The sequence below is a fragment of the Cellulosimicrobium sp. SJTW-1 genome (genome assembly GCF_047716875.1).
Lineage (GTDB): Bacteria > Actinomycetota > Actinomycetes > Actinomycetales > Cellulomonadaceae > Cellulosimicrobium > Cellulosimicrobium funkei.
Genome location: NZ_CP136680.1, coordinates 2,291,710 through 2,347,241, shown reverse-complemented (window position 1 = coordinate 2,347,241; position 55,532 = coordinate 2,291,710). Strand labels below are relative to the sequence as shown.

55 protein-coding genes and 1 tRNA gene (2 of these 56 only partly in view) are annotated in these 55,532 nt (G+C 75.7%); 24 read left to right on the top strand and 32 right to left on the bottom strand.

All coding sequences use genetic code 11. The features are described 5' to 3' along the window. The 4 genes from RSE42_RS10720 to RSE42_RS10705 all read left to right on the top strand — a co-directional run. Positions 1-842, top strand: the 3' portion of a protein-coding gene (locus tag RSE42_RS10720; RefSeq protein WP_415298885.1) for an aldehyde dehydrogenase family protein. Its footprint begins 598 nt before the window's first position; only the last 842 of its 1,440 coding nucleotides appear in the window; its start codon lies beyond the left edge, outside the window; its stop codon occupies positions 840-842. Further along, positions 839-1,636 (top strand): MBL fold metallo-hydrolase, encoded by a 798-nt coding sequence (locus tag RSE42_RS10715; RefSeq protein WP_034654591.1) that lies wholly within the window; start codon positions 839-841, stop codon positions 1,634-1,636. The genes RSE42_RS10720 and RSE42_RS10715 overlap by 4 nt, the downstream gene beginning before the upstream one ends. A gap of 314 nt (positions 1,637-1,950) precedes the next feature. Then, a complete protein-coding gene (locus RSE42_RS10710) occupies positions 1,951-3,504 on the top strand; it encodes a PQQ-dependent sugar dehydrogenase (protein WP_415296146.1) in 1,554 nt (517 codons plus the stop codon). Further along, the gene (locus RSE42_RS10705) at positions 3,390-5,735 is read left to right on the top strand and encodes a TIM barrel protein (protein WP_415298883.1); all 2,346 of its coding nucleotides are present in this window, start codon (positions 3,390-3,392) and stop codon (positions 5,733-5,735) included. Before RSE42_RS10710 ends, RSE42_RS10705 begins: the two co-directional genes overlap by 115 nt. Before the next feature lie 147 nt (positions 5,736-5,882). On the opposite strand, the gene RSE42_RS10700 is transcribed toward RSE42_RS10705, so the two are convergent. Genes RSE42_RS10700 through RSE42_RS10690 form a run of 3 tightly spaced genes read right to left on the bottom strand, consistent with a single transcriptional unit; the run spans position 5,883 to position 7,910 of the window. Next, the gene (locus RSE42_RS10700; RefSeq protein ID WP_086150568.1) at positions 5,883-6,506 is read right to left on the bottom strand and encodes a DUF3618 domain-containing protein; all 624 of its coding nucleotides are present in this window, start codon (positions 6,504-6,506) and stop codon (positions 5,883-5,885) included. Then, positions 6,503-7,009: a phage holin family protein gene (locus RSE42_RS10695; RefSeq protein WP_415296144.1), complete on the bottom strand. Its 507-nt coding sequence runs from the start codon at positions 7,007-7,009 to the stop codon at positions 6,503-6,505. Before RSE42_RS10695 ends, RSE42_RS10700 begins: the two co-directional genes overlap by 4 nt. Next, positions 6,993-7,910: a hypothetical protein gene (locus RSE42_RS10690; RefSeq protein WP_415296143.1), complete on the bottom strand. Its 918-nt coding sequence runs from the start codon at positions 7,908-7,910 to the stop codon at positions 6,993-6,995. Before RSE42_RS10690 ends, RSE42_RS10695 begins: the two co-directional genes overlap by 17 nt. Positions 7,911-8,181: 271 nt before the next feature. Here RSE42_RS10690 and RSE42_RS10685 point away from each other — a divergent pair, with 271 nt between their 5' ends. From RSE42_RS10685 to RSE42_RS10670, 4 genes are all read left to right on the top strand, one after another. Next, positions 8,182-8,439, top strand: a complete 258-nt coding sequence (locus tag RSE42_RS10685; RefSeq protein ID WP_034654615.1) for a hypothetical protein — start codon at positions 8,182-8,184, stop codon at positions 8,437-8,439. Positions 8,440-8,555: 116 nt separating this feature from the next. Then, positions 8,556-9,758 carry an iron-containing redox enzyme family protein gene (locus RSE42_RS10680; protein WP_415296141.1) on the top strand — a complete coding sequence of 401 codons (1,203 nt, stop codon included), beginning with the start codon at positions 8,556-8,558 and terminating at the stop codon, positions 9,756-9,758. Beyond that, on the top strand, positions 9,751-10,755 hold the full coding sequence (locus tag RSE42_RS10675; RefSeq protein WP_137280604.1) for a glycosyltransferase: 1,005 nt from the start codon (positions 9,751-9,753) through the stop codon (positions 10,753-10,755). The genes RSE42_RS10680 and RSE42_RS10675 overlap by 8 nt, the downstream gene beginning before the upstream one ends. After that, positions 10,752-11,045: a CDGSH iron-sulfur domain-containing protein gene (locus tag RSE42_RS10670; protein WP_051028329.1), complete on the top strand. Its 294-nt coding sequence runs from the start codon at positions 10,752-10,754 to the stop codon at positions 11,043-11,045. The genes RSE42_RS10675 and RSE42_RS10670 overlap by 4 nt, the downstream gene beginning before the upstream one ends. Here the strand turns inward: RSE42_RS10670 and RSE42_RS10665 are convergent. After that, positions 10,979-11,821 carry an SDR family NAD(P)-dependent oxidoreductase gene (locus RSE42_RS10665; RefSeq protein ID WP_415296139.1) on the bottom strand — a complete coding sequence of 281 codons (843 nt, stop codon included), beginning with the start codon at positions 11,819-11,821 and terminating at the stop codon, positions 10,979-10,981. The genes RSE42_RS10670 and RSE42_RS10665 overlap by 67 nt on opposite strands. Beyond that, entirely contained in the window at positions 11,818-12,417 is a 600-nt protein-coding gene (locus RSE42_RS10660) for a DUF2231 domain-containing protein (protein WP_415296137.1), read from the bottom strand. The genes RSE42_RS10665 and RSE42_RS10660 overlap by 4 nt, the downstream gene beginning before the upstream one ends. Positions 12,418-12,801: 384 nt before the next feature. Here RSE42_RS10660 and RSE42_RS10655 point away from each other — a divergent pair, with 384 nt between their 5' ends. From RSE42_RS10655 to RSE42_RS10645, 3 genes are all read left to right on the top strand, one after another. Beyond that, positions 12,802-13,683: a manganese catalase family protein gene (locus RSE42_RS10655; protein WP_076405000.1), complete on the top strand. Its 882-nt coding sequence runs from the start codon at positions 12,802-12,804 to the stop codon at positions 13,681-13,683. 72 nt (positions 13,684-13,755) lie between these two features. Beyond that, positions 13,756-14,172 (top strand): DUF4383 domain-containing protein, encoded by a 417-nt coding sequence (locus RSE42_RS10650; RefSeq protein ID WP_044144521.1) that lies wholly within the window; start codon positions 13,756-13,758, stop codon positions 14,170-14,172. Then, positions 14,169-15,524, top strand: coding sequence for a cytochrome P450 (locus RSE42_RS10645; RefSeq protein ID WP_415296135.1), 1,356 nt, complete (start codon positions 14,169-14,171; stop codon positions 15,522-15,524). The genes RSE42_RS10650 and RSE42_RS10645 overlap by 4 nt, the downstream gene beginning before the upstream one ends. A gap of 62 nt (positions 15,525-15,586) precedes the next feature. On the opposite strand, the gene RSE42_RS10640 is transcribed toward RSE42_RS10645, so the two are convergent. Beyond that, complete coding sequence (locus tag RSE42_RS10640) at positions 15,587-15,766, bottom strand: hypothetical protein (RefSeq protein WP_021482207.1); 180 nt, start codon at positions 15,764-15,766, stop codon at positions 15,587-15,589. A gap of 223 nt (positions 15,767-15,989) precedes the next feature. Here RSE42_RS10640 and RSE42_RS10635 point away from each other — a divergent pair, with 223 nt between their 5' ends. Next, positions 15,990-16,424: a DUF6098 family protein gene (locus RSE42_RS10635; protein ID WP_085387835.1), complete on the top strand. Its 435-nt coding sequence runs from the start codon at positions 15,990-15,992 to the stop codon at positions 16,422-16,424. A gap of 12 nt (positions 16,425-16,436) precedes the next feature. Here RSE42_RS10635 and RSE42_RS10630 read toward each other — a convergent pair whose 3' ends face one another. Both RSE42_RS10630 and RSE42_RS10625 read right to left on the bottom strand, forming a co-directional pair. Further along, positions 16,437-17,237, bottom strand: a complete 801-nt coding sequence (locus RSE42_RS10630) for a cytochrome c oxidase assembly protein (protein WP_415296132.1) — start codon at positions 17,235-17,237, stop codon at positions 16,437-16,439. Next, positions 17,237-17,719, bottom strand: coding sequence for a DUF2243 domain-containing protein (locus RSE42_RS10625; protein ID WP_085387837.1), 483 nt, complete (start codon positions 17,717-17,719; stop codon positions 17,237-17,239). Before RSE42_RS10625 ends, RSE42_RS10630 begins: the two co-directional genes overlap by 1 nt. Positions 17,720-18,492: 773 nt before the next feature. On the opposite strand from RSE42_RS10625, the gene RSE42_RS10620 reads away from it, so the two are divergent. Beyond that, a complete protein-coding gene (locus RSE42_RS10620; RefSeq protein WP_043659384.1) occupies positions 18,493-18,930 on the top strand; it encodes an SRPBCC family protein in 438 nt (145 codons plus the stop codon). A gap of 31 nt (positions 18,931-18,961) precedes the next feature. Here RSE42_RS10620 and RSE42_RS10615 read toward each other — a convergent pair whose 3' ends face one another. The 5 genes from RSE42_RS10615 to RSE42_RS10595 form a co-directional block, all read right to left on the bottom strand. Continuing rightward, entirely contained in the window at positions 18,962-20,560 is a 1,599-nt protein-coding gene (locus tag RSE42_RS10615) for a phytoene desaturase family protein (protein ID WP_043659381.1), read from the bottom strand. Continuing rightward, positions 20,551-21,744, bottom strand: coding sequence for a zinc-dependent alcohol dehydrogenase (locus RSE42_RS10610; RefSeq protein ID WP_043659378.1), 1,194 nt, complete (start codon positions 21,742-21,744; stop codon positions 20,551-20,553). Before RSE42_RS10610 ends, RSE42_RS10615 begins: the two co-directional genes overlap by 10 nt. Before the next feature lie 72 nt (positions 21,745-21,816). Further along, positions 21,817-22,776 (bottom strand): carbohydrate ABC transporter permease, encoded by a 960-nt coding sequence (locus RSE42_RS10605; protein ID WP_085387839.1) that lies wholly within the window; start codon positions 22,774-22,776, stop codon positions 21,817-21,819. Further along, entirely contained in the window at positions 22,773-23,765 is a 993-nt protein-coding gene (locus RSE42_RS10600; protein WP_232322557.1) for a carbohydrate ABC transporter permease, read from the bottom strand. The genes RSE42_RS10605 and RSE42_RS10600 overlap by 4 nt, the downstream gene beginning before the upstream one ends. 1 nt (position 23,766) lies before the next feature. Then, entirely contained in the window at positions 23,767-25,155 is a 1,389-nt protein-coding gene (locus tag RSE42_RS10595) for an extracellular solute-binding protein (RefSeq protein ID WP_034653245.1), read from the bottom strand. Between the two features lie 212 nt (positions 25,156-25,367). Here RSE42_RS10595 and RSE42_RS10590 point away from each other — a divergent pair, with 212 nt between their 5' ends. Continuing rightward, positions 25,368-26,504: an FUSC family protein gene (locus RSE42_RS10590; RefSeq protein WP_415296128.1), complete on the top strand. Its 1,137-nt coding sequence runs from the start codon at positions 25,368-25,370 to the stop codon at positions 26,502-26,504. An 81-nt stretch (positions 26,505-26,585) separates the two neighbouring features. Here RSE42_RS10590 and RSE42_RS10585 read toward each other — a convergent pair whose 3' ends face one another. From RSE42_RS10585 to RSE42_RS10550, 8 genes are all read right to left on the bottom strand, one after another. Further along, positions 26,586-27,449 carry a DUF1684 domain-containing protein gene (locus RSE42_RS10585; protein ID WP_021480896.1) on the bottom strand — a complete coding sequence of 288 codons (864 nt, stop codon included), beginning with the start codon at positions 27,447-27,449 and terminating at the stop codon, positions 26,586-26,588. 80 nt (positions 27,450-27,529) lie between these two features. Next, on the bottom strand, positions 27,530-28,846 hold the full coding sequence (locus tag RSE42_RS10580) for an acyl-CoA thioesterase/BAAT N-terminal domain-containing protein (protein ID WP_415296126.1): 1,317 nt from the start codon (positions 28,844-28,846) through the stop codon (positions 27,530-27,532). Then, entirely contained in the window at positions 28,843-29,799 is a 957-nt protein-coding gene (locus RSE42_RS10575) for an Ldh family oxidoreductase (protein WP_171467961.1), read from the bottom strand. Before RSE42_RS10575 ends, RSE42_RS10580 begins: the two co-directional genes overlap by 4 nt. 77 nt (positions 29,800-29,876) lie before the next feature. Then, positions 29,877-30,536: a GntR family transcriptional regulator gene (locus RSE42_RS10570; protein WP_021483335.1), complete on the bottom strand. Its 660-nt coding sequence runs from the start codon at positions 30,534-30,536 to the stop codon at positions 29,877-29,879. A 55-nt stretch (positions 30,537-30,591) separates the two neighbouring features. Continuing rightward, positions 30,592-31,488 carry an ABC transporter permease gene (locus RSE42_RS10565; RefSeq protein WP_081600323.1) on the bottom strand — a complete coding sequence of 299 codons (897 nt, stop codon included), beginning with the start codon at positions 31,486-31,488 and terminating at the stop codon, positions 30,592-30,594. Next, positions 31,485-32,303, bottom strand: a complete 819-nt coding sequence (locus RSE42_RS10560) for an ABC transporter ATP-binding protein (RefSeq protein WP_051028594.1) — start codon at positions 32,301-32,303, stop codon at positions 31,485-31,487. The genes RSE42_RS10565 and RSE42_RS10560 overlap by 4 nt, the downstream gene beginning before the upstream one ends. After that, the gene (locus RSE42_RS10555) at positions 32,300-33,337 is read right to left on the bottom strand and encodes an ABC transporter substrate-binding protein (protein WP_354050311.1); all 1,038 of its coding nucleotides are present in this window, start codon (positions 33,335-33,337) and stop codon (positions 32,300-32,302) included. The genes RSE42_RS10560 and RSE42_RS10555 overlap by 4 nt, the downstream gene beginning before the upstream one ends. A 183-nt stretch (positions 33,338-33,520) precedes the next feature. Further along, positions 33,521-34,105 (bottom strand): SHOCT domain-containing protein, encoded by a 585-nt coding sequence (locus tag RSE42_RS10550; RefSeq protein ID WP_415296123.1) that lies wholly within the window; start codon positions 34,103-34,105, stop codon positions 33,521-33,523. 189 nt (positions 34,106-34,294) lie between these two features. On the opposite strand from RSE42_RS10550, the gene RSE42_RS10545 reads away from it, so the two are divergent. The 3 genes from RSE42_RS10545 (at position 34,295) to RSE42_RS10535 (ending at position 38,835) form a co-directional block, all read left to right on the top strand. Continuing rightward, a complete protein-coding gene (locus RSE42_RS10545) occupies positions 34,295-34,678 on the top strand; it encodes an SHOCT domain-containing protein (protein WP_074806851.1) in 384 nt (127 codons plus the stop codon). A gap of 9 nt (positions 34,679-34,687) precedes the next feature. Then, positions 34,688-36,088: a hypothetical protein gene (locus RSE42_RS10540; RefSeq protein WP_415296120.1), complete on the top strand. Its 1,401-nt coding sequence runs from the start codon at positions 34,688-34,690 to the stop codon at positions 36,086-36,088. 65 nt (positions 36,089-36,153) lie between these two features. Continuing rightward, positions 36,154-38,835: a LuxR C-terminal-related transcriptional regulator gene (locus RSE42_RS10535; protein ID WP_415296119.1), complete on the top strand. Its 2,682-nt coding sequence runs from the start codon at positions 36,154-36,156 to the stop codon at positions 38,833-38,835. Positions 38,836-38,857: 22 nt separating this feature from the next. On the opposite strand, the gene RSE42_RS10530 is transcribed toward RSE42_RS10535, so the two are convergent. From RSE42_RS10530 to RSE42_RS10495, 8 genes are all read right to left on the bottom strand, one after another. Next, entirely contained in the window at positions 38,858-41,569 is a 2,712-nt protein-coding gene (locus RSE42_RS10530) for a cation-translocating P-type ATPase (protein WP_415296117.1), read from the bottom strand. Positions 41,570-41,716: 147 nt separating this feature from the next. Next, positions 41,717-42,391, bottom strand: coding sequence for a response regulator transcription factor (locus RSE42_RS10525; RefSeq protein ID WP_061267712.1), 675 nt, complete (start codon positions 42,389-42,391; stop codon positions 41,717-41,719). Next, on the bottom strand, positions 42,388-43,848 hold the full coding sequence (locus RSE42_RS10520) for a sensor histidine kinase (protein WP_415296115.1): 1,461 nt from the start codon (positions 43,846-43,848) through the stop codon (positions 42,388-42,390). Before RSE42_RS10520 ends, RSE42_RS10525 begins: the two co-directional genes overlap by 4 nt. Positions 43,849-43,882: 34 nt before the next feature. Then, positions 43,883-44,656 carry a hypothetical protein gene (locus tag RSE42_RS10515; protein WP_415296113.1) on the bottom strand — a complete coding sequence of 258 codons (774 nt, stop codon included), beginning with the start codon at positions 44,654-44,656 and terminating at the stop codon, positions 43,883-43,885. 70 nt (positions 44,657-44,726) lie between these two features. Then, positions 44,727-45,617, bottom strand: coding sequence for an ABC transporter permease subunit (locus RSE42_RS10510; protein WP_171467954.1), 891 nt, complete (start codon positions 45,615-45,617; stop codon positions 44,727-44,729). Further along, positions 45,614-46,372 carry an ABC transporter ATP-binding protein gene (locus tag RSE42_RS10505; RefSeq protein WP_415296111.1) on the bottom strand — a complete coding sequence of 253 codons (759 nt, stop codon included), beginning with the start codon at positions 46,370-46,372 and terminating at the stop codon, positions 45,614-45,616. Before RSE42_RS10505 ends, RSE42_RS10510 begins: the two co-directional genes overlap by 4 nt. Before the next feature lie 330 nt (positions 46,373-46,702). Next, on the bottom strand, positions 46,703-46,969 hold the full coding sequence (locus RSE42_RS10500; RefSeq protein ID WP_415296109.1) for a hypothetical protein: 267 nt from the start codon (positions 46,967-46,969) through the stop codon (positions 46,703-46,705). Between the two features lie 367 nt (positions 46,970-47,336). After that, positions 47,337-48,014, bottom strand: coding sequence for a FadR/GntR family transcriptional regulator (locus RSE42_RS10495; RefSeq protein WP_157446626.1), 678 nt, complete (start codon positions 48,012-48,014; stop codon positions 47,337-47,339). A gap of 75 nt (positions 48,015-48,089) precedes the next feature. On the opposite strand from RSE42_RS10495, the gene RSE42_RS10490 reads away from it, so the two are divergent. The 5 genes from RSE42_RS10490 (at position 48,090) to RSE42_RS10470 (ending at position 51,710) form a co-directional block, all read left to right on the top strand. Continuing rightward, positions 48,090-49,355 carry a CynX/NimT family MFS transporter gene (locus RSE42_RS10490; RefSeq protein ID WP_415296107.1) on the top strand — a complete coding sequence of 422 codons (1,266 nt, stop codon included), beginning with the start codon at positions 48,090-48,092 and terminating at the stop codon, positions 49,353-49,355. A 70-nt stretch (positions 49,356-49,425) separates the two neighbouring features. Next, positions 49,426-50,115 carry a YoaK family protein gene (locus tag RSE42_RS10485; RefSeq protein WP_415296105.1) on the top strand — a complete coding sequence of 230 codons (690 nt, stop codon included), beginning with the start codon at positions 49,426-49,428 and terminating at the stop codon, positions 50,113-50,115. Between the two features lie 101 nt (positions 50,116-50,216). Then, positions 50,217-50,810, top strand: a complete 594-nt coding sequence (locus RSE42_RS10480) for an SDR family NAD(P)-dependent oxidoreductase (RefSeq protein ID WP_415296103.1) — start codon at positions 50,217-50,219, stop codon at positions 50,808-50,810. A gap of 134 nt (positions 50,811-50,944) precedes the next feature. Next, positions 50,945-51,070 (top strand): SDR family oxidoreductase, encoded by a 126-nt coding sequence (locus RSE42_RS10475; protein ID WP_415296101.1) that lies wholly within the window; start codon positions 50,945-50,947, stop codon positions 51,068-51,070. Between the two features lie 148 nt (positions 51,071-51,218). Further along, positions 51,219-51,710, top strand: coding sequence for a hypothetical protein (locus RSE42_RS10470; RefSeq protein ID WP_415296099.1), 492 nt, complete (start codon positions 51,219-51,221; stop codon positions 51,708-51,710). A gap of 87 nt (positions 51,711-51,797) precedes the next feature. Here RSE42_RS10470 and RSE42_RS10465 read toward each other — a convergent pair. Beyond that, a tRNA-Leu gene (locus RSE42_RS10465) sits at positions 51,798-51,885 on the bottom strand. 217 nt (positions 51,886-52,102) lie between these two features. Here RSE42_RS10465 and RSE42_RS10460 point away from each other — a divergent pair. Continuing rightward, the gene (locus tag RSE42_RS10460; RefSeq protein WP_415296098.1) at positions 52,103-53,395 is read left to right on the top strand and encodes an AI-2E family transporter; all 1,293 of its coding nucleotides are present in this window, start codon (positions 52,103-52,105) and stop codon (positions 53,393-53,395) included. A gap of 37 nt (positions 53,396-53,432) precedes the next feature. On the opposite strand, the gene RSE42_RS10455 is transcribed toward RSE42_RS10460, so the two are convergent. Together RSE42_RS10455 and RSE42_RS10450 are read right to left on the bottom strand one after the other, a co-directional pair. After that, positions 53,433-53,735: a DUF1905 domain-containing protein gene (locus RSE42_RS10455; protein WP_076404766.1), complete on the bottom strand. Its 303-nt coding sequence runs from the start codon at positions 53,733-53,735 to the stop codon at positions 53,433-53,435. Between the two features lie 68 nt (positions 53,736-53,803). Beyond that, entirely contained in the window at positions 53,804-55,219 is a 1,416-nt protein-coding gene (locus RSE42_RS10450) for an APC family permease (RefSeq protein ID WP_415296096.1), read from the bottom strand. A gap of 108 nt (positions 55,220-55,327) precedes the next feature. Here RSE42_RS10450 and ald point away from each other — a divergent pair, with 108 nt between their 5' ends. Then, positions 55,328-55,532 carry the start of an alanine dehydrogenase gene (ald, locus tag RSE42_RS10445; protein ID WP_415296095.1) on the top strand. It continues 911 nt past the right edge of the window, so the window shows 205 of its 1,116 coding nt (coding positions 1-205); its start codon is at positions 55,328-55,330; its stop codon lies off the right edge, out of view.

Here is a 55,532-nt window from a genome sequence, read left to right as displayed (position 1 = left end):
TGCGCGTCGTCAGCGGCGACGGCGGGACGGGCGCGGCCGTCGTCGCGCACGACGACGTCGCCCTGGTCGCGCACGTCGGCTCCACGGCCGCGGGCCGGCGCATCGCCGCCGCCGCCGGCGCGCGCGGGGCGAAGGTGCTGCTCGAGAACGGCGGCAAGGACCCGCTCGTCGTGGACGCGGGCGTCGACCCGGTGCTCGCCGCGCAGCAGATCGCGACCGGCGCGTTCACCAACGGCGGCCAGCTGTGCACCGCCGTCGAGCGGGCGTACGTGGTCGAGGAGGTCGCGGACGCGGTCGTCGCCGAGCTCGCGCGTCTCGCGGACGCGGTCGTGGTGGGCGACCCGGCCGACGACGCGACGACCATGGGACCGCTCGTCGACGACGCGCAGCTCGCCGTCGTCGAGGAGCACGTGCAGGGGGCGCTCGCGGCGGGGGCCGAGGTCGTGACCGGCGGCCGGCGGCTCGACCGGGCCGGGTCGTACTACGCGCCCACCGTGCTCGACCGGTGCCCGGACGACGTGGACCTGCTCACGACCGAGACGTTCGGCCCCGTGGCGCCGGTCGTGCGCGTCGCCGACTTCGACGAGGGCCTGCGCCGCGCGTCCGCGTCGGCGTACGGGCTGGCGGCGACCGTGCTCACGCCGTCGCTCGCGCACGCGCTGCGCGCGGCGGACGTGCTCGACGTCGGCACGGTCAAGGTGAACGCCGTGTTCGGGGGCGCGCCGGGCGGGTCCGCCGACCCGCGGCGCGGCAGCGGCGGCGGGGCCGGGTACGGGCCGGACCTGCTCGACGAGATGACCGTGCGCAAGGCCGTCCACCTCGAAGCGCTGGGGGAGCCGTGAGCCGCCGCGCGAGCGCGACGCTCACGTTCGGCGGGACGGCGACGGCGCTCCTGCGGTTCGGGCGCTTCACCGTGCTCACCGACCCGAACTTCCTGCACCGCGGCCAGTGGGCCTACCTCGGCAAGGGTCTCGCGTCGCGGCGCCGCACCCAGCCCGCGCTCGGGCCGACGGGCCTCCCGCCGCTCGACGCGATCGTGCTGTCCCACCTGCACGGGGACCACTTCGACCGGGTCGCGCGGCGCGGCCTGACGCGACAGGTGCCGCTCCTCACCACGCCGTCCGCGGCGCGGCGTCTGGCGCGGTACCACTTCGCGACGGTCGGCATGCCGACCGGCACGATCGAGACGTTCCGCTCGGGCAAGGAGACGCTCGACGTGGAGTCGGTCCCGGCGATCCACGCGCGCGGCGTCATGCGCTCGCTGCTGCCGGAGGTCATGGGCACCGTCTACACGCACCGCGTGGACGGCGACCGCCAGACCCAGGTCTACGTCACGGGCGACACGCTCACGGGCGACCACGTGGACGTCGTCGCGGACGCGTTCCCGCACCTGGACTCGGTGGTCGCGCACCTGGGCGGGACGCGCATCCTCGGCCGGACCGTGACCATGGACGACGTGCAGGGAGCGGACCTCGTGCGGCGCGTCGGCGTGCCGCTCGTCGTCCCGATCCACCACGACGACTACGGCGTGTTCCGCAGCCCGCTGCGCGACTTCCTCGCGCGGTCGCCGGAGCTGCCCGGGGTCGAGATCCGGCCCGTGGCGCGGGGCGCGACGGTCGACCTCCGGGTCGACTGACGGGCGGATGCCCACCGCGGGGGGCCGCCCGGCGACCCACCACGAACAGCGACCTTGTGGTCGGTTTTCGTGAGGGGTCCGGCCCAACTTTTCGTCTCAATATTTCAACTTCTGACTTGGCATCAGCGAAAGTCGCGCTTAGGGTCGAACGCAGCGCGGGGCCAGGACGGCGCCGCGCAGGCCCCGGTCCCCGGGGCCGTCCACCCATCCGGGTCGACCGATCAGCGGCGATCGTCGAGCAGCGGCACCGAGCACAGGTGCCGCGCTGCTGGTCGGGGACCACGGGCTCCTCGATCCACGTCAAGGAGGACGTTGTGCACAGACCATCCACGAGCCGACGCAGGCTCGCCCGAGGTGCCGCGGCGGCGCTGTCCGCCGCGTTGCTCGTCCCGCTCGCGATGAGCGGGGCGAGCGCGCACCCCGGCCACGGCGGAGACGAGAGCGAGACCGCCGCCGAGGCCGCGCAGGACGACGCGGCACTCGACTGGAACAACTACGAGAAGGTTCTGCTGAGCAAGGACACCGGTGAGCCGATCGACCTCGCCGTGCTGCCCGACTCGCGGGTCCTGCACACCGCGCGCGACGGCGTCGTCCGTCTCACCGACACCGCGACCGGGCGGACGACGCAGATCGCGAAGCTCGACGTCTACGCCAACTCCGAGGACGGGCTGCAGGGCATCTCCCTGGACCCGGACTTCGAGGAGAACGGGTTCGTCTACCTCGTGTACGCGCCCCGCGTCATGGAGGGCACCTCGCCCACCGGGGTCGAGTACCCCGAGACGACGCCGCAGGGCAGCGCTCCGAACTCGCTCCCCGCGGGCGAGGACGAGAGCTACTGGGACCGGTGGCTGGGCTACAACCAGCTCTCGCGGTTCACGTGGGACGCGGAGAGCAGCACGCTCGACCTGGACAGCGAGCGCGCGATCCTCAAGGTCGACGCGCAGCGCGGCCAGTGCTGCCACGTCGGCGCCGACATGGCGTGGGACGCGGAGGGCAACCTCTTCCTGTCCACGGGTGACAACACCCCGGCCGGTGCCCCCGGCGCCGACGGGTACGCCCCGAACAACAACGCGCCCGGCATGAACCCCGGGTTCGACGACCGCCGCAGCGCGGGCAACACGAACGACCTGCGCGGCGCGATCCTGCGGATCAACCCGATCGAGGACATCGCCCCCGGCACCGAGGTCGGGCCCGGCACCACGTACACGATCCCCGAGGGCAACCTCTTCGACGACCCGCAGTACGAGGGCTCCGAGGACCTGGTGCGCGAGGAGATCTACGTGATGGGGGTGCGCAACCCCTTCCGGATCGACTACGACCTCGAGTCCGGCGCGCTCGTCTGGGGCGACTACGGCCCCGACGCGGCGAACGCCAACCCCGACCGCGGCCCCATGGGCTACGTCGAGTGGCAGCTCACGACCGAGCCGATGAACGGCGGCTGGCCCTACTGCCACGGACCCAGCGCGAACTACAACGAGTGGGACTTCGCGACGGGCACGCCCGGCGAGTGGTTCGACTGCGAGGCCGGCGCGAAGAACAACTCCACGTGGAACACCGGTCTGGACGTCGTCCCGCCGGCCACGGCGCCGCAGGTCTACTACGGCGACCGCCCCGCGACCAGCCGGAGCTGCTCGACCCGCTGGTCGAGCTGGGCGGCGGCGGCCAGGCGCCCATGGGCGGCCCGATCTTCCGCTCCGCCGACTACCCCGACGCGCCGGGCAAGTTCCCCGCGTACTGGGACGGCAAGCCGTTCATGGCGGAGTTCTCCCAGGACTACGTCGTCGCGTTCACGCTCGACGAGCTCTCGTCGGCCGGTGAGGTCACCGCGGTCGAGGACTTCCTGCCCAACGCGCACCTGGAGACGGTGAACCAGCCGATCTGGGACAACGTCATGGACATGGAGTTCGGTCCGGACGGGTCCATGTACGTCCTGGAGTACGGTGACGGCTTCTTCCGCCAGAACCCGGACGCCGGGCTGTACCGCATCACCTACGGGTCGGAGAACAAGACCCCGCGCGCGGCGATCTCCGCCACCCCGGTGTCGGGCAGCGACGCGCCGCTCGAGGTGACGTTCGACGCCTCGGCGACCACGGACGCGGAGACCCCGAACGAGGGCCTGACCTTCGACTGGGACTTCGACGCCGACGGCGAGTACGACGCCCAGGGCGAGACGGTGACGCACACGTTCACCGAGCGCGGCCGGTTCGCCGTGCAGCTGCGCGTCACGGACCCGGAGGGCAACTTCGGCCTCGCGATCCAGCAGGTCACCGTCGGCAACACCGCCCCGGAGATCACGCTGAGCCAGCCGGACGGCGCGGTCTTCGACTGGGGCGACGCCGTCCCGTACACCGTCGCGGTGCACGACGCCGAGGACGGCGACGAGCCGGTGTGCACCAACATCCAGTACACGTTCGGCCTCGGCCACAACGAGCACGCCCACCCCGAGGTGAGCGGGCGCGCCGCGGTCACCGAGGACGGCTGCGGCTTCACGATCCAGACGAGCCCCGACGCCGTCGAGCACGGCGAGGGCGAGAAGATCTTCGGCACGCTCGTCGTGACCTACACGGACAAGGCCCAGGGTGACGTCCCCGCCATCACCGGCGAGGCCACGCACATCCTCAAGCCGCAGGCGCAGCAGGCCGAGTGGTACGACGCGGCCGAGGGCGTCGAGGTCGTCGAGGACCCGGCGGCGAACGCCGGCCGCTACGTCACCTCGTTCGACGAGGGCGACTCGTTCATCTACCGGCCGCTCGCGCTCGTCCACGCCCCGACGGGCGAGGCCGTCGACGAGGTCACCGTCCGCGGCAGCGGCGAGGGCACCGTCACGCTGAGCTGGCAGGGTGCGGGGGCCGAGTCCTCCGAGCCGCTGGCCGACTTCGCCTTCACGGGCGAGGGCTGGCAGGACGTCACGCAGACGCTGAGCAGCGTGCCCGAGGGCACCGGCTCGGTCGTCGTGACGACCACCGGCGGCGTGGACGTCGACGCGGTGACGTTCGCCGTGGGCGAGGGCAGCACCGAGCCGGTCGTCGTGCCGGCCGAGCAGGTGTCCATCCAGATGTTCTCGCTCATCCCGTGGGTCAACGAGGCGGGCCTCCCAGCCGTCCTCGAGCGCCTGTCGGAGATCGGCTTCAAGAACATCGAGCCCTTCGGCGGCAACTTCTCCGGCTACACCGCCGAGGAGTTCCGTGCGCTGGCCGACTCCTACGGTCTGAGCGTGAAGTCGTCGCACTACAACGTCGACGAGGCCACGTTCGACGCGACCCTGGACTACGTGGGGACGCTCGGCCAGGAGTACGTCGGCTCGGGCGGCTGGCCCGCACCGGGGATCGGCACCTACGAGAACACGCTCGCGACGGCCGAGGCCATGAACCGGCTCGGGGAGCGGGCGGTCGACGCCGGCTTCACGAAGTTCTTCGGCCACAACCACGACGGCGAGTTCCGCACGACGTACGAGCACGAGGGGGAGACGCTCTCGGCCTGGGAGATCCTGGTCCGCGAGACGAACCCCGAGTACGTGACGTTCCAGCTCGACGTCGCGTGGGCCGCCCACGCGGGCGTCGACGTCCCGGCGCTCATCGAGCAGTACGGCGACCGGATCGAGCTGCTCCACGTCAAGGACGCCACGGGTCTGAACGCGGGCGGCCGCCCGTCGTTCACCAACCTGGGCGAGGGCGAGGTGCCGCTCCAGGAGATCCTCACGGCGGCGCAGGAGGCCGGCGTCGCGTACTACGTCCTCGAGTGGGACCAGGCGCCCGACGGCGAGGACTTCGCGGCCCACGGCTTCGAGTACCTCACCGGCGTCCCCGCGGGCGAGGCCGGGCCCGACGTCACGGCGACGGCGCAGGCGCGCTGCCTCGCGGGCAAGACCTACGTCGCGGTCCGTGCCCTCAACGAGGACGACGTGCCGCTCACGGTGACGCTCGAGACGCCGTACGGCACGAAGACGGTCGAGAACGTCGCCCCGGGCGCGAACGCCTACCAGTCGTTCGCGGTCCGCTCCGGCGAGGTCGAGGCCGGCTCCGCCACGGTCACCGCCACCGACGCCGAGGGGAGGACGGCCACGGTCACGGCCGAGCACGACGCGCTGTCGTGCGGCTGACACCGGCCTGACGCGCAGGAGCGCCGGGTGAGGCGGACGTCCGACGCCGCCTCACCCGGCGCTCGCGCGTCCGGGCACCGACCCGCTCCGGACGCACGGCGGCCCGGGTGACGCACGCGTCACCCGGGCCGCCGTCGTGCGGGCCTGTCAGCCCTCCTTCACCTGGTCGCGGACGTCCGCCGCGGCCTCCTTGCCGTGCTGCCCCACGGACTGCGCGGCGTCCTTCGCGGCGTCGCGGACGGCCTCGGCGCCCTCCTTCGCGGGCTCCTTGAGGTCCTGCACGACCTCCTGCGCCGTGGACTTCACGTCCTCGACGAGCGGGGCCGCCTTCTCCTTGACCCCGACGGCGGCGCGCTGCTCGGCGCGGCTCGACGGGAGGAGGGAGGCGACGACGAGGCCCACGCCGAAGGCCACGAGGCCGACGGCGAGCGGGTTGCCCTGCGTCTGCTCGCGCACCGCCCGCGGGGCGGAGCCCACGGTGTCGGCGACCGAGGACGCCGTGCTGCGCGCCGAGTCGGCGACCGAGGAGGCCGCCTCGCGCCCGCGCTCGGCGACGCCGTGCGACGTGTCCCGGGCCGAGTCGACCGTGTCGTGCGCGCTGCCCATGACACGGTCCTTGACGCTCGTCACGCCCGACCGCACGCGGTCCACCTGGCGGCGCGCCACGTTGCCGGGCTTGACCTTCTCCCCGAGGGCGTCGACGTCGCGGCTCAGCTCGGTCCGCGTGCGCTCGATGTCCGCCCGGATCTCCTCCGGATCGCTGGTGCTCATGAGTTCTTCTCCTCGTGTCCTCGGACGGCGTTCGGGATCTTCTTGAGGGTGTCCGTGGTCTCGGGCATGCCCTCGACCGTGCGCAGCTCCTTGCGTCCGCGCGCCGCGAGCACCGCGGCGACGATCGCCCAGAGCACCGCGACGACGACGGCCGACCAGCCCCGGCCCATGACGGCGCCGAGCGCCCACCACAGCGCCACGGAGAGGAACAGCAGGACCATGTGGCCCGCCACCCCGGCGCCGGCGAGCATCCCGGCGCCCTTCCCGGCGCGCTGCGCGGACTGCTTGGCCTCCGCCTTGGCGAGCTCGACCTCCTGACGCATGAGGGTCGACAGGTCGCGGCTCACCTCGGCGACGAGCTCGCCGAGGCTCTGCTGCTCGGCCTGCTGGTCCGCCGACGTCCGCACGGGCTGCGGCGTGGCCGCGAGGCCCGGGTCGGGGCCGCTGCCCGTCGTGTGCCGACCGGTGCCCGCCGCGGCGAACGGGTCAGGGGTGTACGACATCGGGGCCACCTCCCGGCCGGGCGCCCGAGCCGGGCGTCGTGGGCGGGTACGACGGCGCCGGGGGAGCGCCCTCGGCCGACGTCGCGACGTCGGGGTCGTGCGCCAGGCGGTCGTTCGCGAGGCCCGGGTACGCGCCCGCCGTGCCGATGTCCGGCGCGCCCGTCGTGCCCGTGCCGCCGGTCGTGCCCGGCACGCCGGTGGTCCCGGTCGTGCCGGTCCCGCCGACGGTCCCGGTGGTCCCGGTCGTCGCGCCGGTGGTCGTGCCCGTACCCGTGGTCGTGCCGAGCGGTGCGGCGTGCGCGCCGCGCGTCGCGGACGGCGTCGACCCGGTGCCGCCGCTCTGCTCGCGGTCGGAGCCGGTGTCCGGTGCGTCCTTCATCCCGCGCACGAGGCGCCCGACCAGCAGGCCGGCCCCGGCGGCGAGGAGGAGGAACGTCCCCGGGCGGCGCCGCGCGAAGTCCTCGACCTCGTGCAGCACCGACGCGGGCTCGCGGTCCTCGAACCACTGCGCCACCTGCCCGGTGGCGTCCCCGGCGCGCCGCACGAGGTCGGTCGCGTAGCCCGGGTCCTCGGTGCCGTCCGCCATCTGGCGGAGCTCGTCACCGAGGGACCGCAGCCCGCTCGCGAGGCGCTCCTGCTGCGTGCGCGCCTGGTCGCTGAGCTCCGTCCTCGTCTGGTCGACCAGGCCGCGGGCGCGGTCCGTGGCCTCGTGCGCGACGTCGCGCGCCTTCTCCTTCGCGTCCTGCGCGACCTCGCGTCCGGCGTCGCCCGCGTGGGACGCGTCCTCGCTCGCGCGCTGCTTCACCCCGGACGCGGCGCCGCCGCCGTCCCCGGTGCCCTGCGCCGTCCCGACACCCGGCGAACCGGGCCCCGAGCCGTACGGCACGTTCGTCTCGCTCATGGTCGGACTCCCGTCGTCGTCGCCGCTCGTGCGGCGTGACTGATGACGGAGCGGTAGCCGTGCCGGGCTCTCGCTCCGCCGGTACGGCCACCTCCTGGACCACCTCCCACGCTAGGCGCGGGCCGCGCGCACACAACTGGAACGGGGGTCGCCCCGCGGGTTGCGAGCGGACGGGGCCTTGCGACCGTGGGAGGAGGTCCAGCAGCCGGCCGCCCCCGCCGGGCCCGGCCCGGCAGCACGACCGCGCCCCCGGGCGCAGGAGGTTTCGACCATGGCCACAGGAGAGACCGGGTTCGACGACGTCACGTTCGACCTCATCTCGGTGCAGTACCACTCGCTCAAGGCCGGGCACGACTACGGCCAGTACGTGCGCGACGCCCGGAACGCGGGCAAGGAGGAGATCGCCGCGTTCTTCGAGAAGGTGATGGCGGAGGACTCCGAGCGGGCCCAGCAGTGCCACCGCTTCCTCGCCGACCTGACCCAGGACGGCACGTCCGCGACGTCCCCGCAGGGCTCCCAGCAGGGCTGATGCACCGTCGGCCGCCCGCTCGGGAGCCGGTTCGGCTCGCGAGTCGGGCGGTCCGTGGGGAGCATGGCGGTGGCGTCGAGCAGGGGCGCCGTCCGCGCGAGCGTCAGGAACCCGTGATGACCTCCACCGCCCTCCCCGCCCACGTCCCCACCGCCGGGTCGGCGACCACGACCGGTCCGGCGGACGAGCCCGCGCCCGGAGCCTCGCCGGCACCGGGGTCGGGCCGCCTGCCGCGGCCCCGTCCGCGGGGCCCGCTGAGCGCCGCGCTCCTCGCCGCGCTCGTCGAGCCCCCCGGTGCGGCCGACCGCCTGCGCCCGGTCGAGGACGCCGTCGGGCCGGCGCTCGACGCGGCCGCCGGGACGATCCTGCGCGACGAGGACGTCCAGCTCACGCTCACCCTCCTCTACGAGCTCCACTACCGCGGGGTCGAGGGCGTCGACGACGACTGGGAGTGGGACCCGGCGCTGCTCGCGGTGCGGGCACGTCTCGAGGCCCCGTTCGAGGCCGCGGTGCGCGAGCGCGCCGGCCAGCCGGCGTGCGACGCGACCGACGCGGCGGGCGTCGCGCGACGGCTGTTCGAGCTCGCGGCGGCCGACGACGGCCCGAGCCTGTCGCGGTACGTCGCCAAGCGCGCCGACGCCGGGCAGGCGCGCGAGCTCCTCGCGCTGAAGTCCCTCTACCAGCTCAAGGAGGCCGACCCGCACACGTGGGCGGTCCCGCGGCTCGCGGGCGTGCCGAAGGCGGCGCTCGTGGAGATCCAGGCGGACGAGTACGGCGGCGGTCGGCCCGGCCGCATGCACGCCGAGCTGTTCGCGCAGGCGATGCGCGGCGTCGGGCTCGACGACACGTACGGCCGCTACGTCGACGCCGTGCCCGCGGTCGTGCTCGCGGCCCTGAACACGATGTCGTTCTTCGGCCTGCACCGGCGCCTGCGGGGCGCGATCGTCGGCCACCTCGCCGCGTTCGAGATGACGTCGTCGGTGCCGAGCCGCCTGTACGGCAACGGCTTCCGCCGCCTCGGGCACGACGCGGACACCACCTGGTACTTCGACGAGCACGTCGAGGCGGACGCGGTGCACGAGCAGATCGCGGCGCGCGACCTCGCGGGGCGCCTCGTCGAGCAGGAGCCCGCGCTGCGCGACGACGTCCTGCTCGGCGCGGCCGCGTGCCTGGCCGTGGAGGGCGACGTGGCCGCCCACGCGCTCGAGCGCTGGCAGCAGGGCGCGTCGGCGCTGCGCGAGCCGCTCGCACCCGCCGTCGAGCCGCAGCCGGGCACCGGCCCCGCCGCGGCGCAGGAGGGCGACGCGCCGCGTGGCTGACGTGACCTACGTGCTGCCGCTGCGCCGCGAGCAGCCCGACGAGCCGGCGACGGCCGAGCTGTCCGCGTACCTGCACGACCTCGCGCGCCACGTCGAGGTCGTCGTGGCGGACGGGTCGCCCGGTCCCGTCCGCGAGCGCCACGCCGCCGCGTGGGGCGGCGCGGCGCGCACCGTCGCCGTCGGCCCGCCGCCCCCGGGCTGCAACGGGAAGGTGGTCGGCGTCCTCGCCGCCCTGGCCGCGACGACCGCACCGCGCGTCGTGGTGGCGGACGACGACGTGCGCTGGGACGCCGCGACGCTCGACCGGGCGCTCGCGGCGCTCGACGACGCCGACGCCGTCGTGCCGCAGAACGTGTTCGACCCGCTGCCGTGGCACGCGCGCTGGGACACCGCGCGCTCGCTCGTGAACCGCGCGCTCGGTCACGACTGGGCCGGCACGGTGGTGCTGCGGCGCGACGCGCTCGGCCCCGCCGGGTACGACGCCCGCGTGCTGTTCGAGAACCTCGAGCTGGAGCGCACCGTGCGCGCCCGCGGCGGGACGGTCGCGCACCGTCCCGACCTCCTCGTGGCCCGGCGCCCGCCGTCGACGCGGAAGTTCGTCGAGCAGCGCGTGCGCCAGGCGTACGACTCGTTCGCCCAGCCCGTGCGGCTCGTCGCGGAGCTCGCGCTCGCCCCGCTCCTCGCCGCGTGCGTCGTCGGCGTGGTGCGGCGTCGCGGGGCGGTGCGCGCGGCGTGGCTGGGGACGCTGGTGGCGCTGCTCGCGGGCGCCGTCGCGCTCGCCGAGGCGGGACGACGGCGTGCCGGGGGCACCGCGGCGTGGCCCGCGTCGTCGGCGCTGTGGGCCCCCGCGTGGTTGGTCGAGCGGGCGGTGTGCGTGTGGGTCGCGGTCGCCTGCCGTGCGCACGGCGGCGTGCCGTACGCCGGCACGCGGATCCGCCGGGCCGCGCACCCGACGGCCGCGCTGCGCGGCGCGACGACGCGGGCGGTGGCCGCATGACGGGCGCCGGGGGTGCGTCGCGCGAGGAGTCCCGGGCGGGGTCGCGGGCGGAGGAGGTCACCGTCACGGCGTGCCCGGACGGGCCGCTCCTCGTGCGCGGTCCCGCGCGGCTCGTCGACCAGCAGGGTCGTGAGATCGAGCGGCACCGCGCGACGGTCGCCCTGTGCCGCTGCGGCGGCACGGCCATCCCCCCGTGGTGCGACGGGACGCACAAGGTGAACGGCTACCGCAGCGGCGAGCCCGACGACGGGGCGCGCGGGACCGCCAGCGACGGCGGGACGGGCGCGTAGAACCAGCCGTGGAACGCGGCGCGCGCCGGCTGGGGCAGGACGCGGGCGACCGCCAGCATGGCCTTGCCCTGGAGACCGTGGACGACCTCGGGCCGGCCGTGGACGAGCGCGTCCACGGCCTGCCGTGCCACGGCGGCGGCGCTCGGCTTCGGCAGGCGCCCCACGTGCGTGCGCTCCATGCCGGCCTCCCGGAAGAACGGCGTCCGGGTGGGCCCGGGCAGGAGCGCGGTGACCGTCACGCCCGTGCCGGCGAGCTCGCCGCGCAGCGACCACGCGAACGAGCGCAGGAACGCCTTCGACGCCGCATAGGTCGCGAAGTGCGGCGCCGGCATCTCGCCGGCGACGGACGCCGTGACCAGCAGCCGCCCGTGCCCCTCGGCGAGGAGGTCGGGCAGCAGCAGGTGCGTCAGGTGCGCGACCGAGCGCACGTTGAGGTCCACGAGCCGCAGCTGCGCCTCGAGCGGGGTGCGCGCGTACGCGCCGTGCACCCCGACGCCCGCGTTGAGGACGACGGTCGAGACGCCGAGCTCGCGCGCCCGCCGGGCGGTGGCCTCGACGCCGCGCGGTGTCGTGAGGTCGACCGTGAGGCCCTCGTGCGTCCCGCCGTGCCCCGCCAGCTCGCCCACGGTCGCGTCGACGTCGCGGTCGGCCACGACCAGGACGTCGTGCCCCCGCCGGGCGAGCTCGTGCGCGAGCGCGCGGCCGATGCCGCTCGTCGCGCCCGTCACGAGCGCGTTCGCGCGGTCCCGCACGACCGCCGGGGGACGCGGCGTCACGGGAGGTCCGGGACGTCGTCGTCGCCGAGCGCGACCTCGGCGGGCGGCTCGCGCAGCGCCTGGGCCAGGTGGCCGCCGAGGAACGCGCTCGCCCCGGCGAGCCCGTAGGCGACGAGCGACACCGCGACGCCCGACCGGCGCCGGCCGCCGCGGCGCAGCAGCCACGACGCGCCGTACAGCAGCGAGACGCCGGAGTTGAGCGCGGCATGGACCGCGCCGACGCGGCGCGCGCGGCGGTCGACGTCGAGGTAGTCGGCGAGGCCCGTGAGCGCGGTCGGCGCGACCGCGAGCACGCCGAGCCCGACGAGACGCTGCGCCGCGGGCGCGCTGCGCTCGCCCCCGACGAGGTCGAGCACGGCGGCGCTGGTCCAGAGACCGACGGGCACGTCGGTGAGGGTCGCGTGCAGGGCGTGGCCGAGCGAGCGGCCGTGCAACTCCTCGCGCAGCCGTCCGTGCGAGGGGACGAGGGCGAGCGCGACGCCGCGCACGGTGCCGGAGAGCCCGTCGAGCGCGGGGGAGTCCTCGAGCCGCCGGGCGAGGCGCAGGAGGACGGGGGAGTCGTCGTCGCGGGCGGCGGTGCCGGGGGCGTCGGGCATGGTGGCTCCTCAGGTCTCGTCGAGCTCCCGTTCTCGAAGCTGCGTCGACCGTAGGCACGTTCGCGTGCGCTCGCGCGCGTGGGCCCGGACGCACGTCGCCCTCGTCCCGGCGGGCCCGGACGAGGGCGGTTCGCCGCGGGGCAGGCGTGCGGCGGTCTTCTTCACCGGCTGCCCCGCGACGGGCACCACGCTAGGGGCTCGGCTCCCGCGGCGGCGTTCCCCGCCGGGGGTGAAATCCGGCGTGTCGCGTCTCGGCGGCCCCCAGATGCGACCGGCGGCGGACGGCCACAGGGTGGGAGGACGCTCGACGCGTCGAGAACGGGGCGCGTGCCGTGGTCCTCCGCGCACGCTCGTGCGGGGAGGCGACCTCCCGAGGGAGAGAACATGTTCTTCCACCGTCAAGAGCTCCAGCACCAGGCCACGCCGGACCGCCCGGACGCCGTCTACGCCCGCAAGCTCCAGGAGGTGCTGGGCGGGCAGTACGGCGAGATCACCGTGGCCATGCAGTACGGCTTCCAGTCCTGGAACGCCCACATCCCCGGCAAGTACCGCGACCTGCTCTACGGCATCGGTGCCGAGGAGTTCGGGCACGTCGAGATGCTCGCGACGATGATCGCGCAGCTCCTCGAGAAGGCGCCCGTCGGCGCCGTCGAGGGAGCGGTCCAGAACGACCCGACCGTGGCGGCGATCATCGGCGGCACGGACCCGCAGCACGCGATCGTCGCGGGGGCCGGTGCACGGCCCGTCGACTCGAACGGCAACCCCTGGTCGGCCGGGTACGTGACCGCGAGCGGGAACCTGCTCGCCGACTTCACGGCCAACGCCAACGCCGAGATGCAGGGCCGCGTGCAGGTGGCGCGGCTCTACCACATGACCGACGACGCGGGGGTGAAGGACCTGCTGGCGTTCCTGCTCGCGCGCGACACGATGCACCAGAACCAGTGGCTCGCGGCGGCGCAGGAGCTGCGTGACGAGGGCGTCGAGGAGCTGCCGGTGCCCAGCACGTTCCCGCTGTCGAAGGAGGACCGCGACGTGTCCTACCAGTACATCAACTTCTCCGACGGCGAGCACGCGTCCGAGGGGCGCTGGGCGAGCGGCCCGACCCCCGACGGCAAGGGCGAGTTCACGTACGTCGCCGAGCCGCCCGCGGGCGTCCCGATGCCGCCGCCCACGACGCCGGACGAGCGCTTCCACGGCACGACCGGGAAGCCCTCGACGCTCGAGAAGGCGAAGGGCGCCGTCAAGGACGCCCTGCACAAGGACTGAGAGGGGGCGACCGTCATAACCGCCGCATCCGCACCACGGGACGCCGCGCGGGCCGACCGCCCGGCGCGGGGCGTGCACCAGTACCTGGCGCTCGTCATCGGGATCGTCTACCTGCTGGTGGGCGTCGTCGGGTTCGCCGTCACGGGGTTCGACGGGTGGACCGTGCACGACCACTCGCAGACCCTGCTGGTCTTCGCGATCAACCCGCTGCACAACGTCGTCCACCTCGTCATCGGCCTCCTCGGCGTGCTGCTGTGGAGCCGGTCGTCGAGCGCCCGGACGTACGGCTGGATCCTCGCGATCGGCTACGGGGCCGCGTTCGTCTACGGGCTGGTCGTCGTGAACGACCCGGAGGCGAACGTCCTCAACATCAACGGTGCGGACAACGTCCTGCACGCGGTGAGCGCGGCCGCAGGCCTCGCCATCGCGCTGTGGCCGGCGCGCCGGGAGACCGGTCCCGCGACGCCCACTACGAGGACGGCCGCGTGACGGACACCCCGGTCGACCTGACGGCGAGCGAGACCGGGCGCGTCCTGCGGGACGTGCTCGGTCCGCTCGTCGCCCAGGGCGCCATCGTGCGGCGTCCCCGCGCGACCGCCTGGGCGGAGCGACGCCAGGTCGACCGCACGTCGCGCCGGGTCCTCGAGCGGCTGCGCGCCCGGTACGACGGCGCGCCGCTCGTCGTGCGCCTCGGGGGCCGGCGGCTCGTGCTCGCCACGCGGCCCGAGCACGTCGAGCGCATCCTGGCGGGCTCGCCCGAGCCCTTCACGCCGGCGTCCTGGGAGAAGCGGGGCGCGCTCGCCCACTTCCAGCCGGACGGCGTGCTGATCTCGCCGCTCCCGGAGCGGCTGGTGCGCCGCCCGTACAACGAGGCGGTGCTCGACATGTCCGAGCCCGTGCACCGCGACGGGGACGCGTTCGTCGCCGCGGTCGAGCGCGAGACCCGCGCGCTCGTCGCGACCGTCGAGGCGTCGGGCCGGCTCGACTGGGACACGTTCGCCGCGTCGTGGTGGCGCACCGTGCGGACGATCGTCCTCGGCCGGGCGGCGCGCGACGACGAGCGCCTCGTCGCGATCCTCGACGCGCTGCGTCGCGACGGGAACTGGTCGTGGTTCCGGCCGCGCCGGCCCTGGCTCCGCGCCGCCCTCGAACGGCGGATCGCCGAGCACGTGGCCGTCGCCGAGCCGGGGACCCTCGCGGCGCGCGGCCGCGACGCGGGCGGGGCGGACGCCGTGCGCCGGCAGATCCCGCACTGGCTCTTCGCGTTCGACGCGGCAGGCGCCGCGACGTTCCGCGCGCTCGCGGTCGCCGCGGCGCGGCCCGCCGTGCGCGACCGGCTGCTCGCGGAGCCGGCGACCGCCGGGGACGGTCCGGCCGTCCTCCCGTACGCCCGCGGGTGCGTGCTCGAGTCCGTCCGGCTGTGGCCGACGACGCTCGCGATCCTGCGCGACGCGACCGCCCCCGTGCGCTGGGGCGCGCGCACCTTCCCGGCGGGCACCGGGTTCGTCGTGCTCAGCGCGTTCTTCCACCGGGACGCGGACCGCCTGCCGTTCGCCGACGCGTTCACGCCCGAGGCGTGGCTCGACGGCCGGGCCGACGCCGACTGGGGCCTCGTCCCGTTCAGCGGCGGTCCGGTGTCGTGCCCCGGCCGCAACGTCGTGCTGCTCCTGGCGTCGCACACGCTCGCGCGCGTCGCGCGCCTCGACCTGGCCGTCGCGCGCGGCCGCTACCTCGCCCAGGACCCGCTCCCGCCGACGATGGACCACCTCGGTCTGCGGTTCGGGCTGCGCGGCGAGACCGCCCGTCGGGAGGGCGAGCTCGCCACGAGCGCGGCCGCCTAGGCACCGCCCGGACGGCACGAGGGCCCGGGTGCGCCGCACCCGGGCCCTCGTGCTGCCGTGCGTCAGGCGTCGCCGGACGCCTCCCCGCCGGTGCGCGGGTTGACGTTCCCCGGCTCGGCGTCCGGGTCCGTGTCCTCCGACCCCGAGCCGCTCGCCTGCCGCCCCTCGCGGGGGTTGAGCGACCGCGGGTCGGCGTCCGGGTCCTCGGCGGGGTCGTAGCCGCGCTCGTCGTTCTCGCTCATGTCGGCCTCCTCGGTCGGGCTCTCGTGCTGGTCTCGCGCCCCGGACGGGCGGCGCGTCCTGCCACCGTCGCACGACCTCCCGGCGCTCGCAGGGCTGGGGATGCCTGGCCGCCGACCCGCTCGTAGCCTGGGGACGGCGGGCGTGACCGGCAGGTCCCGTCCGTCACGGAGAGTCGAGAAGGGGCCCCGCCGGCACGCAGCGACGCCAGTCCAGGAGGTCCCGATGCCCGACGCGCCCAGCATGCTCGACACGCTGCCCCGCCTGCGGAGCCTCGCGGAGGTCGCCGGGCTCGTGGAGGTGGTGCGCCCCCTCTACGTGCGGTTCAGCGGCGGTCCGGAGCAGGACGCCGAGAGCGTGAGCCGCGACCACGAGAGCGGGTGCCTGCTGCCCGGTCTCAGCGTCAACCCGCTGACGCCCGAGCCGTGGTGGGACCGCCCGGTGGAGCACTGGGTGGCACGCCAGCTCTGCCAGTACGCGCACCTCATGACGCCGGAGCGCTTCCCGTGGCTCCTCACGGGCGAGGTCGCCGGGCGCGGCCCGGACAGCGAGCCGCTCCTCGTGGACGTCGTGCCGGCCGCGTCGCTCGACCCGCGGGTCGTCGAGGAGGCGGGCCGGCTCTACCGGGAGGCGTTCGACGCGGGCGACGACGGCACGTGAGGAGCGGCGCCGTCACGCGAGCCCGGGTCGCGTGCGCACGCGCGCGGCCGGGATCTCCCGGGGCCGCGTCGCCGCGTACCACCCGGCCACGAGGAGCACCATGAGCGTGACGTCCACGACGTCGCCCGCGTAGTACATGAGCTGCGCGCCCGTGCGCGCGTCGGCGGGGGAGACGCCCGCCGGCGGGTGGGCGTAGAGCCACTTCGCGAGCACGGAGTGCGCGGCGACGAAGGCGACGAGCACCCCCGCGCGCACCCGGAAGGACGCGCGGGACGGGTGCGGGTCCGGTCCGACGAGCGACGCGGTGAACAACCAGCCCGCGAGCAGGACGTGCGCGTGCATCACCACGCCCACGACCGCGGAGGAGTGGGTGAGGTGGAAGAGCCCTGTCGTGTACAGGAGCCAGAGCCCGCCCGCGTCGAGCAGCCCGGCCACCACGGGGTGGCCGACGACGCGCGGCACGGGGGAGCGCAGCACCGCGCTGACGCGACGCGCCCGGGCGGGCGGCAGCGCGCGCAGGAGCAGCGACACGGGCGCGGCGAGGACGAGGAGCAGCGGCGCCAGCATGCCCAGCAGGACGTGCCCGGCCATGTGGGCCGTGAAGCTCGACCGCGACGCCTCCGCGAGCGGCCCGACGGTCGCGACGCCCGCGCACGCGAGCCCCGCGTACCAGGACAGCGTGCGCCGCACGGGCCACCGGCTGCGCGACCGCGTCGCCCGCAGCCCGGCGGCGTAGGCGGCGGCGCCCAGGGCGACCGCGACGATCGTCAGCACGGCGGGCCCGCCGGTCGCGACGTGATGGTGCGGGGGCATCACGCGGTCCCGGCGGCGCCGGCACGAGCGGGCCGCGCGCGGCGCAGGACGACCAGCCCGACGACGAGCGCGACGACCGCCGTCCCGATCCACACGACGTCGTACACCAGGAGGTCGACGCCGTACCGGATCTGGTGGATCCCGAGGATCTTGTGGTTGAGGACGCCGTCCAGGAGCTGGAAGCCCCCGACGCCGACGACCACGGCCCCGACCCAGCGCGACCACGACACCTCCGTGCGGCGGCGCACGTCGGCGAGAAGGAACAGCCCCCAGACGGTGACGAACCAGCCCACCGCGTGGAAGACGCCGTCCGCGGCGAGCGCCACCTGGGTCGTCGACAGGTCGTAGAAGTGGTGCCACTGCAGGCCCAGGTGGAACACGAACAGGTCGATGATCGACGCCGCGATCCCGGCACCGAACAGGACGCCCGACAGGACGGTCCGGCGGTCGTGCGCGCGCGCCGCGTCGGCCGGGCCGTTCACGAGCGGCCCGGGTCGTCGTCGGCGGGGTCCGGGGCGTCCTCGACGACGAGCGCGCGAAGGAGGGACTCGGCGAGTCGATGATGCGGCGGGCCTCGTCGGCGGAGCACTGGTTCGTCTGCATGATCGCGCCGACGGCACGCTCCGTGGCGACGGCGTCGGACATGTCCCGGTAGAAGCCCGCGGTCGAGTCCTCGAGCACCGCCAGCTCGAGCCGCAGCCCGACCGCGGATGCCACGAGCTGGGCGTACGCGTCGGCGGCGGTCAGGAGCTCCGGCGTCCACGGGTCGGGTGCGCGCGAGTACAGGTTGAGCGCGACGGCGACGTCCGCGGTGACGATCGCGGGGACGGCGACCGAGGAGACGAAGCCCTCCTCGGCGCACTGTCGTGCCCAGCGCTCCCAGCCGACCGACTCCTCGACGGACGGCACGAGCCGGGAGCCGCCGTCGTCCATCGCGTCGATGCAGGGGCCGGCGTCGTCGAGCGCCTCGGCCTGGTCGCAGCGCGCCGCGGCGTCGGTGCTGCTGCCCGCGCGCACGCTCACGCCGGCCTGGCGCATCGTCACGCTGACCTCGAGGCCGTGGCCGAGGATCGTCGCGGCCCGGTCCGCAAGCTCCTGCGGGAAGCTGGCGATGCCCGTCGTGCCCTCCTGGAGGTCGGCGCCCGCGCCCACGCGGGCAGGTCCTCACGCTACGGCGGGTGCCTCCCGCTCGCGCGCACTCGCGCCGGGGTGCGCGAGCGGTTGCCAGTGCGGGGCGCGCGACTAGCGTCGCCTCATGGTGACCGTCACTCGGGCCGTGCGATGCCCCTCCGACGCGGTGCTCGGCGTCCTCGCGGACGGCTGGTCGTACTCGACGTGGGTCGTCGGGACGGCACGCATCCGTGCCGTCGACGACACGTGGCCCGCGCCCGGGTCGCGGATCCTGCACTCGGTCGGGCTGTGGCCCGCGTTGCTCGACGACGAGACGGTCGTGCGCGCCTGGGACCCGGACCGGGGGATCGACCTCCAGGCGCGCGGCTGGCCCGCGGGCGAGGCGCGCGTGCGGATCGAGGTGCGACCGACGGAGCAGGGCTGCACCGTGCGGATCACGGAGGACGCCGAGAAGGGTCCGGGCACGCTCGTGCCCCGGCCGGTGCGGAGCGCGGTGATCGGCCCCCGGAACGTCGAGGCCCTGCGCCGGCTCGCGTATCTCGCGGAGCGCCGGACCCCGTAGCGCGGCAGCACCGTGCCCGGGGCGCCCCGCGTCAGGGGTCGCGCAGCAGCCGTGCCCACGCGGTGCGCACGAGCGCGCGGCGCAGCGACCCGCGCGGTCCGGCGGCGGCGAGAGCGGCCCGCGCCGCGTTCCACCCGCACGCCCCGTGGACCCCGCCGCCGGGATGCGCGGACGCGCTCGCGAGGTAGAGCGACGCGACGGGCGTCTCGGGGCGGCCGAGGCCGGGCGTCGGGCGCAGGAAGAGCTCCTGGTGGACGGCCGACGTGCCGCCGTTGATCGCCCCGCCCGCGAGGTTCGCGTCGGCCGCCTCCAGGTCGGCCGGGGTCTGCACGAAGCGACCCACGACCGTGTCGGAGAAGCCGGGCGCGACCCGCTCGACCGCGTCCTCCACGCGGCGCACCTCGTCCGTGACGCGCTCGCGCGTCCACGGGACGCCGTGCGGCACGTGCGTGTAGGCCCACGCCGACTCCGTGCCCGCGGGCGACCGCGTGGGGTCCGACGTCGTCATCTGCCCGAGGACGAGGAACGGCCGCTCGGGGACGTGGCCGCGCGAGAGCGAGGCCGCGACGTCGACGAACCCCGCCCGTTCGACGCCGAGGTGCACCGTGCCCGCACCGCGCGCCCCGGGCGCGGTCCACGGCACGGGCCGGTCGAGCGCCCAGCTCACCTTCACGGTCGGGTGGTCCCACTGGAACCGGCCGAGGTCGCGCACGAGCCGCGCCGGGAGCCGGTCGGCGCCGACGAGGTCGAGGTAGAGCGCGGGCGCGCTGACGTCGGCGAGCACGGCGTGGCGGGCGCGCACGTGCCGCCCGTCGGCCGTGCTCACGCCGACCGCGCGACCGCGCACCACGTGCACGCGCTCGACCCGCGCGCCGGTGACGACGTCGCCCCCGCGGGCGCGCAGCCGGGAGACGAGCGCGTCGGGGAGCCGGCCGGCACCCCCGGTCGGGACGGGGAAGCCCACGTCCTGGCCGAGCATGGCGAGCAGCCAGCCGAACACGCCGCTGCCCGCGGCGTCGGGCGGGACGTCGGCGTGCATGGCGTTGCCGGTGAGCAGCAGGCCGCCCCCCTCGCCGCGGAACGTCTCGTCGGCCAGGCGGCGCACGGGCAGGACGGCGAGCCGGGCGAGGTCGAGCGTGCCCGCCGCGCCGAGCCGACGCAGCACGCGCAGCACCGGCCCGGCCGCCGGGAGCGGGCTGAACAGCGCGTCGAGGAGCGGGTCGCGCACGCGGTCCCAGCCCGCCACGAGCTCGAGCCACGCGTCGCCGTCGCCGGGTGCGACCTCGTCGAGCCCGGCGGCCGTGTCCTCGGCGCGGGCGCGCAGGACGGCGGCACCGCCGTCGTCGAGGGCGTGCGCGAGGACGTCCGGGGCGCGGGACCACGTGAGGCCGTGCTCCTCGAGGTGCAGGCCCCGGATCACGGGCGACCCCGCCGCGAGCGGGTAGAACGCGCTGAAGAGGTCCGTCTCGTACCCCGGCGCCGCGACCTCGGCGGAGCGGACCGCGCCGCCGTACGTCTCCTGCGCCTCGAGGACGAGCACGTCCCACCCGGCGTCGGCGAGCGCGTTCGCGGCGACGAGGCCGTTGGGCCCCGCCCCGACCACGACGGCGTCGACGGTGGTCAGGCCCACGGGTCGAGCACGACCTTGATGCAGCCGTCCTCCTTGCGCTGGAACGTGCGGTACGCGTCGGGCGCCGACTCGAGCGGCAGCCGGTGCGTGCGCAGGTCCAGCACGCCGAGCGGGTCGGAGACGTCCGCGGCGAGGGGGAGGACGTCGTCGGTCCAGCGGCGCACGTTCGCCTGGCCCATGCGCAGGGTCACCTGCTTGTCGAAGAGCTGCATCATGGGCAGCGGGTCCTTCGCCCCGCCGTAGACGCCGGAGATCGAGATCGTGCCGCCGCGGCGGACGAGGTCGATCGCGGTGTAGAGGGCCGCGAGGCGGTCGGTCGCGGCGCGCTCGGTGAGGGGCGCGGCGAGCGCGTCGGGCAGGACGCCGACGACCTTCTGGGTGGCCTCGGCGACGGGGGAGCCGTGCGCCTCCATCCCGACGGCGTCGATGACGGAGTCCGCACCGCGGCCCGACGTGAGGTCGCGCACCGCGCCGACGAGGTCGTCGACCGCCGACGGGTCGAGGGTCTCGACGCCGTGACGCTCGGCCATCGCGCGCCGCTCCGGCACGCGCTCGATCCCGACGACGCGGGACGCGCCGCGGTGCAGCGCGATCCGGGCGGACATCTGCCCGATCGGGCCGAGCCCCAGCACCACGACCGTGCCGCCGGGCGGCACGTCGGCGTACTCGACGGCCTGCCACGCGGTGGGCACGACGTCGGAGAGGTAGAGGTAGCGCTCGTCCGGGGAGCCGTCGTCGGGCACGACGACCGGCCCGTACTGGGCCTGCGGCACACGCAGGTACTGGGCCTGCCCGCCGGGCACCTGGCCGTAGAGCTTGGTGTACCCGAAGAGCGCGGCGCCCTTGTCCTGCGACCGGACCTGCGTCGTCTCGCACTGGGTCTGCAGCCCGCGCTCGCACATCCAGCAGTGCCCGCACGCGATGTTGAACGGGACGACGACGCGGTCGCCGACCCGGAGGTTCCCCGCCTCGGGCCCGACCTCCTCGACGATGCCCATGGCCTCGTGGCCCAGGACGTCGCCGGAGTCGAGGAACATCCCGAGGACCCCGTACAGGTGCAGGTCGGAGCCGCAGATCGCGGTCGACGTGACGCGCACGATCGCGTCCGTGGGCTGCTCGATCCGGGGGTCGGGCACGTCCTCGACGCTCACCTTCTCGCGTCCCTGCCAGGTCAGTGCTCGCATGGTGCTGCCGTCCTTCCGTGGGTGGTGCGTGTGCGTGGTGCGTGGTGCGCGTGCGGGGTGGGGACGGCGGGCTCAGCCCTTGCTCCCCGTCGTCGCCACCCCCTCGACGAAGTGCCGCTGGCCGAGGAAGAAGAGGAGGATCATCGGGAGGGTCGTGATGACGGAGGCCGTGACGACGACCTCCCACTGCGACTCGCCGCCGGGGCCGAACTGGTCGATGAGCGCCTTGAGGCCGCGCGGGATGGTGAACGTCGACGAGTCCTGCAGGTAGATGAGCGGGCGCATGAGGTCCGTCCAGGCTGCCTGGGCCTCGAAGAGGAGCGTCAGGACGAGGGCGGGCCGGCACAGCGGCACCGCGATGCGCCAGAACATCTGCCAGTTGTTCGCGCCGTCGAGGCGCGCGGCCTCGAACGGCTCGCGCGGCAGGCCGAGGAAGAACTGCCGCAGCAGGAACACGTAGAACGCGCTCGCGAACAGGTTCCCCGCCCACAGCGGCACGTTCGTCCCCACGAGCCCGAGCTGGTTCCAGATGAGGAACGTGGGGATCATCGTCACGGCGCCCGGCAGCATCATGGTCGCGAGCACGAGCGCGAACAGGGCGCCCCGGCCGCGGAAGCGGAAGAACGCGAAGCCCCACGCGACGAGCGCGCTCGACACCGTGACGAGGCCCGCCGCGAGCACGGTGACGACGACGGTGTTCCCGAGCCACAGCGCGAGCGGTGCCTCCTGCCAGACGGTCACGTAGTTGTCGAGCGTGAACGTGCGCGGCACGAGCCGGTTGTCGAACACCTCGGCGCGAGGCTTGAACGACGCGGAGAGCAGCCACAGCAGCGGGTACACGAACGCGACCGTGGCGAGCACGAGCGCGGCGAGCACGACGGCGCGCAGCCACCGGCGGCGCGGCCCGCGCCCGGCGCCGCGCGTCCGGGCGGGGGGCGGCGGCCCTTGCGCCTCGGGCGCGCCCGTGGCCGGGTCCGGCGCGGCGCCCGGGCCGCTCACGGCGGGGCGGGGGAACGAGGGTGCGGTGGTCATCGCTGCTCCCCCTCGTAGTAGACGAGCCGTCGGGACACGACGAGCTGGACGAGCGTGACGAGCATGATGACGACGAACAGCAGCCAGGCGAGCGCCGACGCGTACCCCATGTGGAGCTCCTGGAACCCCTCCTGGAAGAGGTAGATCACGTAGAACAGCGCGGCGTCGTTGCGGTAGGTGGAGTTGCCGGCGCCGAAGTAGGCCGAGTACGCCTCGGTGAACATCTGGAACCCGGCGATCGTGTTGATGACGACGACGAAGAACAGCGCGCCGCTGATCATCGGCACCGTGACGGCGCGCGTCCGGCGCCAGAACCCCGCCCCGTCGACGCGCGCGGCGTCGTACAGGTCGTTCGGCACGTTGCGCAGGGCCGCGAGCAGGATGATCACGGCCGACCCGACGGTCCAGAGGCTGATGAGCACGAGCCCTGGCTTGATCCAGGCCTGGTCGGTCGTCCACGACGGCCCCTGGACGCCGAACCAGGACAGCACCTGGTTGACGACGCCGTACTGGCCGTTGAACAGCAGCAGGAGCAGCACGCCGACGGCGACCGGCGGCGTCATCTTGGGGATGAAGAACGCGGTGCGGAAGAAGCCGGCCGACCGGCCCGCCTGGTTGAGGAGCAGAGCGAGCGCGAGCGCCACGACCGTGTAGAGGGGCACCTGGACCACCGTGTAGACGAGCGTGTTCCACAGCGACAGCGCGACCTTCGGGTCCTGCGCCATCTCCCGGTAGTTGTCGAGACCGACGAACGTCGGGTCGTTGATGACGTCGTAGTCCGTGAGCGACAGGTAGGCGCTGTAGAGGATCGGCCACGCCGTGAACACGAGGAACCCGACGATCCACGGGCTGATGAAGCGCAGCGCCGCGTTGCGCTCCCGCCGCGCGGACGCGCTCAGGCGCGGGCGGCGACCGCCCGGCGCCGTGCGGTGGCCGTCCGACGCCGGGGGAGGGGTCGGCAGGGTCGGCGCGACGTCGGCTGCCGCCACCTCAGTCCTCCTCGTCCCACTGCGCCCAGGCGTCGTCGAGCGCCTTCTGCGCCTCGTCCTGGGCCTGCGCGAGCGCCTCGGCCGGCTCCTGCTGGCCGTTGAGCACGCGGTTCACCGCGTCTTGCCACGCGGTCTCGAACTCGTTGTCCGCGGGGTTCGCCGGGAGCGCGAAGGTCGCGTCGTTCGCCTCGTACATCGCGTCGATCGCGTCCTGCCACGGCTGGGGCGCGTCGTCGGGCACGAGGTCGTCACGGATCTGCTGGTCCGCCTCCTCGTTGCCGGTGAGGACGCCCGTGAAGACCAGGCCGTCCTGCGCACGCGCGTCGGCGCGCGCCTGCGCCGCCTCGACCCAGGCGTCCGTCTCCGTCATGAGGCGGGCGAACCGGCACGCCGCCGCGGGGTTCTCGCTCCCGCGCGGGACCGCCCAGGCGGAGCCGGACGCGAACGCGATCGCGTCGCCGTCGGGCGTGCGCACGGCGTCGAACGCCATGGGGACGTCCGGGGACGACTCGTTGAGCACGTTGATGTACCACTGCTCCATCGGCATCGCGCCGAGCGCGTCGGTCGCGAACTGGTTCCCGGCGCCGAAGAAGTCCGCGGAGTCGCGGAACGTCTTGACCGCCGGGAAGCCGCCCTGGGCGTCGTAGATCCCCACCGCCCACTCGAGCGACTCGACGACCTCGGGGGCGTCGAGCTGCGCGGTGCGGCCGTCCTCGGAGAGCAGGTCGGCGCCGACCGCCTTCGACCACAGCGGGAGGAACTCGGGCAGCTTCGAGTCGAACCCGATGACGCTCAGCGTCCCGCCGTCGGTGCGCAGGAGCGCCTCGTTCGCCGCCGTGACGGCCTCGCGGTCCGAGCCGTTGACGTCCTCGACGGTGAGCCCGGCCGCGGAGAGCAGGTCGGCGTTCGCCATCGTCACCTGGACCTGGTTGAACTCGGGGATCCCGTACACGCTGCCGTCGAACGTCACCTGGTCGACGGCGGTGTCCACGAACGCGTCCATGTCGATCTCCTCGGCCGCGACGCACTCGTCGAGCGGGAGGATCGCGTCGCGCGACGCGAACGTGCCGATCTGGTCGCGGTTCGCGTACACCACGTCCGGCGGGTTGCCCGACGCGACCGCCGAGAGGAAGGCCTGGATGTCGAGCTCGCCCTCCGAGAGGCGCACGTCGACGCCGTCGAGGCCCTCGACGGCGCGGTCGTAGCGGACCTCGCCGATCTCGTCGCCGGTCCCGAAACCCATGACCGAGAGCTCGCCCGACGGCGACCCGTCGGCCGTGAAGTCGACGTCCGAGCCGTCGTCACCGGTGCCCTGCGCACAGCCCGTCAGGGCCAGGGCCGCGACCACCATGCTCGTTCCTGCGGCTGCCGCGCCGCGTCGGCGGACCATCATCTGCCTCCTCGTGGGAGCCACGGGGCGGACGGCAGGGGTGCGCGACGCCACCGTGTTCTCGACGGCGTCGGCGTTTCTCTGCACCGACGCCGCCAGTGAAGCACCGGCTCTGCCCGCTCACACCTCGAACCGCTGCTCGGGCCCGGCGCCCGGCGCGTGGACGGCGGGGCGCGCGTGCGGGCTCCCGCCGGGCGGGGCACCCTCGTCCCGTGGCACGAGACGAGAGCAGGACGGGACCGACCCCGCCCGCGGCCCGGGCACCCCGGGTGGTGGAGGCAGGGACACGGGCGCGCCGCGCGGTCACGGCCGCGCAGCGGCAGTGGGTGCGCCACCCCCGGTGGTCGTTGGCCGTCAAGGGGGCGCTCGCCGCGGCCGTCGCGTGGTACGTCGGGGTCCTTGCCCCGGCCCCGTTCTCCGAGTACCCCTACTACGCCCCGCTCGGCGCGGTCGTCGCGACGACGAGCACGCTCGCGCGCTCCGTCCGCGAGTCGACCCAGGCGATCCTCGCGATCCTCGTCGGCGCGGCGATCGCCCGCGGCGTCGACGTCGTCCTCGCCCCGAGCGCGCTGTCCGTGGCGGTCGTCGTGGGCCTCGCGCTCCTGTGCGCGGGGTGGCGGCGGTTCGGCGAGATGGGCACGTGGGCGGTCACGTCGGCCCTGTTCGTGCTCATCATCGGCAACGACGCGAAGGTCGAGTTCGTCGGCGCGTACGCCGGTCTCGTGGTCGTGGGTGCGGGAATCGGCGTCGTCATCAACCTGCTCGTGCCCCCGCTGCCCCTCACCCCGACCGAGGAAGCCCTCGACGGGCTGCGCGACACGCTCGTCGACCAGGTCGAGGCGCTCGGCGACGGTCTCGCGGGCGAGCGCCCGCCGTCGGCGGAGGAGTGGGAGGAGCGGCGGCGCGAGGTGGAGCCGACGCTCACCCGCGCGCGCGACGCCGTCGCGCGGACCCGGGAGGCCGCGCGCGCCAACGTCCGGCTGCGTCGCCACCGCGACTGGGCCGCGTCGCAGGTGCGGCGCGCGCAGGAGCTCGAGGGGTCGGCCGACGTCGTCGAGTCGCTCGTCCGGCTGCTCGTCGAGTGGGAGCGCGAGGACCGCGACGACCCCGCGCTCGGCGCCCGCCTGCGGCCGCTCGCGGCCCGCGCCCTGGACGCCTACGCCGGTGCGCTGCGGTCCGTCGGCACGGAGCCCGCCGACGCGGACGCGCTGCGCGAGCTCTCGGCGCGGACGCAGGAGCTGCACGACGGCGTCCGGGCGGCGCGCCGCGAGGACGACCAGGACTACTTCGTCGCGGGCGCGGTCGTGCTCGCCCTGCGGCGCGGCGTGGCGGTGCTGACGGCCGGCTGACGCCGGGGAGGCCGCCGGGACGACGACGGCGGGCGACCGGACGCGCCGGTCGCCCGCCGTCGGGGGCGTCGCGCGGACGGGTCAGGAGGCCTGCGCGAAGGTCTGGATGCGGTCGATCTGGAGCGGTGGCTTCTTCTCGCCCGCGGTCACCGCGACCGGCAGCCGGTTCTGCGCCGGGGCGAGCGGGCACGTGACGAAGTTCGTGAACGCGCACGGGAAGGAGAAGGCGCGGTTGAGGTCGACCACGGTGTCGCCGTCCCGCTCGGTGTCGGGGACGCGCACGAGCCGGCCGTTGCCGTAGGTCTCTTTGCCGCTCGTGGTGTCGGTGAAGTGCGCGTTGCCGCGCTCGATGCCCGTGTCGTCGTCCGGGCGCCCGGCGACGAGGAGCGTGTGCTCCGTCCCGTCCAGGGTGAACGTCACGGTGCCGATCACGCGCTGCTCCTCGAACACGCCGCGCTCGACCGTCGGGTAGTCCGACGCCTGCTCGGCCGTCCGCGTGAACCGCGCCGGGAGGACCCACCGCTCGTCGAGCGGGAACGTCTCGATGTCGTCGAGGCGCTTGCGGGCCGCCTCGCGCGGGTCGCGGACGCGCACGCCGAAGATCTGGCGGCCGGTCGCGTCGGTGCGGCGGATGGTCTCGACGCGCAGGTCGCCGTAGAACGCGGGCACGAGGGAGTACTTGTGGCCGGTCGACACGGGCGTCGGTGAGGTCACGGGGGCGCCGTCGAGCGTGACCGTCTCCCCGCTGCCGTCGGGCGTGTACACGACCTCGTCGTCCTGGACCGACCAGGTGCCGGGCACGCCCTCGACCTGCAGCGGCTCGTCGCCCGTCAGCCAGTCCTGGCTGACCATGGACATCCACCCGTACGGGCTCGTCAGCTCGTCGATCCGGGCGCGGTGCCACCGCTCCCACTCCTGGCGGTACTCGGCGCTCACTGCGGACATGTCGGTCCTCTCGTCGGTGTTTCGGGTCACGGGTCAGGTCACAGGTCGGGTCACAGGTCGGGACAGGGTCGGGGCGCAGGTCAGGGCACGCGCGTCGCGCGCTCCACGAACGCGCACACCTGCGCGAACGAGTCGGCGTCGGCGAACGCGTTGCCCGCGGGGGTCCCGCCGGCCGACAGCTCGATGCCGGACACGGGGTGGCGCGTCGGGCCCTGCGCGACGGGGAGGTGCGGCAGGGCGATCGAGTGGCCCGCATCGGGGTAGTCGAGCAGCAGCGTCTCGTGGGCGTGGCCCGCGGCGCGCAGCGTCTCGACGACCTGGCGGGCGTACATGCTCGAGGGCCACAGGCCGTCGGCCATGCCGGAGACGCACGCGACGGGGCCCGCGATGCGCTCGACGGGGATGCGCGACGCGCTGGCGAACTCGCGGTCGCGCAGGCCGTCGACGTAGACGTCGCGGTACCGGTCCGGGGGCGGCCCGCCCGTCCACGGCTGCCACGTCACGCCGGGGTTGTCCTGCCACAGGTGCGGGAGCGGCTCGCCGTCGAGCGTCCACGTGGGGGAGTCCCACCCCTGCGCGGGGTCCGCGGCGCCCTGGGAGCCGTGCACGTGGGCCCCGGGCACGTAGGCGACGACGGCGCCCACCAGGCCGGGGTAGGTGGCGCCCAGCAGGAGCGCGAGCTCGCCGCCCCGCGATTGGCCGCTCACCACGACGACGCCGCCGCGCGGCGCGAGCTCGCGGTGCACGTGGTGCAGCGCGGTCTCGAAGTACTCCAACGGCGTGCGGGTGATGTGGTCGGGCAGCCCGGGAACGCCGAAGTAGCCGAGCGCGAGCGCCTGCACGCCGCGCGACGCGTAGAGCGCGCCGCGCTGCTCGTTGATCCCCCCGCCGGAGCCGTTGAGCACGACGATCGTCGGGTGCGGACCGTCGCCTTGCGGCACGAAGAGCGTGCCGACGAGCCCGTCCTCGCGGACCTCGCGCCGTCGCACCCCGGGCCCGGTCCAGCGCTGCACGAGGTCGGCCGTCGCGCGCTGCGTGGCGTCGGACTCGTCCCACGCCTCGAGGCGCGTGCGCAGCGGGCGCGAGACGTCGGTCGCGGCCGGCCGGCCCGGCGCCGTGCCGACCGTCGGGCCGGGCGTCGGGTCGGGCCGCTGCGACGTGAGGAGCGCCATCCCGTCGACGCGCCCGTAGTCGCCGGACATCGGCGGGTCGCGGTCGAGCAGGACGGTGCCTGACCGGTCCGCGCGGTAGGTCGCGCGGGCGGACCACGCGGTCCCGGAGCGGTCCGTCGTCGCGCGGACCGTGACGAGCGCGCCCGGGGCGGCGCCGCTCACCTCGATGCGGCGGGGGACGTCGAGCAGGTCGTCGGCGGGGCTGACGGTGAGCCGGAGCGTCACGGCGTGCCTCCCGTCGCCGGGTCCAGCGCGTCCCAGACGTCGCGGTCGACGTCGAACGTCTCCGCGTCCGGCCGGTCGCCCGGGACGCGCCCTCCGGCGCGCGTCCAGTCGTCGCCGAGGCGGTCGGCCCGGTCGGCGAGGTCCTCGGCGCCGAACGCGCGGGGGTCCAGCGCGAGCACCCAGAGACCGCGGCCCACGGCGTCGCCGCGCGCCCCGGTCAGCAGCCCGGCGAGCGCCTCCACCGTGAGACCGAGGAGGGACCCGAGCAGCCCCGCGGGGAGCAGCGCGCCGACGGCAGCCGCGTCCCGGGTGGTCTCGCCGTCGGGGCCGAGCGCCGCGCCGTCGGGCAGGGGCGTGCCCTCCCGGGCGCGGCGCCGCGCGTCGGCGAGCGTGACGGCGCTCGTCGCGGCGTCCACGACGAGCGCACGACCCTGCCCGGCCCGCGGCACCGCCACGGCGAGCGGGTTCGTGCCGACCACGGGCGCGGTCCCGCCGTACGGGGCGACGGTCGCGGGGGACTGGGCGAGCGCGACCCCGACCAGCCCGTCCTCGGCGAGCGCGCGGACGTACGCGCCGACGCGCCCCGTCCCGCCCGCGTGGCGCACGGCGACCACGCCGACGCCGAGGCCGCGGGCGAGCCCCGCCGCCCGGCGGACCGCCGCGGCGAGCGCGACCGGCCCGGGGAGGTCGTGCGCGTCCAGCGTCGCGGTCGCCCCGGTCACGACGGCGGACGGCGCCCCGGTCCCGGCGCGCCCCGTCGTCGTCCGCTCGCGCGCGTCCCGCAGCTCGCGGACGAGGAGCGCGAGGCCGAACTCCGGCCACCCCGACGCGTCCCCCGCGACGACGGCGCGGGCCGCGAGGTCGGCGTCGGCGGGGTCGTGGGCGGCGAGCGCCGCGCGGGCCCGGGCACGGGCGGCCGCGGCGTCGACGCGCACGGTGGGGGTGGCGGGCACGGCGGTCCTCTCGGGTGGTGGCGGTGGGTCGGGTCGTGCGGGTGGGGCGGGACGCGCGGGTCGTCGCGCGGGGACGCTCAGTCGTCGCCGAAGAACGCCCCGGAGTCGATCGCGAGGCCCATGACGACGCTGCGACCGCGACGGATGTGCTCGAGCTCGAGGCGGGCCGCGCGCTCGCCGTCGCCCGCGCGGAGCGCCTCGATGAGGAGCCGGTGGTCGTCGAGCGGCGGCCCGGGCTCCAGCGGCTGGCGCCCGCAGAGCCGGAACGCCCGCTCCAGGTCCTCGAGCGCGAGCTCGGTGATCGCGTGCAGCCGGGGGTTGCGCGAGTACTTCGCGACCCGGCAGTGGAACAGGTGCGACGCCGACAGGATCGACTGCACGTCCTGCGCCTGCGGGTACGTGCCCTCGGCGATCGCCGCGAGCTCGTCGACCTCGGCCGGGCTCGCATGGGCGGCCGCGAGGCGCGTCGCCATCGGTCCCGTCGCCTCGCGCACGTCGAGCACGTCGACGAGCGTCTTGAGGGTGACCGGGGCGACGCGGCACAGCGCGCGCGGGCGCACGTCCACGAGGCCGTCGTGGTCGAGGCGGTGCAGCGCGTCGCGCACCGGCGTGCGCGACGTCCCGAACTCGGACGCCGTCTCCGTGACGTCGATCTCCTCACCGGGGCGCAGCTCGGTGAAGATGATCCGGCGCCGCAGCTCGTGGTAGATCCGGTCCGCGGCCGGGACGACGCTCATGCGCCGGCCCCGGGCACGCGGGACGGGTCGTGGTGGGGTGGGTTCATGCTGCCTCCTACTGACGGGACCAGGGCACGAGACGTCGTTCGAGCACCGTGACCAGGGTCGTGGAGAGGTAGCCCAGCACGGAGATGGTGACGATGCCCACGTACATCTTCGCGACGGCGAACGTCGTCCACGAGCTCCAGATGAGGTAGCCCAGGCCGTTGCGCGACCCGACGAACTCCGAGGCCGCGATGATGACGAACGCGCCGCCCACCGCGAGCTTGAGCCCGGTGAAGATGCTCGGCAGCGCGGCGGGCAGCGCGACCGTGCGCCAGCGCTGGAGCCGGCCCGCGCCGTTGGCGGTCGCCACGTCGAAGTAGATCTGCGGCGTCTGGAGCACGCCGCCCATCGCGTTGTAGAAGACGTAGAAGAACACGCCGATCGCGACGATCACGTACTTGCTCGCCTCGCCGAGGCCGAACACGAGGAGCAGCAGCGGGAAGATCGCGACCTTGGGCACGGGCAGCAGGCTCGCGAAGATCGGCCCGAGGAGCGTGCGCAGCGTCGTGACCGACCCGAGCGCGATCCCGAGGACCAGCCCGGGCACGGCGCCGAGCACGAACCCGATCGCGATGCGCGTGAGCGTGATGCCCGCGTGCTCGAAGAGCTCGCCGCTCCCGACGAGCTGCGCGAACGTCTCGGCGATCGACGACGGCGGCGGGAAGAACCGCGCGTCGAGCACGTTCGTCCGGCTCGCGAGCTCCCACACCGCGAGGAGCAGGAGCGGCGTGAAGGGCCCGACGACCCGCACGAGGCGACCCGTCCGCCGGCGGCGCAGCTCCTCGGTCAGCTCGCGCGTGATCTCGGCCGTGCGGTCGTCGGCGTCGTGGGGCGCGTCCGGGGCGCCGCCCGGCGCGGCGTGGCCGCCCGGGCGGACGGGGGCGCGCTCGTCCGTGGGGGTCGTCATGCGACCGCCTCCCGGACGCCCGCGGCGGAGCGCTCGTCCGCTCCCGCCCCGTCCTGCGCCGCAGCGTCCTGTGCCTCGGCGTCCCGCAGGAGCCGCCACAGCTCGTAGGTGATCTCGCCGTGGCGCGGGTCGCGGCGCAGCTCGAGGATGTCGCGCGGGCGGTCGAAGGGGACCCGCACGTCGGCGAGGATGCGCCCGGGCCGCGCGGACATGACGACGACGCGGTCCGCGAGCACGAGCGCCTCGTCGACGCTGTGCGTGATGAAGAGCACCGACCGCGAGGTCTGCGACCAGATCTTGAGCAGCTCCTGCTGCAGCACGACGCGCGTCTGCTCGTCGAGCGCGCCGAACGGCTCGTCCATGAGGAGGGTCGCGCCGTCGTCGGCCAGCGCCCGGGCGACCGACGTGCGCTGCCGCATGCCGCCCGAGAGCTGGTGCGGGTAGAAGCCCCGGAACTCCGTGAGGCCCACCATGTCCAGCAGCGGGGCGACGCGCTCGCGCCGGGCCGAGCGCCGCACACCGCGCAGGCGCAGGGGGTACTCGACGTTCTGCTCGACCGTGAGCCACGGCAGCACGCCGTGGTCCTGGAAGACGACGGACGGTCGCGCCGCCATCGTCACCGTCCCGCGGTCGGCCTCCTCCAGGCCCGCGAGGATGCGCAGGAGCGTGCTCTTGCCGCACCCGGAGGGTCCGAGCACGCAGACGAACTCGTTGTCCTCGATGGTGAGGGACACGTCCTGGAGCGCGACGAGCACGTCGTCGCGGCGGCGGTCGTGGAACCCCTTCCAGAGGCCCTCGACGGAGACGGCCGTCATGAGCCGAGCTCCGCAGCCCGCTCGCGCGCCTGGTCGAGGAGGTCGGCGCGGAAGATGCTCTCGACGTCCGCCTCGCCCTCGTACTCGAGCGTGCCGCGCTCGCGGAAGAACTGCTCCTGGGCGTGCACGTCCTCCCAGTCGATCTCGCCCGTCGGGTCCTGCTCCGTGAGCGCGAGCGACGTGAGCGTCTCGACCGGGAGCTCGGTGTACCGCGCGATGATCTCCTGGTTCGCCGGGTCGTCCCAGCCGCCCGCCTCGAGCTCCGCGGCGGCGCGCAGGTAGGCGGCCGTGAACGCGACGACCGCGTCGGGGTGCTCGTCGACGTACTCGGTGCTGAACACCAGGGCGCCGAGCTCGGTGCCCGCGTGGTAGTCGATCGGGAGGATCTCGGACGCGATGCCCTCGCTCTCGAGCGACGACGAGATGGGCTCGATCGACCAGGCGGCGTCGACGGAGCCGCCGACGAGCGCGGGGCCCGTCTCCGGCGGGCCGACGTTGACGAGCTCGACGTCGTCGAGCGTGAGGCCCCCGGCCTCCAGCGCCTTGGCCACCGAGTAGATGCCGAAGCCCCCGTCGCCCGGGATCCCGACGCGGCTCCCGGCGACCTGCTCGATCGACGTGATGCCGGAGTCGGCCGCGACGACGAACGGGGCCGGGTTCGGTCCGCTCTCCGGCACGCGCGAGACGCTCGCGATCACCGAGAGCGACGCGCCGGCCTCGGTGGCGTTGAACAGGCCCGCGCCCCACGTCGCGCCACCGGCCGTGACGTTGTTCGTGCTGACGAGCTGGTAGGTCTCGCCGGACGTCCCACCCTTGGCGAGGAGCTCGACGTCGACGCCCGCCTCCTCGAAGTACCCCTTATCCTCCGCGAGGAAGAACGGCGCGTAGTCCGCGTAGGGGGAGTAGAGGAACGAGATCTGCGGCGCGGCGTCGTCCCCGCCGCCGGACGGGTCGCTCCCGCCCGCACAGCCCGCGAGGATCCCCGCCGCCGCGACGAGCGAGATGGTGACCGACGAGCGGCGTGAGATGGCCATGAGTCCTCCTGGGGTCTGACACACGAGCAAGCGCGCCGTGATGTGCTTGCCACTATGCGCTAGTGCATCAGTTGGCCCCAGCGTGGTCCCCATCGTCTCGCTCAGTGGGACGACGTAACGCGAAAGAACCCCGAACGGGGCATCGGCCGACCGTGCGCGGCCCGCCCGCCCGGCCTGCCGTCCTCAGGGCTCGAGGACGCGCGCCTTCTGCTCCGCGAGCTCGGCGTCGGTGAGGACGCCCCGGTCCCGCAGCGCGGCGAGGTCGCGCAGCTGCGCGATGCGCACGTCCATCGCGGACGCGCCCCGGGCGGCCGTCCCGCCGTGCCCGGGGTCGTGCGCCCCGCCCTGCGTCCCGCCGTGCGTCCCGCCGTGCGGCCCGACGTGCGCGCCGGACCGGTCGTCGGGGAGCCCGGTCACGGCGCCGAGCACGCCGACGAGGTCCGTGTCCCGCACGCGGTACGTCGTGCTGGTCGCCGGCTGCGCACGACCGACGTCGTCGAGCATCTGCTGCACGAGCGCGCCCACCGGGCCGCGGACGACGAGCTCGACGTCGGGCCGGCCGCCGGGCGCCGCCGTCCGCAGCTCGACGAGGTCGAGCCCCAGCGCCGCGAGCCGCTGGAGCAGCCCGTACAGCGCGGCCTGGTCGCGGACCCGGGCCTCGAGGCGCGTGCACTCCACGGACCGGCGCACACCGAGCTCGGCGAGGTCGGGCTCGGGCAGCGCCACCGGCCCCAGCACCGTCACCTCGACCAGCGTCGTGCGGTCCATGCGTCCTTCTCCCGGGTCGCCCACGTCGGTCCAGGATGCGGGGGTGCGGGCCTGGGCCGGATCACCCGGTAGGGGTGGCCCGTGACCTCCGGCGGCCGACTACCCCCGACGGGTGAGCACGCGGGCACCCGCGCCGCTCCACAGTGGGAGCGTCACGGGACCGCCGTGACCCGACACGAGGGGTGCCCGATGGACGGATTCTGGGACTGGTTCTGGCTCATGGTGTGGTGGTTCTTCTTCATCGCCTACCTCGTCGTGCTGTTCCAGATCGTCGCGGACCTGTTCCGCGACAAGACGCTCAGCGGCTGGTGGAAGGCGCTGTGGATCGTCGCGCTGATCGTCGTCCCGTACCTGTCCGCGCTCGTCTACGTCATCGCGCGCGGGCGGGGCATGGCGGAGCGGCACGCGGAGGAGCAGCTGGCGCGCCGCCAGGTCATGGACGACTACGTGCGGGCCACGGCCGGCTCCGGCAGGTCGCCCGCGAGCGAGATCGCCGACGCCAAGGCCCTCTACGACGCCGGCACGATCGACGCCGACGAGTTCGCCCGGCTCAAGGCCCGAGCGCTCGCCTGAGGACGCGCGATGGCCGACGAGACCGCGCCGGGGCGCGAGGCGTCCGACGTCGCCGCCCGCCTCGCCGCGCTCGAGCGCGAGAACGCGGAGCTGCGCCGCCGGCTCGAGGAGCGTCCGCCCGCCGCGGCGCCCTCTGGCCCGGACGGCGACGCGACCCCGACGGAGGCGGCGCGGCGGCCCCGGCGCGGGCTGCGGGCCGCGGCGTGCGCGGTCCTCATCACGCTCGGGGCGCTCCTCGCGCCGCTCGGCGCGGTCTCGGCGTGGGCGCAGCGCGAGCTCACGGACACCGACCGCTACGTCGCGACGGTCGGACCGCTCGCGGGCGACCCCGTCGTGCAGTCCGCGGTGGCCGGGCGGCTCACCGAGGTCGTCATGTCGCGCATCGACGTGGCCGCGCTCGTCGACGACCTCGTCGGCGGGCTGGAGGAGCGCGACGTCCCGCCGCGCGCGACGCGCGCGCTCGCCGCGCTGGAGGCGCCGCTCACGAGCGCCGTCGAGTCGCTCGTGCACGAGACGGCGACGCGGCTCGTGGAGAGCGACGCGTTCGAGGGCGCCTGGCTCCAGGCGAACCGGGTGGCGCACGAGCAGCTCGTCGCCGTGATGCGCGGCGAGGACGGCGACGTCCTGCAGGTGAGCGACGACGGCCGCCTGTCCATCCAGCTCTCCGGCCTGATCGACCTGCTCAAGGAACGCCTCGTGGACCGTGGGCTGGACGTCGCGGCCCGCATCCCGTCGGTCGACGCGACGTTCACCGTCGCGCAGTCCGCCGAGCTCGTCATGCTCCAGAACCGGTACGCCCAGGTCGTGACGTTCACGACGTGGCTGCCGTGGGTCGTGCTCGGTCTGCTGGCCGCGGGCGTCCTGGTCGCGAACCACCGCTCGCGCGCGCTCGTCGTGGCCGGGCTCGCCCTCACGGGGGCGATGGTCGCGCTGGGCGTCGGGCTCGCCGTCGCGCGGGGACTGTACCTCGGCGCGCTCGCGGGGCAGGTGGTGCGGCTCGACGCCGCGGAGGTCGTGTTCGACCAGGCCGTCGGCTACCTGCGCCTCACGCTGCGCACCGTCGGCGTGCTGGGGCTCGTGGTCGCGCTCGCCGCGTACGTGGGCGGGCCGAGCGCGTCGGCCCGCAGCCTGCGTGCGGGGCTCGCGCGCGCGGGCGCCGCCGTGCGCGGCTGGGGCGAGGGCCGGGGCGTCTCGACGGGGCCCGTCGGCGACTGGCTCGGGCGGCACAAGGCGTTCGTGCGCGTCGTCATCGTCGCGGTCGCCGCGCTCGTCCTGCTCCTGGCCGGCACGCCGACGCCCGGCCTCGTCGTGGGGGTCGCGCTCGTCGCGGGCCTCGTCCTCGTCGTCGTGGAGATCCTCGCCCGACCGCCCGCCGTGGTCGCGCCGACGGCCGGGCCCGGTCCGGCCTGAGGCCCGTGGCGAGCCCACGCTCCGCTCGCCCTGCGGTCCGGGGGCCCCGGGAATACCCTGCCCCCATGGCCTCGGTCGAGCCCCGTGCCGAGCCGGAGGACGTGATGCACGTCACGGACGCCTCCGGGACCTCGCGCGCCCGCACCACCGTCCCGGAGCTGCCGCCGTCCACGGTGGGCCGCCCGGAGGTCGAGGCTCTCGTCGCGGCGGCGGCCACGCGCCGCCTCACCCTCGTGTCGGCGGGCCCGGGCTGGGGGAAGACGACCGTCGCGGCGCGGTGGGCGCGCGGCGGCACCGGCCCGCGGGTCGCGTGGCTGACGCTCGAGCCGTTCGACGACAAGCCGGCGGCCTTCTGGGCCGACGTGCTCGCGGCGCTGCGTGCGGCCGGGGCGGTGCCCGTGGGGCACCCGCTCGAGACCCTCGTCGTGCCGCCGCGCCTCACGCCCGCCCTCCTGCGCCGCATGCTCGCGGCGATCGAGGCGCTGCCCGAGCCCGTGGTCCTCGTGCTCGACGACTTCCACCACGCCGCGTGCGCCGAGGTCGCGGCGACGGTGGACGACCTCCTGCGCTACCGGCTGCCCCTGCACCTTGTGGTCCTCACCCGCGTCGACCCGCTCCTGCGCCTGCAGCGCCTGCGCGCGCAGGGCGAGATGACGGAGGTCGGCGCCGCCGAGCTCGCGTTCGACGCCTCCGCGGTCGCGGCGCTGGCGACGGCGCAGGGACGCGACCTGGCCGCGGACGACGCCGGGCGGGTCGTCGGCGAGACCGGCGGCTGGGCCGTCGGGGTGCGGCTGCGCGTCGAGGAGCACGACGCGACGAGCCGGGCGCGCGCCGCCCGCTCGGCGGCGGAGTTCCTCCTCGCCGAGGTCCTCGACAGCCAGGGGCCCGAGGCCCGGCGCTTCCTCCTGCGCACGAGCGTGGCGTCGGCGGTGTGCCCCGACCTCGCGGCCGTCCTCGACCCGGGGGCGCCGACGGACCGGCTGCTCCCCGGTCTCGCCGCGGCGGACGGTTTCGTCATGACGTCGGGTGGCCGGCGCACCTGGTACCGCTACCACCCGCTCCTGCGCGAGATGCTCCTGCACCAGCTGCGGACCGAGGACCCGGCGGGACTGCGCGAGGCGCACCAGGCCGCGGCGCGCTGGTTCGCGCAGGACGGGCAGGCGCTGCGCGCCCTGGAGCACGCGGCGGCGGCGGAGGACTGGCCGCTGCTCGGCGAGGTGTTCGTCGAGGGCGCGGCGGCGGAGCTCGCGGGGCCGCACCGCGAGACCGTCGCCCAGGTCCTGCGGCGCGTGCCGTACGCGACCCTGCGGCCCGACGCCCGCCTGCACCTGTGCGCGGGGGCGCTCGCGTCCGTCGACGAGCGGTTCGACGCCGTGCGGCTCCACGTCGCGCGGGCGCGCGACCTCCTCGCCCCGGCCGCCGACCCGGTGGCCGACCCCGCCGCCGCCGTGCTCCTCGAGCTGCTCGCCGCGTCCGCCGCGCGGTCGACGGGCGACGTGCGGGCCCTTGCGACGGCCGCGGGTGCCGCGCTCGCCGCGGCGGACGCGGTGCCGTACCCGTTCCCCGCCCTCGAGACGTACCGGGGCCTCGCGCGGGCGCACCGCGCGGCGGGCCTCGCGTGGTGCGCGGTCGGCCCCGAGCCGGCGGGGGAGACGACGTCGGGGACGCTCGCCGCCCCTGGTGGCCGGTCGTGGCGCGCCCCGCAGCTCTACGTCCTCGGGGCGCGCGCCGCCGCGGCGCTCCTCGCCGTCGCGGCCGGTCGGCTCGACGTGGGGGACGCCGCCGCGCGCGAGGTGCTCGTCGAGGCGGAGCGCCGCGGCTGGGACGGGTACGCGCACGTGCGGCCCGCGCACGCGGCGCGCGCGTGGGTGCGCTACCTCCGGGCGTCGGACGACGGGCTCGACCGGCACCTCGCGCACGCCCTCGCGGCGGACGCCGGCGGGCGCGAGCCCGCGTCCGAGGCGGCCGTGCGGCTGCTGCAGGCGCTCGTCGCCGCGGACCGCGGGCACGCGCGCGCCGCGCGGCAGGCGCTCGTCGCCGCGGACCGCGCCCTGGGACGGTCCGCGACGCCCCCCGTGCTCGCGGACCTGTGGGTGCGCGCCACGGCGGCCGCGCGTCTGGTCGACGACGGCACGGGCCCCGCGCTCGGGGCGCGCGTCGCGCGCGAACGCCTCGGGAGCGCCGCGGTCGTCGCGGTCTGCGGTGCGCGCGAGCTCCTGGCGGCGGGCCGCACCGGGGCGGCGGAGCGCGCCGTGGCGGGCCTCGGGGACGCGCCGGGGGAGGAGGGGGACGTCGTCGTGCGGGTGGAGGCGGCGCTCGTCGAGGCGTCCGCGCTCGCCCGGGCGGGCACGCGCCGCGTCGACGCCCCGCTCGGGCGGGCCCTCGACCTGGCCGCCGCCGAGCGGGTCGTCCGGCCGTTCCTCGCCGTCCGGGGCACCGAGCTCGACGAGCCGCTCGCGCGCGCGGTCGCGCGCCGCGGCGACGCGCTCGCCGCGCTGCTGCGCACCCACCTGGACGCACCGGGCCGGGCACCGGAGCCGGTCCCGCTCGTCGAGCCGCTCACCGAGCGCGAGCTCGCGGTCCTCGCCGTCCTGCCGTCGATGGCGAGCAACGCCGAGGTGGCCGCCGACCTCTTCGTGTCGGTCAACACCGTCAAGGCGCACCTGAAGTCGGTCTACCGCAAGCTCGGCGTCGGCTCGCGGCGCGAGGCGGTGCGGCGCGGCCGGGAGCTCGGCGTCGTGCCCTGACGGGTCTGCCGAGGAGACGCGCTCAGGCGCGGCGCCGGTCCACCGTGCGCAGCACGAGCTTCCCGAGCTCGACGAGGACGAGGAAGGCGAGCGCGACGAGCGCGCACACGCCCCACTGGCCGCCGTCGAGGTCGACGGTGCCGAAGATCCGCTGCAGCCCGTCGAGCGTCGTGACGAGGAACGTGAGCCCGAGCGACGCGAGTAGGAGCACGACGAAGCGGTCGTTCGCGAGCGTCTCGGACGACAGGATGCTCGCCCGCGGGTCGCGCCACTCGAGCGCGGCGACGACGTGCAGGAGCGACATCGCGGTGAGGCCCATCGTCGTCGCGACCGCGAGGTCGGCGTCGGCCTCGCCCCACGCGACGGCGACGAGCGTGCCGACGGCGATGAGCACGCCCCCGACGGCGAGCCGCACGCCGAGCGCGCGCCCGATGACCGGCTCGGTGGGCGGGCGGGGCCGACGCCGCATGAGGCCGGGCGTCGCGGCGTCGAAGCCGAGGCCGACGGCGAGCAGCACGTCGATCGCGAAGTTGACCCACAGGATCTGCAGCGGCGTGAGCGGGGTGCCCCCGGCCACGGTGAAGATGCCCGCGCCGACGAACGTGAGGATGAACCCGACGAGGACGACCATCTGGAAGCGGATGTACTTCATGAGGTTGTCGTAGAGGCCGCGGCCGCCCTCGACCGCCGCCACGATCGTGGCGAAGTTGTCGTCGGTGAGGATCATCTCGGCGGCGTCCTTCGTCACCTCGGTGCCCGTGATCCCCATCGCGACGCCGATGTCCGCGCGCGTCAGGGCAGGGGCGTCGTTGACGCCGTCGCCCGTCATCGCGACCACGTCGCCCTTGCGCTTGAGCACGTCGACGAGCCGCACCTTGTCCTCCGGCGCCACGCGTGCGACCACGCCGATCTCGCCGACCTCCGCCTCGAGCTGCGCGTCGGACATCGCGGCGAACTCGGCGCCCGTGAGCGCGCGCCCCTCGATCCCGAGCTGCCCGGCGATCGCGGCGGCCGTGGTGACGTGGTCGCCCGTGATCATCCGTACCCGGATGCCGGCGTCGCGGCACTCGGCGATGGCGTCGCGCGCCTCGCGGCGCGGAGGGTCCACGATCCCGACGAGCGCGAGGAGCTCGAGGTCGCGCACCGCGTCGAGCAGGTCACCCGTGAGCTCGTCGCGCGCGACGGTGCGCCGCGCGACGGCCAGCACGCGCATGCCCTCGCCCGCGAGCGCGTCGTTCTCCGCGAGGACGCGCGCGCGGCCCTGGTCGTCGAGGGGCGCCGACCCGCCGTCGGCCGTGAGGTACCGGGCCGAGCGGGCGAGCAGCACGTCCGGGGCGCCCTTGACGAAGCACACGAGCTCGCCGTCGATCTCGTGGAACGTCGCCATGAGCTTGTACGCGGCGTCGAACGGGACCTCCGCGACGCGCGGGTGCTCGGCGCGCGTCTCCTCGACGTCGAGCCCGGCCTTGGCCGCGAGCACGACGACCGCGCCCTCCGTGGGGTCGCCGATGCACTCGCCGTCGCGCACGACGGCGTCGCTCGCGAGCGCCAGGGGAAGCGCGACCGGTTCGAGCGGGACGTCGGTCGACCCGGCCGCCGCGAGGATGCGGCCGGTCGTGGAGTAGCCCTCGCCGTCGACGGAGAACCGGCGCCCGGCGAGCACGAGCCGGCGCGCGGTCATCTGGTTGAGCGTGAGCGTCCCGGTCTTGTCGGAGCAGATCGCCGACGTCGACCCGAGCGTCTCGACGGACTTGAGGCGCTTGACGATCGCGCCCTCCTCGGCGAGCCGGCGCGTGCCGAGCGACAGGAGCATCGTCACGACGGCGGGCAGCCCTGTCGGGATCGCGGCGATCGCCAGGCTGATCCCGACCACGAAGAGGCTGTCGAAGTCCTCGCCGCGCACGAGCCCCAGCACGACGACCACGACGAGGGCGACCGCCGCCATGACCGTGATGATCACCGTGATGCGGTCGAGCTGGCGCGTGAGCGGGGTCTTGTCCTGCTCGACCCCGCTGAGCATCCCGGAGATGCGGCCCACCTCGGTCGTCATGCCCGTGGCGGTCACGACCATCTCGCCGCGGCCGCGCGTGACCTGGGAGTTCATGTACGCCATGTCGGTGCGGTCGCCGAGGGGGGCGTCGTCGGCCGTGACCGCCGCGACGCCCTTCGCGACGGGCGTGCTCTCGCCCGTGAGCCCGGCCTCCTCGATCTCGAGCGAGGCGGCGACGAGCAGCCGCCCGTCCGCGGGGATCTTGCCGCCCGCCTCGAACCCGACGACGTCGCCCGGCACGAGCTCCTCGGCGGGAACCTGCTCCTGGCGCCCGTCGCGGCGCACGGTGGCCGTCATGACGAGCATCTGCTGGAGCGCGGCGACGCTCTGGGCCGCCTTGCCCTCCTGGTGCAGGCCCATGAGCGCGTTGAGGACGGTGAGGGCGAGCACGACGACGCCGGTCGTCACGTCCCCGAGCGCGATGATGCTCACGACGGCCGCGCCGACGAGGACGAGCTGCATGAGGTCGCGGTACTGGCGCAGGAACGCCTGCCACGGCCGTTCCTTGCGCTCCTGCGCGAGCGCGTTCGGCCCGTAGCGCGCGCGCCGCTCGGCGACCTGCGCGGACGTCAGCCCGACGGCCGGGTCGACGTCGAGCGCCGCGCACACCGCCTCGGGCGGTGCCGTGTGCCAGGGGCCCGTGGGGGCCGGTGCCTGCTGTCGGGGGATCGGTGCAGCCGTCATCCTCGGCTCCTCTCGGGCGCTCGTCCCACCGTCGCAGCGGGCTCGGGCGGGGTCCTCACCCGGCGGGGGTGAACGCCCCGCGGCGGCGCGGCACCGGTGCGCGACGTGCCGCCGACGCCCGCGCTCGACGCGCGTGCCGCCCGGGCCTCAGCCGCGCGACCCCACGAGCCCGCTCTCGTACGCGACGATCACGGCCTGCACCCGGTCGCGCACGCCCAGCTTGGCCAGCAGGTTGCCGACGTGCGTCTTCACGGTCGTCGCGGACAGTACGAGGCGGTCGGCGATCTCGGCGTTCGACATACCCTCGGCCACGCACCGCAGGACGTCGAGCTCGCGCGGCGTGAGGGAGCGCAGCCGGGGGTCGAGGCCGTCGTCGACGGCCGGCTGCTCGCCCGCGGGCAGGTGCGGCGCGAAGAGGTCGAGCATGCGGCGCAGCACGCGGGGCGCGACGACCGAGCTCCCTGCCGCGACGGTGCGGATCGCCTCGACGAGCTCGTGCGGGCGCGCGTTCTTCAGCAGGAACCCGCTCGCCCCGGCGCGCAGCGCCGCGAACGCGTACTCGTCCACGTCGAACGTCGTGAGCACGAGCACGCGCGTCCCGGGGTGCTCGGCGACGACGCGCCGGGTCGCCTCGATGCCGTCCATGCCGGGCATCCGGACGTCCATGACGACGACGTCGGGGGCGAGGGCCGCGACCTGGTCGAGCGCGACGCGCCCGTCGGAGGCCTCGCCCACCACCTCGAGGTCGGGCTCGGACTCGATGACGAGCCGGAAGCCCATCCGCAGCAGCGCCTGGTCGTCGACGAGCAGCACGGTCGTCACGGTCGTCCTCCCTCGTCGTCGTGCACGTCACGGTGCGGGTGCTCCTGGGCGGGGGCGCTCCGGGCTCCGCCCTCGGCCGGGTCGCAGGGCAGGACGACGTGCACCGCCCAGCCGCCGCCCGGCCGCGGGCCGGCCTCGACGCTGCCGCCGAGCAGCGCGGCGCGCTCGCGCATGCCCACGATGCCGCGCCCGCTCCCGCCCTCGGTCCCCGGGCGCGTGCCGCCGTCGTCGCGGACGTCGATCTCGACCGCGTGCGCGGTGCGCCGCACCACGACCTCGGCCGCGGGCGTCCCGGGCGCGTGCCGCAGCACGTTGGTCAGGGCCTCCTGCACGATGCGCACGGCCCCGAGCCGCAGCGACGTGTCCGCAGGCAGCGCGACGTCGAGGCCGCTCGCGGCGACGGGCACGCCCGCCGCGCGGAACCGTGCGACGACGGCCGCGAGGTCCGTCCCGGTCGGCTCGACCGGGGTGCCCGCCCCGTCGCTGCCCTCCTCGGGGTCGAGCGCGCCGAGGACGCGCTGCATGTCGGCCAGCGCGTCCCGTCCCGTGCGGGAGAGCTCGTGCAGGGCCTCGCGCGAGCGGTCCGGCGCCCGGTCGAGCGCCGCGCCCGCGCCGTCGGACAGCGCGACCATCACGGACACGCTGTGCGCGACGACGTCGTGCATCTCGCGCGCGATCCGCGCCCGCTCGGCGGCCCGGGCGAGCGCCGCGCTCTGGTCGCGGTCGCGCGCCAGGGCGCGGTAGCGCGCGACGAGGTCCTCGTCGTGCAGCCGGCGCGCCCGCACCCCCGAGCCGGTGGCCATCCCCAGCAGCAGGAGCGCGACGAGGAGGAAGACCGACGCGGAGCGCCTGCCGGGGGAGAAGGGCGGTTGCGCGAGGTCGCGCACCGGGTCGCCGTCCGGCAGGACGATGGGGTCGCTCCACAGGAGCATCTCGGCGACCCCGATGTCCTGGCTCCACCACAGCGCGGCCACGACGACGCACAGCACCGCACCGCACACGACCCATGCCGTGCGGGGCGGGCGCTCGGCGGCGACGGCGTGCACCGCGCACGCGAGGCACACGCCGAGCACGCCGAGCACCCCCGCCGTCGCGAGCGACACGACGGCCAGGACGGTGAGGATCGCCGTGACGGTCAGCGGGCGCGACCGCCGGAGCAGGAGCAGCGCCGCCCCGAGGGCGGCGCCGACGAGCCAGGCCGTGACGACCACCTGCGCCACGGGCGCGTCGGCGTGGAACAGCCCCAGCCCGGTGGAGCCCTCGACGGTCATGAGCGCGACCGCCGCGGTGACGAGCCCGAGCAGCGCGACCGCGCCCGCGAGCGCGAGGTCGGTCGCCCAGGGGTGCCGCGCGAGCACGCGGCCGACGGCGCCGCGCCGCCGGACGTCGGGCTCCGCGCGCGGTCCGCCGTCGTGCGCCCCGGGCGCGGAGGGGAGGGCGAGGGGCGACGAGGGCACGGGCCTACTCTCCCATCGGCCGTCGCGCGGCGCGTCAGACGACGTCATGGCGCCGCAGCCGGTACGCCGCCGCCGCGAGCAGCGCGGCGACCCACGCCGCGAGGACGAGACCCCCGCCCCACGTGCCGAGGTGCGGGCCCAGGGTCGTCGCGTCGAGCGCGGCGAGCCGGGCGTCGTCCTGCAGCAGGCGCGCCCCTGCCCCGGGCAGGAGCGCGCCTGCCGTGTCCGCGACCCGGCCCGGGTTCGTCGCGAGCACGTGGTCGAGCACGACGAGCAGCACGACCCCACCCACGAGCGCCCCGTCCGGTCGCCGCACGAGCGACCCCAGGCCCAGGCCCACGAGGGCGACCCCGGTCAGGTAGAGCACGAAGCCTGCGAGGACGCGCAGCGTCTCCCGGTCCGCGAGGTCGAGCACGAGCGCGGCGTCGGCGCGCTGCCCGGCTGTCGCGGCGAGCGCCGCGCCCAGCGCGAGGACCGCGACGGCGAGCGCGGCCGCCGCCGTCACGAGCGCCTGCGCCGCGAGCACGGGCAGGCGGCGAGGGACCGCGACGAACGTCACGCGCGCGGTGCCGGTCCGGAACTCCCCGGCGCCGACGCCCGCGCCGAGCACGAGGAAGCCGAGCTGGGCGAGCACGAACCCCGCGACGGCGAGCGGTGCGCCCGACGACCCGGCGTCGGGCCGGGCGAACGCGCCCAGCGCCCACGCCGTCCCCGCCGCCGCGGCGACGGTCGCGAGCGCGAGCCAGGCCGTCGAGCGCAGGCTCGTCAGCTTGTCCCGCTCCGCCGCGAGCACCCGGAGCAGGGTCACCTGCGGACGGTCCGGCGCGCGCGCGGTGCGGGTCGGCGCGGGGTCCGACGGGGGGATCGTCGCCGCCACGTCAGACCACGTCCCGCGTGCGCAGGCGGACGGCGGCCAGCGCGAGCGGCACGACGACCCACGCCGCCAGGACGAGCCCGCCGCCGACGGCGCCCAGGTCGGGCGCGCCCTCGACGGCACCCTCGCCCGTAAGCAGCGACGCCGCCCCGGTGGGCAGGAACGTGACCACCGTGTTCACCGCGGCCTGCGCGGACGAGACCCCCGCGGGCGCGGCGAGCGGGTCGCCCGACAGATCGGCCGCGAGGACGAGCGCGACGGGCAGGACGAGCACGACGAGCACCGCGGCGGTGACGGCGGGCACGGGTCGCCGCACCAGCGCGCCGATCGCGAGGCCGAGCAGGGCCATGCCGGCGAGCAGGAGCGTCATGCCGACGAGCACCTGCGGCGTGCCGTCGCCGCCGAGGTCGAGGGCGAGGTCGCGCGAGCGCGCCGACGGCAGCAGCGCGAGCACCGCCGCCGCGACCGCCATCACCGCGGTGAGCAGCGCGAACGCGGCGGTCGCCGCCGTCTGCCCCACGAGCACGGGCCAGCGCCGCGGCTCCGCGACGAACGTCGTGCGGAACGTGCCGGTGCTGTACTCGCCCGTCCCGACGAGGACGCCCAGGACGAGCGGCGGCACCTGGGCCAGCAGCAGGCCCGACGTGAGGGAGCCGAGCGGGTCGAACCCCGGGTCCACGGACGACGCCTGCGCCGAGAGGTACGTCAGCACCGCCGAGACGGCGACGGTGAGCGTGGCCGCCCACCACGACGAGCGCAGGCTCGTCAGCCTCGTCCACTCCGCGGCGACGGCGCGGGGGAGCGTGGGGCCACCGGCGATCGCGGGCCGGGGTCCTGCCGGGTGCGCACGCCGCGACGACGCGGTCGGTGCGGTCCGGGCGGTAGGTGCGGTCATCGGGCACCTCCGGCCGACGCCAGGCCGGTCTCGCCCGCGGCACGGCCGCGGTACTGGACGGCGTCGGCGGTGAGCCGCAGGTACGCGTCCTCGAGCGAGCCCGCCTCGCCCGCGAGCTCCGACACCGGCGCGTCGGCGAGCAGCCGGCCCTGGCCGATGACGACGACGCGGTCGGCGCACAGCGCGAGCTCGTGCATGAGGTGGGACGACAGCAGCACCGTGCGTCCCTCGGCCGCGAGGCCGCGCACGAGACCGCGCACCCACAGCACGCCGTCGGGGTCCAGGCCGTTGACGGGCTCGTCGAGGATGAGCGTCCCCGGGTCGCCGAGGAGCGCGCCCGCGATGCCGAGACGCTGGCCCATCCCGAGCGAGAACGTGCCCGCACGCCGCCCCGCGACGCTCTCGAGGCCCGTCATCCCGATCACCTCGTCCACGCGTGCCCGCCCGATTCCGTGCGTGCGGGCGAGCGCCGTCAGGTGGCGGAACGCCGTGCGACCGGGGTGCACGGAGCGGGCGTCGAGCATGACCCCGACGGCGCGCAGCGGCGCCGGCAGGTCCGCGTACCGCCGGCCGTCGACGGTCGCCGCGCCCGAGGTCTGCCGCTCCAGCCCGACGACGACGCGCATCGTCGTCGACTTCCCGGCGCCGTTCGGGCCGAGGAAGCCCGTTACGGTCCCGGGCCGCGCCGTGAACGTCAGCCCGTCCACCGCCGTCGTGGGTCCGTAGCGCTTCGTCAGCGCCTCCACCTGGATCATCGGTCCTCCCGTCGTCCGCGGGCCCGGTTGTCGAGCACCGCCGCCGTCGACGCTACGGACGCCCGCGGGGCCCCGGCTCGGGCGGTCGGCGGAGATCCGCGACCCTCCCGCCTCCTCCTCGGGGAGGAGGAGGTCGTGCCCAGGTGGGACGGGGTGGCCGGGCGGGACGGGGCGCGGCCCCTGCGGGGACGACGACGGTCAGGCGGTGGCGGTCCTCGCGGCCAACAGGACGCCCGCGTCCCATCCCGGTGCGCGCCCACCGCCCGGGGGGACGTGGTCGGTCGCGAGCCCTGCCTGGGCGAGGGACCACGCGACGAGCGAGTTCGAGTTCTACATCTCGCCCCCGCCGGGCGGCCGCCGACCCCACGTGAGCGGCGGGACGCCACGCACGGCCCGCAGGATCCGCGCGACCGCGGCGGCGTCGCGCGTGACGAGGACGGGTGGCCCGACGGCGTGCTCCCGGTCGGGGATCGCGCCGTGCGCCCAGCAGCGCACCTCGTACCGGAACCAGCGGGAGCGGCCCAGCGGCCGCAGACCCACGGGGCCGGTCACGACGACGCCACGGTCGCACGGCGGGCCGCCCCACGCAGGGGTCATCTCGACGACGTACGGCAACCCGTCGCACCGCAGCCCCAGCGCCGCGTGGAACAGCCGGCGGGGGCGCCGCCGCGCGAGCAGCGCGGCGGCGCGCTCCCACGCGGCGCTCGTGCGGCGGACGACGTGGCCCCCGCCCCGACGGGCAGCCAGAGGAGCTCCGCCCGGTCGTCGCCGGGGGTGGGCGCGGTCACGCCCCGACGCTACGGCACGCGAACCCGGACGGGAGCGGTAGGCTCGGGGCCATGCTTCCGGCGTGAGAGCGCCGGCGGGATCCGAATGAGACAGCGGATCGAGAGGCCCCGTCGCTCCACACGACGGGGCCTCTCGCTGTCCCGGCGCGTCCTGCCGCCCGGCCGGGCGCCGTGCCTCAGCGGATGGGGGAGGGTCCGGCGTCCGCGAGCGGCAGGAACGGGTCGAAGATCGCGGCGACCGCTGCCGCGGCCCCGGCGGCGTCCTGCCGTGCGACGGCCTCGACCAGCTCGTGGTGGTGACGGTGCGCCGCCTCGTCGTCCGCGTTCTCCTCGTCGCGCATGTGCACGGTGAAGACGTCGAGCATGCTCGAGTAGAGCGTGACGTAGAGCGGGTTGTGCGTCGCGGCGACGATCGCGCGGTGCAGGTCGAGGTCGGCGCGCGCGCGGGCGTCGCGGTCGTCGGCCCCCCAGGCCGCCTCCCGCCGGTCGCGGAGCTCGCGCAGGTGCTCGACGTCGTCGTCCGAGCGGCTCGCCGCGGCGAGCGAGGCGGCGGTGCTGTCGAGGGCGAGGCGGAGCTCGAGGTAGTGGCGGCGGCTGCCGCCCGCGAGCTGGCGCTCCAGGGTGCCGTTCAGCTCGGAGCTCGAGATGACGAACGTGCCGCGGCCCTGCTCGCGGCGCAGCAGCCCGGCGTGCACGAGCGACTGCAGCGCCTCGCGCACCGTGTTGCGCCCGACGCCGAACTCCGCCACGAGCGCGGCCTCCGTGGGGATCCGTTCGCCGACCGCCCAGCGACCCGAGACGATCTCGTCCCGGAAGCGCGCCGCGGCCTGGTCGATGAGGCCTACTCGACGCATCGGTCCGCCTGTGCCAGACTGCTCCAGATTCATCCCATGATCCCATCATCCGCCGACCTCAGTGTGGAGTGTAGCGTGACGACCCTCTCTCCCTCCCGACCCCGCGTGCGCCCCGGACGCCTCACGCTCTGGGCGGGTCTCGCCGTCGCGCTGACGGCCCTCAACCTCCGGACGGCGGTGACCGGGTTCACCCCGCTGCTGGAGACGGTGGGCACCGACCTCGGGTTCGGGGTCGCCGTCGCGGGCCTGCTCGGCACGGTCCCCGCGGCGTCGTTCGCCGTGTTCGGCTTCCTCGCGCCCGCGGTCACGCGGCGGTTCGGGCTCGAGCGCACGGCCACCGTGGCGCTGGGCCTCACCGCGCTGTCCCTCGTGCTGCGCGCGGCCTCCCCGACGACGACCGTGCTCGTCCTGTCGACGGTGCTCGCGCTCGCGGGCATCGGGGCGGCCAACGTCGTCATCGTGCCGCTGGTGAAGGCCTGGTTCTCCGACCGGCTCGCGCTGTGGACCTCGCTCTACCTCCTCCTCCTGCAGACGGGGCAGTTCGCCGCCCCGCTGCTCGCGGTGCCGGTCGCCGAGGCGAGCAGCTGGCGCCTGTCCGTGGGGCTCTGGGCCGGTCCGGCCGCCGTGGCCGCCGTCGTCTGGCTGCTGCTCGCGCTCCGGCTGCCCGCCGCCCATCACGCGCCCGCACCCGTCGCGGCGGCCGGTGCGCGCCTCCGGGTGGGCCGGTCGTCCACCGCGTGGGGCCTCGTCGGCCTCTTCGCCATGATGTCGCTGTCGAACTACGCGATCATCACGTGGGTGCCGGCGGTCCTCACCGACGCCGGGGGCAGCGCCGCGCTCGGCGGTTCCATGGTCGCGCTGTACTCGGCGTGGGGCGTGCTCGCGGCGCTGGTGGTGCCCCAGGTCGCCACCCGGATGACGAACCCGTTCGTCGTCGTGGTCGCGTGCTCGGTGGTGCTCGTCGCCGGGTACCTGGGCCTCCTGCTCTCCCCGCTCGACGGCACGGCGGTGTGGGTGTGCGCGCTCGGCATCGGGGTGAGCACCTTCCCCCTGTGCATGACGCTCATCAACCGGCGCACGCGGACGGCCCAGGCGGCGTCGGCCGTGTCCGGCTTCGTCCAGGGCATCGGGTACGGGCTCGCCTGCTTCGGGCCCCTCGGGCTCGGCCTGCTGCGCGAGGCGACCGGCTCGTGGACCGTCCCGCTCGTCGTGCTCGCCGCGACCGCCGTCCCCGGGGTCGTGGCGGGCTGGTTCGCCTGCCGACCTCGCTACGTCGACGACGCCGTCGTCATCGCCGACCGTCCGACGGACGACGTGGAGGACCGCGCGGCCGGCGGGTGACGCCGCACGCGGGCTCGCGGCGGCGCCCGGCCGCCGCGCCGCGGCAGGTCCCGGCCCGTACGGTCGGACGATGACCGACCCGCGCGACCGGCCGTACGTGGCCGGCCTGCTCGTCCTGACCGTGGCGACGGGCGTCGTCGACGCGGTGAGCTACCTCGCGCTCGACCAGGTGTTCACCGGCAACATGACGGGCAACGTGCTCTTCGTCGGGTTCGCCGCCGCCGGTGCGGGCGGGATCCCGCTGCTCAACAACGTCGTCGCGCTCGTCGCCTTCGTCCTCGGCGCCGCCCTGTGCGGGGTGCTGCTCCGCGGGCGCGCCGACGACGCGCGGATGCCGCGGCGCGCGCTCGGCGTGCTCGCCGGGGGAGCGGTGCTCGTGGTCGCGGGCGGCGCGCTGTGGCTCGCCGTCGGGCGCCTGCCCACGCCCGGGGTCCTGGCCCTCACCGCCGCCCTCGCGCTCGTGATGGGCGCCCAGGCGGTCGCCGCGCGGGGTGCCCACGTCCAGGACGTCTCGACCGTCGTCGTCACCACGACGCTCGTGAACCTCGCCCTCAGCAGCCCGCTCGCGGGCGGTTCCGGAGAGGGCGCGGCCCGCCGCGCGGGGGCCGTGCTCGCGATGGGCACGGGCGCGGCCGTCGGCGCCGTCGTCGTGCGGTCGTGGTCCGGTGCGGCCGGCCTGCTGCTGGCGGGCCTCCTCGTCGCGGTGGGCACGACGACGCTCGCCCTGGCCCGCCGCCACGACGCCGCGGCGCCGCGCTGACGCGCCCGACGGGCTCGCCAGGCGCGTCAGCCGCGCTCCGGCTGCCAGCCCGCGGTCCCGCGGCTAGCCTCGCGGGACGGCACCCTCGGAGGGAGAGCGGGATGAGCCAAGGACGAGTGGTCGTGGTCACCGGCGCGGCGCGCGGGATCGGGCGCGCGACGGCGGTCGCGTTCGCGCGGGCGGGCTACCGGGTCGCCGGCCTCGACATCGCGGCCGTCGCGAGCCGCGCGCTCGAGTACGAGCCCGCGAGCCCGGCCGACCTCGCGCGGACTGGCGAGCTCGTGGAGGAGGCCGGGGCGTCGTGGCTGCCGCTGGTCGCCGACCAGCGCGACCTCGCTGCCGTGCGCGCGGCGCTCGGGGAGGTCGTCGAGCGGTTCGGCGGCCTCGACGTCGTGTTCGCCAACGCCGGGATCCAAGGCTTCGCCTCGGTCCTCGACATGAGCGACGAGCTCTGGCACGACACGATCGACGTCAACCTCACCGGCACCGCGAACGTGCTGCGCGCCGCGGCACCGCTCCTCGTCGAGCGCGGCGGCGGGCGGATCATCCTCACCTCGTCGACCCAGGGTCAGCACGGCACCCTCGAGGGCAGCGCGTACTCGGCCTCCAAGTGGGGGCTCATCGGGTTCATGAAGTCCGCGGCGCTCGACCTCGGCCCCCACGGCATCACCGTCAACGCCGTGATCCCGGCCTGATCGACACCGCCCTGACGCGCCACGAGGAGCGGTACGCCCAGGCCCTGGAGTCGTCGGGGAATGCGCCCACCGGCGACGTCGCCCGCGACGAGCAGGCGGCCGCCGCCGGGCTGGCGAGCAAGCTCCCCCTCGGGGTGCCGTGGCTCGCGCCGGACGACGTCGCTCCGGCCGTCGTCTTCCTCGCCTCGCCGGAGGCGTCCATGATCAGCGGCACGAGCCTCGCGGTCACCGGCGGCGACAGCGCCAACGTCACGGCGTGAGCCGACGCGCGGGGCGCGGCCCCTCCGGTGCTCAGGCACCTCAGGGCCGGAGCACCCGGGCCTGAGGAGGTGCGGCGCGCGCTGAGGCCCCGGGGCGGGTCGGGGCGGCGCGTTCGACCGATCCGGGACGGGGCGCCTCAGGACGAGCGTGAGCACCATGCCCGCCATCGACCCGCAGCTGCCCGTCCTCGTCCGCACGGCCCGTCTCGTCGGCACCTCGGTGCTGAGCATCGGCGCGGCGGTCGCCCTCGTCGCGTGCGCGGCAGCCACCGACCCCATCGACCCGTCCGTCGCCGACCGCACGTATCTCGGGCTGCCCGCCGAGGGCGGCGAGGTGCACCCGTGGTCCGACGCCGAGACCCCGGCCGTCGGCTACGCGCGCGGCGGCGAGCCGCAGACCGTGAACGTCGTGACGTTCGGGTCGAGCTCGTGCCCGCTCGTCCCGGTCGACTACACGTGGGACGCCGAGGGGCGCTGGCTGAGCTTCCGCCTCGGTCGCCGGGCGGGCACCGACGAGCGCCCCTGCACGCTCGACACCGCGCCGTCGACGAGCGTCGTCGTCGTGCCCGGCCTGCCCGCGGACGAGTCCGTGACGATCCTCACCTCGGGCGACGACGTCGTCCTCCCGCCGGGGCGCTGACACCACGTGCGCGCCGGGGGACTGGTGCGTGCCCGGGGACGACGAAGGCCCCTGGTCTGCGTCTCCGCAGGCCAGGGGCCTCGATCATGGTGTCCGGAGGGGGACTTGAACCCCCACGCCCGATAAAGGGCACTAGCACCTCAAGCTAGCGCGTCTGCCATTCCGCCACCCGGACGAGTGGACCTTCCCGGCGTTTCCGCCGTTCGGGTGCGGGGAAAAACATAGCACGGTTCGGGGGTGGTCCTCACATCGCCCTCACGGCCCGGACCAGGGCCGCGACCTCGACCGCGACCTCGACGTGCCCTCGGCCGAGGCCGTGCGCGGCGCCCGGCGTGCGGGGACGACCTGGGGCAGACTGGGCGGATGGTGGCCACGACGCGACGGAGGCACGCGTGACGGACGAGCAGCGACCCGCAGCAGGCCCGGCACCGACACCTCGGCCGGGCTCCGGCTCCGACCGCTCGGCGGCGTCGGTCAAGCACCTCGCCGGGGCGTCGAGCGCGGCGCGCAAGGTCGCCGGGGCGCGTCGCAACCCGTCGGTGGTGGGGTACGACGAGACGGTCCCCGCCTGGCTGCGCACGACGGCCGGCTGGTCGTGGCGCCTGCTCATGATCGTCGCGGCCGTCGCGCTCGTCTTCTTCGCGACCGCGCAGGTGCAGCTCGTGTTCGTGGCGGTCTTCCTCGCGCTCGTCATCACGTCCGTCCTGCGGCCGGTGACCGACTTCTACAGCAGGATCATGCCGCGCGGCCTGGCCACGGGGCTCGCGATCCTCACGGCCCTGCTCTTCTTCGCGGGCCTGCTGACGTACGTCATCACGTCGGTCGCGGGCCAGTGGCAGAGCCTCGCGGAGCAGTTCGACCAGGGCATCGAGCAGATCTTCGACTTCCTCGAGAACGGCCCGCTGCCGGTCACGATCACCGCGGACGACGTCAACGGCTGGATCGACAACGGGCGCCAGTGGCTCACGGAGCACGGCGGCGACATCGCGAGCCAGGCCGCGGCGAGCGCGGGCTCGGTCTTCGAGGCGTTCGCGGCGATCGCGCTCGCGATCTTCTGCACGGTGTTCTTCCTCGCCCGCGGCAAGGACATGTGGACGTGGTTCCTCAACCAGCTCCCGTCGCGCTCGCGCGACAGCTGGAAGATCGCGGGCGGCGCCGGCTGGTACACCTTCTCCGGCTACGCGCGCGGCACGGTGATCATCGCGCTCGTCGACGGCATCCTCGCGGGGATCTTCCTCGCGATCCTCGGCGTCCCGCTCGCGGCCCCGCTCGCCGTCCTCGTGTTCATCGGGGCGTTCATCCCGATCATCGGCGCCCCGCTCGCGATGATCATCGCCGCGATCGTCGCGCTCGCGGCCAAGGGCTTCCTCATCGCGCTGATCGTGACGATCGGCATCGCGCTCATCGGGCAGTTCGAGGGCCACGTGCTGCAGCCGCTCGTCATGGGCAAGCAGGTGTCGCTCCACCCGGTGGTGGTCGCGATCGCGGTAACGGCCGGCACGCTCCTCGCCGGGATCCTCGGCGCGGTCGTGTCGGTGCCGCTCGTCGCGGTCGCGTGGTCGGTGTTCTCGCACCTGCGGCACAAGGACCCACCGATGGAGGACGAGCTCCCGACGGCGAAGGAGATCGCCCTCGGGGACGTCGGCCCGGGCGTCACGCCGCCCGCGGAGGGCGCGACGAGCTGACCTCGCGCCGTCCCTGCCCGGGCGGCCGGGACCGGGATCACCGCGGGACGGCGGAGACCCCCGCGTCGAGCCGGACCGAGACGTGCACGGTGTCCCCGACGTCCTTGCCGGTCGCGGCTCGCACGGACCGCAGCACGGCGAGCAGGTGCGGGCCGCCGTAGGCGACGAGGGACGCGTGGTACGCGACGTCGTCGACCGCCGCGAGCACGGGGACCCGGCCGCGCGTCCCGAACAGGTCGAGGACGTCGACGGGGAGCGTGACGAACGCTCCCGACCGTGTCCCGGCGGCGACCACCACGGCGTCGAACTCCACCGGGCCGGGGTCCGTCCACGTGGGCATGGCGTCGACCGTAGCGGAGAGCGCGGGAGCGGGGAACGGGCCGCCCGGGCGATTTCCGGACGGCCCGGTCAGCCGCGCTCGGACGCGGCCGACCGGTCGTCGGCCCGTGCACGCGCGGCGCCACGACGGACGAGCGTCACCACGACCGCGGCCGCGGCGAGCAGCGCCGGTGCGACGAGCGACGCCCCCGCGAGGAGCAGCAGCACCGCCGTCAGGGCCGTCGCGACAGCGGCGAGCCACCAGCCGGGAGAGCGTCGGGGGAGCAGGCGCAGCGCCGCCACCATGCCCAGCGCGTAGACGGCCACCATGCTGCTCGTGTGGACGCGGACGAACGGCTCGAGGTCGAGCCCCGTGGCGACGAGCACCGCGAGGTAGCCCGCCGCGAGCGCGAGCGTGACGGCCAGCGCGCGGCGCGGGACCCCCGCACGGCCCGAGAGCGCGGCGAGGGGGCGCGGGAGGTCGCCGTCCCGGGCGAGCGCCTGCCCGAGGTTCGCGAACGCGGCGAGGTAGGCGGTGAGCACCCCGGACGTGACGACCGCGGCGACGACGCCCACGAGCACCGGACCCGCGCCGGGCGCGTCCACGCGCGCGAGGTCGAGGAGCGCGACCGTCCCCGTCCCCGCGTCCGTGCCGAGCACCCCGACCGTCGTGACCTGGAGCGCCAGGTACGCGACGCCGACCACGACGAGCGCCACGCCCGTCGCGGCGGGGATCGTGCGCCGCGGGTCGCGGAAGTCGGCCGAGACGTGGGTGCCGACCTCCCACCCCGCGAACGCCCACACGAAGAGGCTCACGGCGGCGCCCACGCCGGACCACCCCTCGCTGAGGAACGGCGTGAAGCGCACGGCGCTCGCCGCCGGCGCCGCCGCGGCGACGACCACGACGACGGCCGCGAGCAGGAGCGTCGTCAGGCCGAGCTGGACGGCGCCCGCCACGCGTACGCCGAGCGCGACGGCGAGCGCCGGCACGACGACGAGCGCGACCGCCACGACCGGGACGACCGCGCGGTCCGCCCCGACGACGGCCACGACGTACTCGGCCCCGAGCACCGCGACGACGGGGACGCCCGCGCACACGCCGAAGGAGAACCAGTACCCGGTGGCGCGGGCCGCCGTCGGGCCGAGCGCCGCACGCACGGCGCTCGCGACCCCGCCCCGGTCGGGGTGCCGTGCGGCGAGCGCGGCGAACGTCCCCGCGAGCGGCACGCTCGCCACGAGGACGAGCGCGACGGCGAGCACGGACGCAGGCCCGGCGACGCGCGTCGCGAGGCCCGGCAGCGCGAGGACGCCGGTCCCGAGGACGCTCGCGACGTACAGCGCGCTGCCGCGCGCGAGGCCCAGCGTGCCCGCCGGGGTCGGGGTCGGGGCCGGGGCTGGGGCTGGGGCGGAGTCGGGCGGGCTGGTGGGCAGATCCCGTCCGGAGGGGGAGGGCGGGCCGCCCGTCGGGGCGGGGTGGGTCGTCGTGCGGGAGGTCGTCGGGTCCACCCGCCCACCCTGGCAACGACGGCGGGGCCGGACGAGTGGCAGTCAGGACACGCAGGCACAAGATCCTGCCACCCTGCGCACGACGGCCGCCTGCGACCACACTGGACCATGAGGATCGGGATACCCACCGAGGTCAAGAACCACGAGGACCGCGTCGCGCTCACCCCCGCCGGCGCGCACCACCTCGTGCGGGCCGGGCACGACGTGCTCGTCCAGTCCGGGGCCGGGACCGGCTCCCACCTGCCCGACGCGGAGTTCGAGAGCGCGGGCGCGCGCATCGTGCCGACCGCCGAGGAGGTCTGGGGCGAGGCAG

Coding starts and splice junctions, on each gene's coding strand:
- RSE42_RS10705 (WP_415298883.1), top strand. CDS start 3,390: ATGGCGGAGTTCTCCCAGGACTACGTCGTCGCGTTCACGCTCGACGAG.
- RSE42_RS10700 (WP_086150568.1), bottom strand. CDS start 6,506: ATGAGCACCAGCGATCCGGAGGAGATCCGGGCGGACATCGAGCGCACG.
- RSE42_RS10695 (WP_415296144.1), bottom strand. CDS start 7,009: ATGTCGTACACCCCTGACCCGTTCGCCGCGGCGGGCACCGGTCGGCAC.
- RSE42_RS10690 (WP_415296143.1), bottom strand. CDS start 7,910: ATGAGCGAGACGAACGTGCCGTACGGCTCGGGGCCCGGTTCGCCGGGT.
- RSE42_RS10685 (WP_034654615.1), top strand. CDS start 8,182: ATGGCCACAGGAGAGACCGGGTTCGACGACGTCACGTTCGACCTCATC.
- RSE42_RS10680 (WP_415296141.1), top strand. CDS start 8,556: ATGACCTCCACCGCCCTCCCCGCCCACGTCCCCACCGCCGGGTCGGCG.
- RSE42_RS10670 (WP_051028329.1), top strand. CDS start 10,752: ATGACGGGCGCCGGGGGTGCGTCGCGCGAGGAGTCCCGGGCGGGGTCG.
- RSE42_RS10660 (WP_415296137.1), bottom strand. CDS start 12,417: ATGCCCGACGCCCCCGGCACCGCCGCCCGCGACGACGACTCCCCCGTC.
- RSE42_RS10655 (WP_076405000.1), top strand. CDS start 12,802: ATGTTCTTCCACCGTCAAGAGCTCCAGCACCAGGCCACGCCGGACCGC.
- RSE42_RS10640 (WP_021482207.1), bottom strand. CDS start 15,766: ATGAGCGAGAACGACGAGCGCGGCTACGACCCCGCCGAGGACCCGGAC.
- RSE42_RS10635 (WP_085387835.1), top strand. CDS start 15,990: ATGCCCGACGCGCCCAGCATGCTCGACACGCTGCCCCGCCTGCGGAGC.
- RSE42_RS10630 (WP_415296132.1), bottom strand. CDS start 17,237: ATGCCCCCGCACCATCACGTCGCGACCGGCGGGCCCGCCGTGCTGACG.
- RSE42_RS10620 (WP_043659384.1), top strand. CDS start 18,493: ATGGTGACCGTCACTCGGGCCGTGCGATGCCCCTCCGACGCGGTGCTC.
- RSE42_RS10610 (WP_043659378.1), bottom strand. CDS start 21,744: ATGCGAGCACTGACCTGGCAGGGACGCGAGAAGGTGAGCGTCGAGGAC.
- RSE42_RS10605 (WP_085387839.1), bottom strand. CDS start 22,776: ATGACCACCGCACCCTCGTTCCCCCGCCCCGCCGTGAGCGGCCCGGGC.
- RSE42_RS10595 (WP_034653245.1), bottom strand. CDS start 25,155: ATGGTCCGCCGACGCGGCGCGGCAGCCGCAGGAACGAGCATGGTGGTC.
- RSE42_RS10585 (WP_021480896.1), bottom strand. CDS start 27,449: ATGTCCGCAGTGAGCGCCGAGTACCGCCAGGAGTGGGAGCGGTGGCAC.
- RSE42_RS10570 (WP_021483335.1), bottom strand. CDS start 30,536: ATGAGCGTCGTCCCGGCCGCGGACCGGATCTACCACGAGCTGCGGCGC.
- RSE42_RS10565 (WP_081600323.1), bottom strand. CDS start 31,488: ATGACGACCCCCACGGACGAGCGCGCCCCCGTCCGCCCGGGCGGCCAC.
- RSE42_RS10560 (WP_051028594.1), bottom strand. CDS start 32,303: ATGACGGCCGTCTCCGTCGAGGGCCTCTGGAAGGGGTTCCACGACCGC.
- RSE42_RS10555 (WP_354050311.1), bottom strand. CDS start 33,337: ATGGCCATCTCACGCCGCTCGTCGGTCACCATCTCGCTCGTCGCGGCG.
- RSE42_RS10550 (WP_415296123.1), bottom strand. CDS start 34,105: ATGGACCGCACGACGCTGGTCGAGGTGACGGTGCTGGGGCCGGTGGCG.
- RSE42_RS10545 (WP_074806851.1), top strand. CDS start 34,295: ATGGACGGATTCTGGGACTGGTTCTGGCTCATGGTGTGGTGGTTCTTC.
- RSE42_RS10540 (WP_415296120.1), top strand. CDS start 34,688: ATGGCCGACGAGACCGCGCCGGGGCGCGAGGCGTCCGACGTCGCCGCC.
- RSE42_RS10535 (WP_415296119.1), top strand. CDS start 36,154: ATGGCCTCGGTCGAGCCCCGTGCCGAGCCGGAGGACGTGATGCACGTC.
- RSE42_RS10530 (WP_415296117.1), bottom strand. CDS start 41,569: ATGACGGCTGCACCGATCCCCCGACAGCAGGCACCGGCCCCCACGGGC.
- RSE42_RS10510 (WP_171467954.1), bottom strand. CDS start 45,617: ATGACCGCACCTACCGCCCGGACCGCACCGACCGCGTCGTCGCGGCGT.
- RSE42_RS10505 (WP_415296111.1), bottom strand. CDS start 46,372: ATGATCCAGGTGGAGGCGCTGACGAAGCGCTACGGACCCACGACGGCG.
- RSE42_RS10500 (WP_415296109.1), bottom strand. CDS start 46,969: ATGACCCCTGCGTGGGGCGGCCCGCCGTGCGACCGTGGCGTCGTCGTG.
- RSE42_RS10495 (WP_157446626.1), bottom strand. CDS start 48,014: ATGCGTCGAGTAGGCCTCATCGACCAGGCCGCGGCGCGCTTCCGGGAC.
- RSE42_RS10485 (WP_415296105.1), top strand. CDS start 49,426: ATGACCGACCCGCGCGACCGGCCGTACGTGGCCGGCCTGCTCGTCCTG.
- RSE42_RS10480 (WP_415296103.1), top strand. CDS start 50,217: ATGAGCCAAGGACGAGTGGTCGTGGTCACCGGCGCGGCGCGCGGGATC.
- RSE42_RS10455 (WP_076404766.1), bottom strand. CDS start 53,735: ATGCCCACGTGGACGGACCCCGGCCCGGTGGAGTTCGACGCCGTGGTG.